This is a genomic window from Streptomyces yongxingensis, assembly GCF_055597465.1.
Genome location: NZ_CM145717.1, coordinates 1,995,058 through 2,048,914, shown reverse-complemented (window position 1 = coordinate 2,048,914; position 53,857 = coordinate 1,995,058). Strand labels below are relative to the sequence as shown.

Sequence of the window (53,857 nt, the reverse complement as noted above, 5' to 3'; positions counted from 1 at the left end):
CCCTCACCCCAATCTGGCCGGGCTCAGAGCGCCGACAGCTCCTCCACCAGGTCGTCAAGACCCAGCGACCCCTGCGACAGCGCCGCCATGTGCCACTTCTTGGCGTCGAAGGCGTCGCCGTGCGCCTTACGGGCCGCCTCCCGCCCCGTCAGCCAGGCCCGCTCGCCCAGCTTGTAGCCGATCGCCTGCCCCGGCATGCCCAGATAGCGCACCAGCTCACTGTCGAGGAACTCCGCCGGACGGCCGCAGTGCAGCCCGAAGAACTCGCGCGCCAGCTCCGGAGTCCACCGCTCACCGGGGTGGAAGGGCGAATCGGCGGGGATCTCCAGCTCCAGGTGCATCCCGATGTCCACGATCACCCGCAGCGCCCGCATCATCTGCGCGTCCAGGTAGCCCAGCCGCCGCTCCGGGTCCGACAGATAGCCCAGCTCGTCCATGAGCCGCTCCGCGTACAGCGCCCAGCCCTCCGCGTTGGCGCTCACCATGCCGACCGTGGCCTGGTAGCGGGAGAGCTGGTCGGAGACGTGCGCCCACTGGGCGAGCTGCAGATGGTGGCCGGGGACGCCCTCGTGGTACCAGGTGGAGACCAGGTCGTAGACCGGGAAGCGGGTCTCGCCCATCGTGGGCAGCCAGGTCCGGCCGGGGCGGGAGAAGTCCACCGACGGCTGCGTGTAGTACGGCGCCGCCGCGCTGCCCGGCGGGGCGATCATCGACTCGACCCGCTTGACCCGTTCGGCCAGGTCGAAGTGGGTGCCGTCCAACTGCTCGATGGCCTCGTCCATCAGCTCCTGAAGCCACACCCGCGTCTCCTCGACGCCCTCGATATGGGCGCCGTGGGTGTCGAGGTGGCGCAGCGCCTCCCACGGGTTGGCGCCGGGCAGGATCTTCTCGGCCTCGGTGCGCATCTCGGCGTGGATCCGGTGGAATTCCGACCAGCCGTACGCGTACGCCTCGTCCAGGTCGAGGTCCGTGCCGTTCCACATCCGGGCCCAGCGGCGGTAGCGCTCACGCCCCACCACATCGGGCGCGCCCTCGATGGCCGGGGCGTAGGTGTCGCGCAGCCAGTCGCGGAGCGCGACCAGCGCGCCCGTGGCCGCGGCGGCGGCCTCGTCCAGCTCACCGCGCAGCGCGTCGGGGCCCTCGGCGGTGAAGTCCGCGAACCAGCCACCGTCCGTGCCGATCCACTCCGCCAGCTGCTCGAGGACCGTGGACACCTGCCGGGGACCGGCCGGCAGGTTCCGCCGCAGCCCCTCGGCGAGCGAGGCGCGGTACCCCTCCAGCGCGGCCGGTACGGCGCGCAGCCGGGCCGCGACCGCCGACCAGTCCTCCTCGGTCTCGGTGGGCATCACGGTGAAGATGCCGCGCACCGAGTGCAGCGGGGAGCTCAGGTTGCTGACCGCGCGCAGATGCTCATCGGCCTCGTGCACGTCGAGCTCGGCGGTCAGCCGCTCCCGCAGCAGCCGGGCGCAGCGGCGCTCGGCGTCGCTGTCCGCACCGGGGCGCGCCTCCGCTTCGGCCAGCCGGTCCAAGGTGGTGCGGTCGAGGTCGGCGATGGCCTTCGCCCCCTCGGGGGAGAAGTCCGGAAGGCGCCGGGAGCTCTCGGGAACGCCCAGGTAGGTGCCGGTGATCGGGTCGAGTTCGATGAGGGCGTCGACATAGCTGTCGGCGACCTGGCGGGGCAGCGGAGCGTTCTTCGTATCGGACATGCGGCCCATCCTCGTACGTTCCGGGGTGTGGCGTCAGCACCACGGGGGTGTGACGCATGGGAACAGGGGTGTGTTACGAGGCTGCCGAGCCGTCCCGGGCGGGCGGCAGCAGCGGGCCGCAGCTCCACTGCTGGAAGATCAGCCGGGTCTCGACCCGGGCCACCTCGCGGCGCGAGGTGAACTCGTCCAGCACCAGCCGCTGGAGATCGGCGGTGTCGGCCACCGCCACATGCACCAGATAGTCGTCCGGCCCGGCCAGGTGGAACAGCGCCCGGGACTCGGGCAGCGCCCGGATCCGCTCCACGAACGGGCCGACCAGCTCCCGGCGGTGGGGCCGCAGCTGCACCGAGAGCAGGGCCTGAAGACCGCGCCCCAGCTTGGTGGGGTCCAGGCGGAGTGCATGGCCGAGAATCACCCCGGAGCGGCGCAGCCGGGCCACCCGGTCCAGACAGGTCGAGGGCGCCACGCCGACCTGGGCGGCCAGATCGCGGTAGGTGGTCCGGGCGTCGTTCTGCAGCAGCCGCAGAATCTGAAGATCCACCGGATCGAGAGCGACGGTTTCGGCCATCGGCCGAACGTAGCACGGGCATCGGCCGCGAGAGCCCGGTGGTTGTTCACCCTTCACGCATGGACATCAGGCAGAGCACGGAGAGCACAGGGAGCACGGGGACCATACGGAGCACGGAGACCGCGCCGAGCGCACAGGGCCCGCACGGCGACGCCGCCGCACGGCACGCGTTCGCCACCGAGGCCGTCCACGCCGGGCGCGAGGACCTCCCGGGCATGGGCCTGCACGCCGTACCCCTGGATCTGTCGACGACCTACCCCTCGTACGACAGCCGTCAGGAGGCCGCCAGGATCGACGCGTTCGCCGCCACCGGTGCCCGGCCGGACGGCCCGCCCGTCTACGCCCGTCTGGACAATCCCACCGTGGCCCGCTTCGAGACCGCCCTGGCGCGGCTGGAGGGCACCGAGAGCGCGGTCGCGTTCGCCAGCGGCATGGCGGCGCTCAGCGCGTGCCTGCTGGCGCGCGGGGCCCAGGGGCTGCGGCATGTGGTGGCGGTCCGCCCGCTGTACGGGTGCAGCGACCATCTGCTGGACACCGGGCTGCTGGGCACCGAGGTCACCTGGGTGGACCCGGCCGGGATCGCGGACGCGATCCGCCCCGACACCGGCCTGGTCATGGTGGAGACCCCGGCCAATCCGACGCTCGCCGAACTCGATCTGCGGGCCGTCGCCCACTCCTGCGGCACGGTTCCGCTGCTCGCGGACAACACCTTCGCCACACCGGTGCTCCAGCGCCCGGCCGAGCGCGGCGCGAGCCTCGTCCTGCACAGCGCCACCAAGTACCTCGGCGGACACGGCGATGTGATGGGCGGCGTGGTGGCCTGCGACGAGGAGTTCGCCCGGGCGCTGCGCCAGGTGCGGTTCGCCACCGGCGGGGTGCTGCATCCGCTCGCCGGATATCTGCTGCTGCGCGGACTGTCCACGCTGCCGGTACGGATGCGGGCCGCGTCGGCGACCGCGGCCGAGCTGGCCCGGCGGCTGACCGGCGATCCGCGGGTGACCCGCGTCCACTATCCCCGGATCGGCGGGGCGATGGTGGCCTTCGAGCCCCACGGCGATCCCCACGCGGTGATCGGCGGGGTGCGGCTGATCACTCCGGCGGTGAGCCTGGGCAGTGTGGACACCCTCATCCAGCACCCGGCCTCCATCAGCCACCGGATCGTGGCGGAGGGGGACCGCCGCTCCTCGGGGATCGGCGACCGGCTGCTGCGGATGTCGGTCGGGCTCGAGGATGTGGAGGACCTGTGGCGCGATCTGGACCGGGCGCTCGACGGCGGCCCGGCGGGACGCGACGCCCGCCGGGCGGAGCACGGGTCCCCGGACGGCCTCAGTGCGCGTGCGGCGGGACCGGCAGCGGAAGGGCCGGCTCGGGTGCCGGTGCCGGGTCGAGGCGGGCGCTGATCACCAGCGTGCCCTGCTCGATCTGGTAGTCCAGCGGCAGTTCGAGGGCGCGCATCGCGGCGACCATGCCGGTGTTGGCCGACTGGGTGACGGCGTAGACGCATCCGCAGCCGGTCTCGGCGGCCATCGTCACCAGCCGCCGCAGCAGCTCCCCGCCGACGCCGCGGCGCTGCCACTCGTCCTCGACGATCAGCGCGACCTCGGTCTCGTCCCCGTCCCACAGCAGATGGCCGAGGGCCACCATCCGCCCGGAGGCGGTGTACGCGGCCAGGGTGCGGCCGAAGCGGGGGCTCAGCAGATGGGCGAGGTAGCGGTCGGCGTCGCCGACCGGCCCGTGGTAGCGCAGCCCGAGCGTGGTGGAGGAGCAGCGGGCGTGCATCTCGCGGGCGGCGGCCAGGTCGCGGGTGTCGGCGCGGCGCACGGTGATGGCGTTGCCCTCGGGCAGCGTCAGCACATCGCCTTCGTGCGGAATCCGCGGGCCGAGCCGGGCGTCCAGCTCGACCAGCGCGCGGGCCCGGGCGAACTCGGTCGGGGTGAACGGCAGATACGGCCGTTCGATGACTATCGCGCCGCCGGACGGGTCGCGCAGCCGCATCACGGTCTCCTCCAGGACACCTTCGGCGGGCGGTGTGCTGTCCAGCGACCGTCCGCCGAGGGACTTGGCGGGAACGGAGTGGATGGTGCAGCGGCCGAACAACTGACGCAGGGCGAGCGGGAGTTCGGCGGCGTCCAGGGCGGTGCGGGTGGCCAGCGTCAGCGCCCGGGTCGGCGCGTCCACCAGGTCGTGGGTGTCGGCCCGCTCGACCCAGGTGTCACGGCCGCCCGCGACGGCGACGGCGTCGGTCAGCCCGTCGGAGGGCAGGGACTCGGGCGCGCGCAGCAGGAACTCGTCCACCGTTCCGTCCGTCAGCGGATGGGTCTGCAGGGCCAGGATGTCGACCCGGTGCCCGGCCAGCGCCGCGCACAGCGCGGCGAGGGTGCCCGGCTCGTCCCGTACGGTCGTGCGCATCCGCCACAGCGTGGTGGCCTCGGGGGCCGTGGTCTCCGGGGCGCCCGCGGCGTGGGCGGGTTGGGCGTCGGCCGCGGGCGAGGGTGAGCTGCCCGGCGGCGCGTGGCCCTGGCGCCGTGACCACCATGCGACCAGATCGTGCCGCCAGCGGGGGCGGTGCCGGTGAGGGGGCTCGGGGGTCGCTCGAAATGTCATGCAAACACCCTCGCGCAAAGGTGTTGCGTGATCACGAACAGACTGTGACCTATGGGTTAAGGGCGTATCTGGTAACAGAAGCTTGTTTTGTCCGAAATCAAAAGGTTGACGTCCGGACCTCCGTCACCCTACCGCCCACCTGCGCAGTACGCTGCCGCACCGCCGTGCGTACGCCCGCTGGAAGAGCGGCACCAGCGGCCCTCCGGCCCGGCCGAACCACGACTCCGAACGGCTGAACGCCGTCACCGTCAGTACCACCGAGCCATCCGGCCCCAGCTCCACCACGAACGACTCCTCGCCCCGCTCCGGATGGCCGGGCAGCGTGCCGTACGCGAAGCCGGTCCGTGTCTCCTCCGCGACCGTCCACACCACCTCGCACGGCGCGCGCAGCCGCAGCGGCCCGACCCCCAGGCCCACCACGACCGGCCGCCCCGGCGTGGCGACCGGATCCGCGGCGCGGATCGACACCCCCACCGCGCGGTGCATCCGCCAGTCCATCACCGCCCGCCCGGCCGCCTCGAACGCGGCCCGCCCGTGGCCGACGCGGGTCCGCACCCGCAGATGGCGATAGCCGGACGGCAGCGGCCACCGCCGGGTGGCGCCCACCTCCGGATAGGTGAGCCGGGAGGCCGGGCCGGGGGCGTCGCTGGATCCCATGCCCGTACGGTACGCGGCGGCCTTACGGTGCGCGGTACGGGAACGCGGTCGCCTTACGGTGCGCGGCCCCGTCGGCGTACCGTACGGGGCCGCACACCGCGCACCGCGGCTACTGGCCGACCAGGCCCGGCCGCAGCACCTTGGTGTAAAGCACCTTTCCGCCGTCCTCGCGCAGCCGGACCGTCATCTCGGCGCTGTCGCCGTCGATGTCCACCTCGCCGTAGAACTGGAAGCCCTCGGCGGGCGAGACGTTCGCCACTGTCGGCGCCTTGACGAAGGGCTGCTCGGGGCCGAACGTGCCGTCCAGCTTCACCGCCGGGAAGGCACCCGCGTTCAGCGGACCGGAGACGAACTCCCAGAACGGCGCGAAGTCCTTGAACGCCGCACGCGAGGGGTCGTAGTGCTGCGCCGAGGTGTAGTGGACGTCCGCCGTCAGCCACACCGTGCCGGTGATCTTCCGGTGCTTGATGTGCCGCAGCAGCTCGGCCATCTGGAGCTCACGGCCGAGCGGGGCGCCGGGGTCGCCCTGCGAGACGGCCTCGAAGTCGGTGCCCCCGTCCGGGACCACCAGGCCCAGCGGCATGTCGCAGGCGATGACCTTCCACACCGCGCGCGACCGCGACAGCTCGCGCTTGAGCCATGCCAGCTGCTCGGCGCCGAGGATGCCCTGGGCGTCCTCCGGCTGGCGGTTCGGCGAGTTGCGGTCGCGGTACGTACGGCAGTCCAGCACGAAGACGTCCAGCAGCGGGCCGTGGTGCTGGACCCGGTAGACCCGGCCGCTCGCGTCCGGGCGCAGCGTGCTGATCGGGAAGTACTCGGCGAACGCCCGGCGCGCGCGGGCCGCCAGCACGTTGACGTTCTTCTCGGTGTAGCGGTCGTCGACCAGGATCTCGCCCGGGTACCAGTTGTTGAGCACCTCGTGGTCGTCCCACTGGGTGATGGTCGGCACCTCGGCGTGGAACCGGCGCAGGGCGGGGTCGAGCAGGTTGTACCGGAAGTTGCCCCGGTACTCGTCCAGCGTCTCGGCGACCTTGGTCTTCTCCGGGGTGATGAGGTTGCGCCAGGTGGAGCCGTCGGGCAGCTTGACGGTCTCCGTCATCGGGCCGTCCGCGTAGATGTTGTCGCCGCTGCACAGGAAGAAGTCCGGCTCGCGGCGGCGCATCTCCTCGAAGACGCGGTAGCCGCCGTGGTCCGGGTTGATGCCCCAGCCCTGCCCCGCCAGATCGCCCGACCAGACGAAACGCACGCCCTTACGGCGCTCGGGAACCGTGCGGAACGTGCCGTGCACCGGCTCACCGGTGCGGCGCGGATCCTCCGGGTCGGCCAGCAGCACCCGGTAGTGCACCTGGCTCCCGGCGGGCAGGCCGTGCAGCGCGGTGCGCCCGGTGAAGTCGCTGCCGGGGCCGACCAGCGGGCCGTGCCAGCGCTTGGCCCGCGCGAAGGACTCGGTCGCGGAGGTCTCCACGATCATCCGGGCCGGACGGTCGGAGCGGACCCACACCAGCCCCGACGACGTCGTCACATCGCCCACCTGCACGCCCCACTGGGCGCTCGGACGCCCCGACAGCGCCTGGGCGGGCGCGCCGGACGCCGCCGACGCGGCGGCCGATGCCACGGTGGGCACCGCGAGTGCCGCCGAGGCGGCCGCCGATCCCCGCAGTACCGTGCGCCGCTCGATCCCTCTGCCCGATTCCCGCCCCATGGTGCCCTCCGTCGCTCGTAGAACCGCTGTGCTGTTGTGTTTGTTATCGGTGCAAGGTGCCGCTGTCGCGAACGCCCAGTGAATAACGGTGTTGCCGCACGGAGTAAAGACCCCGGCCGCGTGCGGTGCGAGGGTGGGTGGAGGGAGGCGGGCGGGGCTCGTCAGCGGCTGCCGTCCAGGATGACGCGGGCGACCAGCGCGGGATCGTCGTTCATGGGCACGTGGCCGCAGCCGGGGAGGCGGACCAGCCGGGCGCCGGGGATCACCTGCTTGGCGCGGACGCCCTGGCGGCGCGGCATCAGCCGGTCGCGCGAGCCCCAGGCGATGGTGACCGGGACATCGGGGATGTCGTGCGTGAACAGCCCGGAGCTTCCGGCGGCCAGCGTGGCGCCGAAGCCGACCGCCTCGCGCAGCGCCCGCGTCTCGGCGACGACGGCGTCCGGTGAACGCCGCGCGGGCCGGGCGTAGATGGCGCCGGTCAGCGCGGCCCGTCCGGCCGCGCCGCGGGCCAGCCACGCGACCATGGGCGGCGGCAGCGCCCGCGCGCCGGCCCGCATCGCGGACAGCACACCGAAGGCGTAGCGGCGCTCGGCTTCGGTCCAGAACCGGGCCGGGGACAGGGCGGTGACGGACCGTACGAGTCCGAGCCGGCCCAGCTCCAGGGCGATCAGCCCGCCGAGCGAGTTCCCGGCCACGTCGGGGCGCTTGACGCCGAGGGCCTCGAAGAGCGCGTCGAGCACGGGTATGACGCCATCGAGGTCGTACGGGATGCCGTCCGGCAGCGCGTCCGACGCCCCGAAGCCGGGCAGATCCACGGCGATCACATCGCGGTCGACGGCGAGGATGTCCAGCACCGGCTCCCATGCCTGCCAGTGGTGGCCGATGCCGTGCAGCAGCACCAACGGCCGTCCCGCGCCGCGCCGTTCGTGGACGACCCGGGCGGTGCGGGGGCCGCCGGGGGTGGCGACGGAGAAGGAGAGGGACGCGGGCATCGGGTGGCTCCTCACGATCGGCGTTCCGGCAGGCGCACGCGGCGTATGAGACAGCATGTCAGCAAGAGTTACCGGAGGGTAGACCCGGGGCCGTCGGCCGATGGCCGTACGACCGCGCGCCGCGCAACCGGACGCCGTGCAACCGCACGCCGTGCAACCGCACGCCGCGCGACCGCGAACGCCGCTACAGCCCGCCCGCGACCCGCAGCACCGCCCCCGTCGTGTACGACGCCTCCGGCGACAGCAGCCACGCCACCGCGCCCGCGATCTCCTCCGGCTCGCCGGGCCGCCCCATCGGCACCCGCCCCTGGACGCGCCACGGCCGCTCGGGGTCGCCCATCCGCGCGTGGATGTCGGTCAGCGTCATCCCGGGCTGGACCGAGTTGACCCGGATCCCCTCCGCCGCCAGCTCCTTCGACAGCCCGACGGTCATCGCGTCGACCGCCGCCTTGCTGGCCGCGTAGTGCACATACTCCCCGGGGCTGCCGGTCGTCGCCGCGCCCGAGGAGATGTTGACGATGGCGCCGCCCTGCCCGCCGTGGCGCGTGGACATCTCGCGCGCCGCGCGCCGGGCACACAGCAGGGCCCCGGTCACATTGACGTCCACGACGCGGCGCATCACCTCCGGTGAGGTCTCGGTGAAGCGGCCCAACGGACCCGTGATCCCGGCGTTGTTGACCAGGCCGGTGATCGGGCCCAGCTCCTCCCGCACCCGGTCGAACATCGCCTCGACCTGCTCCGCGTCGCTGGTGTCCGCCTGGACGACCATCGACCGCACGCCCTCCGCGCGCACCGCCGCCGCCCACCGCTCGGCCGCGTCCCGCGCGTGCTCGTAGCCGATGGCGACGCCGTGCCCGGCGCGGGCCAGCCGCACCGCCACCGCCGCGCCGATGCCGCGGCTGCCCCCTGTGACCACCGTGACCTGGTCCATGCCCATCAGCTCAGCTCCCGCCCCGTGACGCATCCCGCTCCGACGGTCACCGACGATAACCGGTCAGGGATTGGTCTTGACCAAGTACGCACGCCGCCTTATGGTCGCATTGATACTGCAACAACCTTTAATAAAGAAGCGCGCATAACTGTGAAGGCGCGCGGGACCGTCTGCCGTCGGAATCAAGGGGGACAGGGTGGGGACCACACAGTTGGAATCGGTGCCTGAGCCCAAGTACTGGCATCTGAAGACCGTGCTCAGCGACGCACTCGACTCGGAGTTCGCGGTCGGGGAGATCCTGCCCAACGAGCGCGAGCTGGCCGCCCGCTTCGGCGTCGCCCGCGCCACCCTCCGACAGGCCCTCGAGCAGCTCGAGCTGGAGGGCAGGCTGCAGCGCCGCCGCGGCGTCGGCACCACCGTCGCCCCGCCCCGCGTCGGCGTGGCCGTCGGGGACTACGCCCACGGCTGGACCGACACCTCCGGCGAGGACACCTGGCAGACCGTCGACAGCACCGAGGTGGCCCCGCCCGCCGAGGTCGCCCGGCTGCTGGAGATCGACCCCGACACCACGGTCCACCGGGTGCGCCGCACCCGGATGAGCCACGGCCAGCCGCTCGCCGCCGAGCTGCTGTACGTACCGTCCGAGTCCGTCCCCGGCCTCGCCGCCATCGACACCCCCAGCGGGCTGGCCCGCGCCCGCGCCGTGGTGCGCGAGCTGCGCCGGCTGGAGCTGGAGGGCCGTGAGCAGACCGTGGAGCTCGGCTCGGCCCGCGCGGACGACGCCAAGGAGCTCGACCGGCTGCCCGGTGCCCCCGTCCTCCTCGTGACCACCCGCTATGTGGCCCAGGGCCGGACCGCGGCCGTCGCCGTGGCCACCTACCGGGCCGACACCTGCCGGCTCACCTTCGGCGACGCGGGCGAGGAGCTGCTGGCGGGCTGATCCGGGCCCGCCCCGCGTCGCGGGCCTGGCGCATGTCGCGGGCCCGGCCCGCGTCGCCTCGCCGCCGCGTACGCACGCCGAAACCCGAAACGCCCGCCCCGCCTCCCGCGTCAGCGGCTCGCGCGGCGGGTCGTCACCGTGCTGTCGACCGCGAAGAGCTCCTGTTCCACATGGTCCAGGGCCAGCCGCAGCGCCCCCGTGGTCACCGCCGCCTCGCCGAGCAGCGAGAGCGCGACCTGCGGGGGCCGCAGACAGTAGCGCGACAGCTCGTCGCGCAGCGGGGCCAGCACCCCGTCGAGACCGGCGGCCCAGCCGCCCACCACCACGACCTCGGGGTCCAGCGCCAGCACCAGGGCCGCCGTGTCGTGCACCAGCCTGCGCACGAAGCGGTCCACGGCCGCCCGCGCCCGCGCGTCGCCGTCCCTGGCCAGCGCGAAGACATGCGCCACCTGCGCCTCGTCCAGCGGGTTCAGCGGCTCCCCGGTCGTGGAGAGCACCTCCTCCGGGGCGGCCTCGCGACCCAGCAGATGCAGCGCCCCGATCTCCCCGGCGGCCCCGCCGAAGCCGCGGTGCAGCCGCCCGCCGATCAACGACCCGGCCCCCGGGCTCAACCCGGCCAGCACGAAGACCACATCGTCCGAACCGGCCGCCGCGCCCTTCCAGTGCTCCGCCACCGCGGCCGTGTTCGCGTCGTTCTCCACCAGCACCGGACAGCGGAAGGACCGCCGCAGCCGCTCGCCCAGGGGCAGCCCGGTCCAGCCGGGGAGCGCGGTGCACAGATGGACGGTGCCGTCGGCCTCGACGATGCCGGGGCTGCCCACCCCGACCGCGCGCAGCGAGAACCGGGCCACCCCCGCGCGCCGCAGCAGATCCGCGACCGCGGTGCGCACCCGCTCCAGCCGCTCGTCCGCGGACGCCTTCTCCGACACCTCGCGCACGATCGAGCCGAGCGCGTGTCCGTCGAGGTCCGACAGGAGCGCGGCCACCCGGTGCGCCCCTATCTCTATGCCCAGCAGATGCCCGGCCTCGGCCCGGAAGCGGAAACGGCGCGCGGGGCGTCCCTGGCGGCGGACCCCGCCTTCCTCGGCGGGCACCTCGACCACCAGACCGCTGTCGGCCAGCCCGTCGATCACCCCCTCGACGGTGGGCCGGGACAGCCCGGTCACCCGGGTCAGATCGGTGAGGCTCGCGCTCCCGGCGCAGCCGCCCGCCTCGTCCCGGCCACCCCCGGTGGCGGTGCCGGACGCGGTCGCCGCGCGCAGCGCGTGCAGGACCACGGCGGAGTTGATGCGTCGCAGCAGAGACGGATCCCCGCCGGTGAGCCGCCCCAACGTCGGCCTCCCTCCCAGTGCGTATCTGCCGGATCGTATCCGCTGGGCGCGGAGGCGGCGAGTGCCTCCTGCCGGCTCGGGCCGCCCGGCCGTCGCGCGGCCCATCTGACGGGCGGCCAGATGTCCGACCTACGCGGTTTACTGACACCATGACCAGTACGGCGGACCATGTGGCCACGATCGATCAGCTCCGCGTGCGGGACTTCCCCGCGCGGCGGACCGCCGACGGACGGGTGGAGAGCGGCCCCGGCTTCCATGTCGCCGACCTCCGCGTCAGTGAGGACTTCTGGGACGCGGATCTGACCCGGGTCGAGGAGGTGCTGGAGGAGTTCGAGGCCGAGCTGGGCGCGCTGGACCAGGTGCTGACCTTACGGTGGGGCGCCCCCGACGTCCTCGATCTCACCGACTCCCTGGAGCGCTCGGCGATGGGCGAGCCGGTCCCGCCCCCGCTGGACACCCTGTGCGGTTACGTACCCGAGCTGCGCGTCTGGCGCGTCGACGGCCGCTGGGTCGGGCTGGGGGTCGGGCAGGGCGACCGCGAGCTGCCGTTCCAGCTGCTGGTGGCGATAGGGGAGGAGGGGACGATATGACATCGTCGGGCTCGGCGGCGTCCGGGGCGCGGAACGACCGGGGTGTCCTGATCGCATAGGCTCGGCGGATGGCGAAGTATTACGATGTGCACCCCGAGAATCCACAGCAGCGCACCATCAGCAATGTGGCTGACATGATCCGCTCCGGCGCGCTCATCGCCTACCCGACGGACTCCTGCTTCGCACTGGGATGCCGACTGGGCAATCGTGACGGCATCGACCGGATCCGGTCGATCCGGAACCTCGATGAGCGTCACCACTTCACGCTGGTGTGCCAGAACTTCGCGCAGCTGGGCCAGTTCGTGCACGTCGACAAAGACGTGTTCCGCGTGATCAAAGCAGCGACGCCCGGCAGTTACACCTTCATCCTCCCGGCGACGAAGGAGGTGCCGCGGCAGCTGCTGCACCCGAAGAAAAAGACGGTCGGAGTCCGGATTCCTGACCATGCCGCCACTCAGGCGCTGCTGGCCGACCTCGGTGAGCCGCTGCTCTCCAGTACCCTGCTCCTGCCCGATGAGGACGAGCCGATGACGCAGGGCTGGGAGATCAAAGAACGGCTCGACCACGTGGTGGACGCCGTGGTGGACTCGGGTGACTGCGGCACCGAGCCGACCACGGTCATCGACCTGTCCGGCGGCGAAGCCGAGATCGTACGTCGAGGGGCAGGCGACACAGCACGGTTCGAGTGAACACCCCCGCCAAGCGGATGACTCCCCTCCCTCGGGCTGCGGTGTTCGCCTAGTCGTCGGCCTCGGCGGCGGTGCGCAGCCGGCCGAACTCCTCCGCCATGGCGGGCAGCGTCCAGTGCGCGTTGAGCCCGCTGGGGTTCGGCAGGGCCCAGATGCGGGTCTCGCCTATGGTCCGCGTCTGCGGCCCGATCTTCGCCTTCTTGTCGCCGAACGCCACCCGGTAGGCGGTGACCCCGGCCACCGCCAGCCAGCGCGGCCGCAGCCGGAGCACCTTCTCCTCCAGGATCCGGCCGCCCTCGCGGTACTCCTCGTCGCTCAGCTCATCGGCCCGGGCACTGGCGCGCGCCACCACATTGGTGATGCCCAGCCCATAGCGCACCAGCTCCGACTGCTCGGACGGATCGAGCCGTCGGGGGGTGAACCCCGAGGCGTGGAGGGCGGGCCAGAACCGGTTGCCGGGGCGGGCGAAGTGGTGGCCGGTGGCGGCCGTCATCAGCCCGGGGTTGATACCGCAGAAGAGGACGCGCAGACCGTCCGCGACCACATCGGGGACGAGGCGGTCGCGGGCGGCCTCCAGTTCGGCGGGGGTCATCGCCGGCGTCAGAGGATCGAGCCGGGGGCGTAGGCGGCGGCCTCCGGGCGCTCCTTGACGATCTCCTCGATCCGGGCGACCACCGCGCCCACCTGGTCCGCGGCCGCGCCCGTGAAGGAGAGCTTGTCGTCCATCAGCGCGTCCAACGCGGCCCGGTCCAGCGGGATCCGCTCATCGGCGGCGAGCGAGTCGAGCAGCTCATTGCGCTCGGCGCCCCGCTCGCGCATCGCCAGCGCCGCGGCCACCGCGTGCTCCTTGATCGCCTCATGGGCGACCTCGCGGCCCACCCCGGCCCGTACGGCGCCCATCAGCACCTTCGTGGTGGCGAGGAAGGGGAGGTAGCGGTCCAGCTCACGGGCGATGACGGCGGGGAAGGCGCCGAACTCGTCCAGCACGGTCAGGAAGGTCTCCAGCAGCCCGTCGAAGGCGAAGAACGCGTCCGGCAGCGCGACCCGGCGCACCACCGAGCAGGAGACATCGCCCTCGTTCCACTGGTCGCCCGCCAGCTCACCGGTCATCGAGGCGTAGCCGCGCAGGATCACCGCGAGGCCGTTCACGCGCTCGCAGGAGCGGGTGTTCATCTTGTGCGGCATCGCGGACGAGCCGACCTGGCCGGGCTTGAAGCCCTCGGTCACCAGCTCGTGCCCGGCCATCAGCCGGATGGTCTTGGCCAGCGAGGACGGGGCCGCGGCGAGCTGCACCAGCGTGGTGACGACGTCGTAGTCCAGCGAGCGCGGGTAGACCTGGCCGACGGAGGTGAACGCCTGCCCGAAGCCGAGGTGCCCGGCGATCCGCCGCTCCAGCTCGGCCAGCTTCGCCGCGTCGCCGCCGAGCAGGTCCAGCATGTCCTGCGCGGTGCCCACCGGGCCCTTGATGCCCCGCAGCGGATAGCGGCCCAGCAGGTTCTCCAGCCGCCCGTACGCCACCAGCAGCTCGTCCGCCGCGGTGGCGAACCGCTTGCCGAGCGTGGTGGCCTGTGCCGCGACATTGTGCGACCGGCCGGCCAGCACCAGCTCGGCGTGGTCGGCGGCCAGCTTGCCGAGCCGGGCCAGCACCGCGACCGTACGGTCCCGCACCAGCTCCAGGGAGAGCCGGATCTGGAGCTGCTCCACGTTCTCGGTGAGGTCGCGGGAGGTCATGCCCTTGTGGACGTGCTCATGGCCGGCGAGGGCGTTGAACTCCTCGATGCGGGCCTTCACATCGTGGCGGGTGACCTTCTCGCGCTCGGCGATCGAGGCCAGGTCGACGGTCTCCAGGACCCGTTCGTAGTCGGCGAGGGCGGCGTCCGGCACCTCGATTCCGAGGTCCTTCTGGGCGCGGAGCACGGCGAGCCACAGCCGCCGCTCCAGCGTCACCTTGTACTCGGGGGACCACAGGACGGCCAGCTCCGTGGAGGCGTAGCGGTTGGCCAGGACGTTCGGAATGCGCGGCTTACCAGTCACGGGCACAGAGTCTACTGGCCGTCCTCGCAGGCCAGACCGGTGGCCGAGGGACCGGGCCGAACGGCCCGGGCGGACCCCGCGGAGCGGCCCGGGGCACGGGCCGCTCCGATCAGCCCTCGTACGGCAGCAACTCGGCGCGCTTGGGGGCCCGCCCGTCGCCCGAGGAGCGGCCGGTCAGCCGCCTGCCGATCCACGGCCCGAGGTGCTGGCGGGCGAACCGCACATCCGAGGTGCGGCGGGCCAGCCACCCGACGGGCACCGCGGGCGGCAGGGGCGCGTTCCAGTCCTCCTCCGGCTCATGGCCCAGCGCCTGCCACACGGCCTCGGCGACCCGCCGGTGCCCCTCGGCGTTCAGGTGCAGCCGGTCCTCGTGCCACATCCGGGGGTCCCCGACGGCCTCGGAGGCGTACAGGTCCACGACGGTCGCGTCATGCCGCGCGCCCAGCTCGTCGATGAACGCGAACAGCCGCTCCATCCGGGGCAGGAACCGCTCTAGCACCGGGCCGCGCCGCCCCGGGCTGCGCATCAGCACCAGCCGCTTGCAACTGGGCGCCAGCCGCTCGGCGGCCTCCTCCAGCAGTCCGCACACCCGGCCCACGTCGCACTTCGGCCGCAGCACATCGTTCAGCCCGCCGACCAGGGTCACCAGGTCGGCGCCCATGGCCGCCGCCGGGCCCGTCTGCTCCTCGACGATCTGGCCGATGAGCTTGCCGCGTACGGCGAGGTTGGCGTACCGGAACCCGGGGCTGCGGGCCGCGAGCCGCCCGGCGAGCAGATCCGCCCAGCCTCGGTAGGTGCCGTCGGGAAGCGCGTCCGACATGCCCTCGGTGAAGGAGTCGCCGACCGCGACAAAGCTGCTGTAGGTGATGTTCGTCTGCATGGCTCGGGCGATCCTATCCCGGTGCGTGGGCTGCGTGGACCGCCGAGCGCGAGCATGATGAGCCGCATGGCGATGACCCACATCTACTTCGAGGGCGGAGCGCGGAACGGGACGACCGCCAGCTGGAATGTGGAGCCCGGCGCGGACATCTTCGACGACAACATCTTCCGGCCACCCGAGCTGTACCGGCGGACGAACCGCACCAAGGTCATCGGACGGGTCGAGTACGTGATCTTCCGCTACGACCCGATGGGGACCCGGCCCGGTCCGGGTCCCGGGCCAGGCCCCGGCCCCGGTTCCGGCCCCCTCCGCTGAGCCTCGCGCGGCCCTCCGGCCGGGGCCCCGGTTGGACCGGTTGGACCGCCCGGGGTTCCGCGCGCCGCGCGGCGGGGCAGTCTGGTCGGCGTGGATGCCTTCGAATGCGACCGTACGACCATGGCCATCGTCGCCGCCGCGCTCGCCGACGACGGGGAGGGCGCCGCCGCCCTCCTGGAGCCGCTGGAGACGCGCGATGTGTGCCGGGTCGCGGTGCGGCTCGCCGCGATGGCCGCCCATGCGCTGGTGGCGGTGGCCGAGGAGGGCGGCGGCGGCCGGGAGGAGGCGCTGGCCCACTGGCAGGCGTGCATCATCGCCCATGAGTCCAAACACACCGAGGAATGATCGGACACCGGCCGGCAGGAGCGCTCAGGCGACCAGCTCGCGCAGCACGTCCTCCATGGTCACCAGCCCCTCCAGCCGCCCGTCCGCGGCGATGACCGCCGCGAGGTGGGTACGGCTGTCGCGCATCGCGGTGAGCACGTCGTCCAGCGGCGTGAGGGACCGCACCCGGGGGATCGGGCGGAGCTGATCGGGGCGGAACGGCACATCCCGGGGCCGTGCGTCCAGCGCGTCCTTCACATGCAGATAGCCCAGGATCCGCCCGGAGCCGTCCACCACCGGGAACCGTGAGAAGCCGGTCCGGGCCGACAGCCGCTCCAGCTCATCGGGGGTCACCCCGAGCCGCGCCCTGACCACCCGGCCCATGGGCAGCACCACGTCCCGCACCCGTCGCCGGGCCAGCTCCAGCGCGTCCCGCAGCCGCTCGGTGGCGCGGTCGTCCAGCAGCCCGGCCTCGCTGGAGTCCGAGACCATCCGGGCCAGCTCATCGTCGGAGAAGGTCGCCGCGACCTCGCCCTTGGGCTCCACGCGCAACAGCTTCAGCACCCCGTTCGCCAGGGCGTTCACCCCGAAGATCACCGGGCGCAGGGCGCGGGCGAGGGCGACCAGGGGCGGGCCGAGCAGCAGCACGGTGCGCACCGGCTCGGCCAGCGCCACGTTCTTCGGCACCATCTCGCCGAACAGCATGTGCAGATACGTGGCCAGGCTCAGCGCGATCACGAACGAGATCGGGTGCACAAGACCCAGCGGCAGACCCACCACGTGGAACAAGGGCTCCAGCAGATGCGCGATGGCCGGTTCCGCCACGGCGCCCAGCACCAGCGTGCACAGGGTGATCCCGAGCTGGGCCGCGGCCAGCAGCGCGGAGAGGTGCTCCAGGCCCCACAGCACGGCCCGCGCCCGCCGGTCGCCCTGCTGGGCATGCGGTTCGATCTGGCTGCGGCGCACCGAGATCAGGGCGAACTCCGCACCCACGAAGAAGGCGTTGAGGACCAGCGTCAACAGGCCGATCAGCAGTTGGAGAACGGTCATCGGCCCGTCGCCCCCTCGGCCCCTTGCACACCGCCGTCCGCCTCGCCGCCCGCGGCACCGCGCAGCGGCGCCCGCAGCCGGACCCGGGCCGCCCGGTGGCTCGTCACCTTCCGCACCTCCACGGACCAGCCCGCCGGTTCGACAGTGTCGCCGACGGCCGGGATCCGGCCCAGCTCGGTGGCGATCAGCCCGGCCAGCGTCTCGTACGGGCCCGGGGGCACCCGCAGCCCGATGTTCTCCAGCTGGTCGACGCGGGCCGCGCCGTCCGCGTCGTACAGCGTATGGCCCTCCGGGTCCCGGCCCATCGGGATCAGCGGGGCGGTCTCATGCGGATCGTGCTCGTCGCGGACCTCGCCGACCACCTCCTCGACGATGTCCTCCAGGGTGACGACCCCGGCCGTACCGCCGTACTCGTCGATCACCACGGCCATGCTGCGCTGGGCCGAGAGCCGGTCCAGCAGCCGGTCCACGGTGAGCGGCTCCGGGACGAACACCGCGTCGCGCATCACCGCCGACACCGGGCGGCGGGGCCGCGCCTCGGCGGGGACCGCCAGCACGTCCTTGATGTGGACGACCCCGGCGACGGAGTCCAGGCTGCCCCGGTAGACAGGGAACCGCGACAGCCCGGTGGCGCGGGTCGCGTTGGCCACGTCCTCGGCGGTGGCCCGTACGTCCAGCGCCACCACCCGCACCCTCGGGGTCATCACGTTCTGCGCGGTGAGCCCGGCGAGGTTGAGGGTGCGGACGAACAGCTCGGCGGTGTCCTTCTCCAGCGCGCCCTCCTTGGCGGAGTGCCGGGCGAGGGCGATCAGCTCCTGCGGACCGCGCGCGGAGGCCAGCTCCTCGGCGGGCTCCAGGCCCATCCGGCGCACGGTGCGGTTGGCGGTGTTGTTGAGATGGCTGATCAGCGGGCGGAAGACGGAGCTGAAGACCCGCTGCGGGGTGGCCACGGCCTTGGCGACCGGCAGCGGGCGGGAGATGGCCCAGTTCTTGGGCACCAGCTCGCCGACGACCATCAGGACGACGGTCGACAGGAAGGTGCCGAGCACCAGCGCGGTCGAGTGGACGGCCGACGGGGGCACGCCGATCGCGGTGAGCGGCCCGGCCAGCAGGGCCGCGACGGACGGCTCGGCCAGCATGCCGACGACCAGATTGGTCACGGTGATGCCGAGCTGCGCACCGGAGAGCTGGTAGGTGAGGCTCCGCACGGCCTTCAGCGCCCCGGCCGCGCCGCGCTCCCGGCGCCCGGCCGCCCGTTCCAGCTCACCGCGCTCGACCGTGGTCAGCGAGAACTCCGCCGCGACGAAGGCGCCGCAGGCCACCGCCAGGAGGAGCGCCACGGCCAGGAGGAGGACTTCGGTCATCGGTTCACCTCCGTCCCATGCTAGGGCCTGTCTGGGGTTGTGATCTGGATCAGGGAGCGGGGCGTGGTGCGTGCGATCGCAAGGCGCCGGAACGCCCTCGTAGCGGAGCTACTAGGATGCTTCGGCAACGCCGCGAGCGGGCGTGCCACGCCCCGCGAGCCCAGATCACAACCCCAGACAGGCCCTGAAGGCACCGCACGGCGGCGCCCCGCCCGGGAGGGCCGCCGGGGTCAGGGGCGCAGCGGCTTGACCCAGCGGCTCCACTGCGGCTGCGGCTCGTAGCCCGCCGCCCTCCACGCGTGGTGGGCGAGGTCGTTCCCGTCCAGAACCATCGCGTCCCCGCGCCGTCCGCCCAGGGCCGCGAACCGCTCCTCGGCCGCGGCCAGGAGGGCCGTCGCCACGCCCCGGCGGCGGTGCCCGGGGTGGACGGCCAGCCGGTACAGATGGCAGCGCCAGCCGTCGAAACCGGCGATCACGGTTCCGGCGAGCTCACCGTCCCGCTCGGCCAGCAGCAGCGACTCCGGGTCGCGGTCGAGCAGCCGGGCCACCCCGTCCCGGTCGTCGCTGATGCTGGTGCCCTCCGCCGCCTCCTTCCAGAAGGCGAGCACGGTGTCGAGGTCGGCGGGGGCCGCGGCCCGTATCCGGAGATCGTTCATGGCCGTATCCCACCATCGGACGGACCGCGGCGTCGACGGAATTCCCGCCGGTCAGCTACCGTGCAGCTCCTCGATCACCGGAGCGAACGCCTCCATGTTGTGCTCCAGCACGGCGAAGTACGAGAAGCCGAACCGCTCGCGGTGGGCCCGTAGCTGCTCCGCCATCTCCTTGGCGTCGCCCAGCAGCAGCGCCGGATGCTCCAGCAGCTCGTCCTCGGTGAGGTCCGGTGCGTACGGGGCGAGCTCACGGACCTTGGCGCGCCGGTCCTCGGTGGGGCCGACCATCTGGATGAGGTAGTTCAGCTCGATGGATTCATCGGTCTCGTCGGGTCCCTTCGTCCTCCCCGCTTCGGCGGCGAAGCGGCGGAATGCGGCGACCCGGTCCTCCAGCGCATCGGGGCTGATCAGCTGGAGGGTGCCCTGGGGCTTGCCGGCGGGCTGCACCGCGCCGGTGAAGGCCGCGATGTCCGCGTGGCGTGCGGCCAGCCGCAGCAGCCGGTCGCCGTTGCCGCCGAGCAGCAGCGGCGGGCGCGGGGATTGGGTGGACCGCGGCCGGTGCTCGGAATCGGTCAGCAGCCGCTCCAACTCGGCCACGGTGTGCACCAGGTGGTCCACCCGCTCCCGTGGCGAACCGAAGGGCAGCCCGGCGCTGTCGTGCTCGGCCTTGACATAGCCGGCGCCCAGGCCGAGCTCCAGCCGGCCGTCGGTGAGCGCGTCGCAGGTGGCCACCTCCCGGGCGAGCAGTGCGGGGTTCCAGAAGCCGGCGTTGAGCACGAAGGTGCCCAGCCGCGGGCGCTCGGTCGCCTCGGCGGCACTGGCCAGCGCCGGGAACGGGGCGGGGTTGCCGAGGTGGTCGGGGACCAGAAGCACGTCGTAGCCGAGTCGCTCGGCGTGGCGGCACTTCTCCCGCCATGCCTCGGCCGATTCAAGGGTGAGCAGATTGACTCCGAAACGGAACGGCCTTGCCATGAGCCCTCCTTGATCGCGGATACCGCGAACGTATCCGAGATCGGCCCCGTTCGGGACCACTCACCCTCATTCGGCTGTCCGGCCGATCGGGCCCGGGGCCGGAGGATCAGTTGAGCGGGTCCGGGTCCGGGGCGGCCCCGGGCGGCGCGGTGGCGGCCGCGAAGATGTGCATCCGCTCCAGCACCGCCTCGGCCGTGGGCCGGTCCATCCGGTCCACGATCCGGCCGTCGGCGAGGAAGAGCACCAGATCGGAGTGGGCGGCGGCGGTCGGGTCGTGGGTGACCATGACGACCGTCTGACCCAGTTCGTCCACGGCCTCCCGCAGGAAGCGCAGCACCTCCAGGCCCGTCCGTGAGTCCAGGTTGCCGGTGGGCTCGTCGGCGAAGATCAGCTCCGGGCGGGAGGCGAGCGCCCGCGCGCACGCCACCCGCTGCTGCTGTCCGCCGGACAGCTGGGCGGGCCGGTGCCGCAGCCGGTCCCGCAGCCCGAGGGTGTCGATGACCCGGTCCACCCACTCCTGGTCGGGCTTGTGGCCCGCGATGTCCATGGGCAGGGTGATGTTCTCGGCCGCGTTGAGCGTGGGCAGCAGATTGAACGCCTGGAACATGAAGCCGATCCGGTCGCGGCGGAGCTGGGTCAGCTCCTTGTCGCCCAGGCCGGTGATCTCGGTGTCGCCCAGCCAGGCCCGGCCCGACGAGACCGTGTCGAGCCCCGCCAGACAGTGCATCAGGGTGGACTTCCCGGATCCGGACGGGCCCATCACCGCGGTGAACCTGCCCCGTTCGATCTCCACGTCCACCGCGTCCAGCGCGAGCACGGCCGTCTCGCCGCTGCCGTACGCCTTGGTCAGGGACCGGGCCCGGGCCGCCACATGGGCGCCGCCGTCCGCGAACCCGTCCCGTTTCGTTGCCGCCGGTGTGGACACGATGCCTCCCCGTATCGGAACGTCGTGCCCTCGATGGTAGGGACCCGGCCGCCGGTACGCGCGCTTGCGGACGCCGGCGTACGGGAATGCGAACGCCGACGGGAAGGCGATCAGGGACCGGAAGGCGACGACGGGCGGCGGGCGGCGCCGAGGACGCACGGGGACGTCGGCAGCGTCGGGCCCCGGTCGGGGATGCGCAGCCGGCGGTGGCCGAGCGGCTCGAAGCCCGCGGCCGCGATCTCCGACCGCACCTCGCGCGCCGTATGGCAGCCGCCGAACATCAGCGGCCACACCGTGCGGTCCAGCGCCCACTGGGTCGTCGCCAGGACCCGCCCCTCGGCGCGGCCGTGCTCGAGGAAGCGCAGCTCACCGCCGGGCCGCAACACCCGCAGCAGCTCGGCGAGCGCGCGCCGCACATCGCGCACCGAACACAGCACCAGACAGGCCACCGCCGCGTCGAACCCCTCGCTCTTGACCGGCAGCGCCTCGGCGGCGCCCGGCACCACGTCCACCGGGACCCCGGCACGCAGCCCCGCCCGGGTGGCCAGCCGCCGCAGATGGCGCTCGGGCTCGATGGCGACGACCTCGGAGACGGTCTCGGGGTAGTGCGGGAAGTTCAGTCCGTTGCCCGCGCCGATCTCGATGACCCGGCCGGAGAGCCCGGCCAGCAGCTCGCGGCGCAGTTCGCCAAGACCGGCCCGCTGGTCGGCCAGGGGGCTCAGTCCGGCGTAGCAGCGGGCGAAGAGCGGGTGGTGGACGGCGTCGCGCGGGGGTGTGCGGCGGCATACGGGCATGGGAGCTCCCCCTTGTCCCAGGTGCGGACGGTTTGTCCCGGGTGTGTCCCAGGGAGGGACGATGGCCGGTACCGGGATTCTGCCCAGGCGGGGGGTGGCGCTACGCGGCCAGCCGTGTGGCGTCCCAGGTGCCGTCCAGCCGGGGCGCCAGCCAACCGGGGGCCTGGGCGCGGAAGTCGGCGGGCGGAAGGGCGGGGGCGCCCTGGGGGATGGCGCCCAGCAGCGGGACGCCGGAGGACTCCGGGAGATCGGCCACATTGCAGCGGGAGGCGAGATCCGCGGCGGCGGGCCAGCTGCCGATGACGACGCCGGGGCACTCCAGCCCACGGGCGCGCAGCGCCTCGGTGGTCAGGGTGGTCGCGTTGAGCGTGCCGAGGCCCGCGTGGGCGACAACGAGAACGGGCGCGCCGAGCAGCCGGGCCGCGTCGGCGAGCGTCGCCCCGGTCTCGTCGAACCGTACGAGCAGCCCGCCCGCGCCCTCGACCAGCACCAGATCGTGCTCGGTGGCCAGCTTCCCGGCCGCGTCGGCCACCTCGTGCGGCCGCACCGGCGGCCGTCCGGCGCGGCGGGCGGCGGTGGCGGGGGCCAGCGGCTCGGGGTAGCGGGCGAGTTCGAGGAGGGTCACCGCCCCGGCGAGCCGGGCCACCTCCGCGGCGTCACCCGGTTCGCCCTCCGCGACACCGGTCTGGGCGGGCTTGAGCACCGCCACCGAGCGGCCGCGCGCGAGCGCCGTGGCGGCGACGGCCGCCGTGCTGACGGTCTTTCCGATCTCGGTGCCCGTACCGGTGACGACCAGGACTGTCATCTTCGTTTCCGCTGCCTTTCGCTTTCGTTCGTGCCCCGGGGCGTTGCCTCGAGCTGCCCCGGTCTGCCGCCGCGTGCTCCGGCCCGCGGTCGGTCTCTTTCCCCGGGGAGAGCCGACCGCGAGCGGGGCGGGCGGGTCAGACGGCCGCGGCGGCGGCCGCCCGGACCGCCGCGCAGATCCGGGCCAGATCGTGGTCCCCGGTGATGTACGGCGGCATGGTGTACAGCAGATCGCGGAACGGGCGCAGCCACACGCCCTCGCGCACCGCGGCCCGCGTCGCCGCCGCCATCGCCGCGTCATCCATCGGACGATCCAGTTGGACGACGCCGATCGCGCCGAGCACCCGCACGTCCCGGACGCCCGGCGCGGCGGCCGCCTCCGCGAGACCGTCCCGCAGCCCGGTCTCGATCCGCTTGACCTCCTGCCGCCAGTCGTAGGAGAGCAGCAGATCGATCGAGGCGCAGGCGACGGCCGTGGCCAGCGGATTGCCCATGAAGGTCGGGCCGTGGGCGAGCACCGGCACCTCGCCGCGCGAGATGCCCTCCGCCACCCGCGGGGTGCACAGCGTGGCGGCGAGGGTCAGATAACCCCCGGTCAGCGCCTTGCCCAGACACATCACATCGGGGCACACCCCCGCGTGCTCGGCCGCGAAGAGCGCGCCCGAGCGGCCGAAGCCCGTGGCGATCTCGTCGAACACCAGCAGCACATCGTGCTCGTCGCACGCCTCGCGCAGCACCCGCAGCAGCGCGGGGGAGTGGAAGCGCATCCCGCCCGCGCCCTGCACCACCGGCTCCACGATGACCGCGGCCAGCTCATGGGCGTGACGGGCCACCAGCTCACGGACGTGGCGCTCGTACGCCGGGTCGGGGTCCGCGTCGAAGCCGGGCGGCGGCGCGTCCGCGAAGATCTGCTCGGGCAGTACACCGGACCACAGCCGGTGCATCCCGCCCTCCGGGTCGCACACCGCCATCGGCTGCCAGGTGTCGCCGTGGTAGCCACCGCGCCAGGTCAGCAGCCGCCGCTTGGCGGGGCGGCCGAGGGAGCGCCAGTACTGCAGGCACATCTTCACCGCGACTTCGACCGAGACCGAGCCGGAGTCGGCGAGGAAGACGTGCTGGAGCGGCTCGGGCGTGATCTCCACCAGCCGGGTGGCCAGCCGGACGGCGGGCTCATGGGTGAGCCCGCCGAACATCACATGACTCATCCGGTCGAGCTGGCCGCGCGCGGCGTCGTTGAGCGCCGGGTGGTTGTAGCCGTGGATGGCGGACCACCACGACGACATCCCGTCCACCAGCTCGCGGACGCCCTCCACCGGCTCGGCCAGCCGCAGCCGGACCCCGGCCGCGGACTCCACGACCAGCGGGTCCTGGCGGCCGGGCATCGGGCCGTACGGATGCCAGACGTGCTGCCGGTCCAGCTCCCGCAGCTCGGCCGGGGTCAGCGGCTCAGGCATTGGGCGGCAGATCCGTGCCCGCGCCGCGGCGGCGCACCGCGACCAGGTCGGCGTGGGACTCCCGGGTGCCCGCGGAGGCGGAGACCGTCGCACCGGCCGCCGCCCGGGCCGGTACGGCATCGGCGGGCACGGCGTCAGCGGGTGCGGCGTCGGGCACCGCGTCACCGCACGGGCCGCAGCCGCCGCCCTCGCCGCCGTGGCCGCCGCAGCCGGCACCGGCGGCCGCGTCCGCGCGGTGCGCGGGCAGCGTCGTCGTGTCGGTGCCCTCCACCTCGAAGCCCGCGTCGGCGATCATCGCCAGGTCGTCCTTGCCCGCCTGGCCCTCGGTGGTCAGATAGTCGCCGAGGAAGATCGAGTTCGCCAGGTTCAGGGCCAGCGGCTGCAGCGTCCGCAGATGGATCTCGCGGCCGCCCGCGAGCCGCACCTCGACGTCCGGGCAGACGAACCGCACCATGGCCAGGATCCGCAGACAGCGCTGCGGGGTGAGGTTCCAGTCCCCGGCCAGCGGGGTGCCCTCGATCGGGATGAGGAAGTTGACCGGCACCGAGTCCGGGTCCAGCTCGCGCAGCGAGAAGACCACGTCCACCAGGTCCTCGTCCGACTCGCCCATGCCCGCGATCAGCCCGGAACAGGCGGACATCCCCGCCGCCTGGGCCTGCCGCACGGTCGAGACCCGGTCGGCGTAGGTGTGGGTGGTGGTGATGTCGCCGTACGTCGCCTCGGAGGTGTTGAGGTTGTGGTTGTACGCGTTCGCCCCCGCGTCCTTCAGCCGCTCCGCCTGGCCGTGGGACAGCAGCCCCAGACAGGCGCAGATCTCGACGTCCTGGTGCTCCTCCTTGATGGCGGCGATGGTCTGGGAGACCCGCTCCACATCGCGGTCGGTCGGGCCGCGTCCGCTGGCGACCAGGCACACCCGCTTGGCGCCGCCCGCGACCCCGGCGCCCGCCGCGGCGGCCGCCTGCTCCGGCTTGAGCCAGGTGTACTTGAGGATCCCGGACTTCGAGCCCAGCCGCTGCGAGCAGTACGAACAGTCCTCGGGGCACAGCCCCGACTTGAGGTTCACCAGATAGTTGAGCTTCACCCGCCGCCCGAACCAGGCGCGGCGCACCTTGCCCGCCGCGGCCACCACATCGAGCAGCTCGTCATCGGAGGTCGCCAGGACGGCGAGCGCCTCTTCGCGGGTGGGCGTCTCGCGCCGCAGCCCCTTCTCCACCAGCGTGTTCAGCAGGTCCATGGCGACGATCCTTTCCTACCCCACCGCCCGCGGCCAAGGAGGGACCGTACAAGACGCGCTGATCGGGGTGTGTGTATTGCCACACCATGACCGGGCATGGACGAGGCTACGTTCTATCCGGACCCGACAGCCGGTGCCGGAGACGAGGCCACGGAAGGCGAGGCAGCCGATGCCCCAGGACCGCGACGACGCGTTCGCATGGATCGACGCCCAGCGGGAGCGGCGCGACCGGGCGGGGCTGGTGCGCCGGCTCAGCCCCCGCCCCGCCGACTCCCCGCTGCTCGATCTGGCGAGCAATGACTACCTGGGGCTGGCCCGGCACCCGGAGGTGACGGCCGCCGCGGCCGCGGCGGCGCACCGCTGGGGCGCGGGGTCGACCGGGTCGCGCCTGGTCACCGGCTCCACCGAGCTGCACGCCACGCTGGAGCGGGAACTCGCCGAGTTCTGCGGATTCGAGGCGGCCCTGGTGTTCTCCTCCGGCTACGCGGCCAATCTGGCCGCCGTCTCCGCGCTGAGCGGCCGGGACGCCCTGATCGTCTCCGACGCGGACAACCACGCCTCGCTCATCGACGGCTGCCGGCTCTCCCGCGCCGAGATCGCCGTCGTCCCGCACGCCGACCCGGACGCCGTGCATAAGGCGCTGGGCGCGGCCGAGGCGGCCGGAGCGGACGCGGGGGAGGCGGCCGGAGCGGGCCCGGCGCGGCGGCGCGCCCTCGTCGTCAGCGACGCGGTCTTCTCCGTGGACGGCGACGCCGCTCCGCTGGCCGCCCTCGCCGGTGCATCCCGGCCGTACGGCGCGGCGCTGGTGGTGGACGAGGCGCACGGCCTGGGGGTGCTCGGCGAGGGCGGACGCGGCGCGGTGCACGAGGCCGGGCTCGCGGGCGCGCCGGACGTGGTGGTCACGGCCACCCTCTCCAAGTCGCTGGGCAGTCAGGGCGGGGCGGTGCTGGGGCCCGCCCGGGTCATCGAGCATCTGGTGAACTCCGCACGGACGTTCATCTTCGACACCGGGCTCAACCCGGCGGCCGTGGGGGCCGCCCTGGCGAGTCTGCGGCTGCTGCGCCGGGAGCCGGAGCGCGCCGCCCGCGTCCGTACGGTCGCCCTGGGGCTGTACGGACGGCTGACCGCCGCCGGGCTGGCCGCGGTGCGGCCGGACGCGTCGGTGGTGTCGGTGCGGGCCCCGTCGCCGGAGGAGGCGGTGCGCTGGGCCGCGGACTGCCGCGCGGCCGGGCTGATGGTGGGGTGCTTCCGCCCGCCGTCCGTCCCCGACGGCGTCTCCCGGCTGCGGCTGACCGCGCGCGGGAATCTGACGGAAGCGCAGGTGGAAGAGGCGGTCGACGTGATCGTGAGGACCGCGCCGACCGCCTGATGGCTCAACTACGGGAAGGTGAGCGGATCAGCCGCTCACCGGCGGAACAGGTACTTCACTGACGGATCAGCTTCCGGTTCCGGCCGAGCGGGAGATGCCGGAGCCGGGGCCGTCGCCCTTGAGTCCCTCGAGGAAGGAGACCCAGGTCGACGGGGTGAACAGCAGGACGGGGCCCGCCGTGTTCTTCGAATCGCGCACGCCGAGCCGGTCGGGCCCCAGCAGGGCCGTCTCGACGCAGTTGTTCATTCCGACGCTGTAGCTGCTGCGCAGCCAGTCGACGGAGTTGGCGGACATTTTGGACATGGTGCCCCCTCAGGCGCCGCCCCCGATTTTGTTGATGAAGGACAACGATTCCTCAGGTGTCAGGGCGTGAGCGCGCAGTACTTCGAACGCGGCGCTGTACGCCCGGAGGTCTTCTTTCCGCTCCAGATAGAGGCTACTCGTCAAGTGGTCGAGAACTACCACGTCCAGGTCACTAATGTGCGGAAAAGAGAAAATAATGAAAGGACCTGTCATACCAATGGGCATTCCGATAGAGAATGGCAACACCTGTAGGTGCACCTGAGGCAATGCGCAGAGTTCGGCCAGATGGCGCAATTGCGCTGTCATGACCTCGGGCCCGCCCACCTCGCGCCGCAGTGCCGCCTCGTCGAGCACCGCGTGCAGCCGCAGCGGCCGCTCGCCGTGCAGCACCGACTGGCGCGCGATCCGCACCTCCACCAGCGAGTCCACCTGGGGCCCCGGCAGATCCGGGAGCGCCGCGAGGGTCACCGCCCGGGCGTAGTCCGGGGTCTGGAGCAGACCCGGCACCACCGTGGTCTCCAGGGTGTACGCGTCCGACGCCTCCGCCTCCAGGCTGATGAAGTCCCGGTAGGCGGGCGGCAGCAGATCGCGGTACGCGTACCACCATCCCCGCCGCGACCCCTCCGGATCCGAGGCGCCCCCGCGGCACAGCGCCTCCAGCAGGGCGCGCAGCTCCGGGTCGGCGACCTGGTAGACCTCCAGCAGCCGCGCCACATCCGAGGGCTTGGCCCCGCTCCGCCCGGTCTCGATCCGGCTCACCTTGGACTGGTGCCAGCCCAGCCGATGGGCGACCTCGCCACTGGTGAGCCCGGCCAGATCGCGCTGGCGGCGCAGTTCCGCACCGAGCTTGCGGCGACGCACCGCCGGGCCGTATCGCATCAGTTCTCCCTCCCGCCTTCCTTTTGGCGCGTCACCCGCAGCGCGTGTCGCACCAGTGGCCCAGTGTGCCTTCCAAATCCGGTCTTCCGTAGCAGAGTTCACCGCTTTGAGCGACAGATATATGCATAACTCGGTGGATCGCCCCCGTTGCGGAGTCCATTGGTGGCAGTCTGACGCGTAGAGCCGTCGGGGCAGCCCCACGACTTCACCGGCTTCGTAAGTCCACCCTCGAAACGCGTCCGCAGCCGCGCCCCGGCCGGAAAGGGACAGGCCGTCATGGCAGACCATCAGGAAGCATCCGTCACTCTGCCGAGCGCACCGGCGTCGGTTCCCGCGGCACGCGCCTATGTCACGGACGTGCTCGCCGAATGGGGGCTCGGGGCGGGAGCGGAGGCAGCCGACACCGTGCGGCTGATCGTCTCGGAGCTCGCCACCAACGCCGTGGAGCACACCGTGGGCCAGTCGCCCACCTTCACCGTGGACCTACGGCTCGACCGCGAGCAGCGGCTGGAGATCGGGGTCACCGACAGCCATCCGACATGGCCCAGGTGGCTGCCGCTGGCGACCCAGCAGGACAGCGGGCGCGGGATGGTGATCGTTCGATGTCTGGCCGCGGAGTCGGGCGGCGAGGTGTTCGTCACCCCGACCGCGGACGGCGGCAAGACCGTCTGGATCGCCCTGCCGTGGACCGTCCCGGTCCGCTGAGCGGTTGGACGGCCCCCGTCCGCTGAGCCCGGCCGGACCGCCCCGATCCGCCCGAACCGCTCACAGCACGCGCTGGGCCTGCCCCTCCGAGGCCCGAGCCTCGGCAAGCTGACGGATCCGGGTGTAGACCCGCCCGGCGGCCGGGCCGATCAGATAGTGCGGCATGTCGCCGCGCTCGATCACCCCGTACCGGCTCGTGCCCATCAGATACGAGGAGTACAGGATCAGCCCGCCCGGCCCGCGCATATCGATGCTGAGCGCCGAGAAGCCGGGGAACTCCTCCGTCTGATAGACCCGCAGGCCGTCGGCCTCCGCCCCGTAGCGCTCCTTGAAACGGCCGAACCGCTCCAGCGAATCCTTGATCTTCCGCGTCATGTCCTCCTGGTACTGGCGGGAGAGCGTGGCCGCCGCGTCCGAGGACGGGTCCAGCAGATAGCAGCGGTAGGTGCCGCCCCGGCGCAGCAGCCCGAGGACCGCGTCGCGGAACCGGGCCGGGCGCTCGGTGGTGACCAGCCGGCCGGAGGTGGTGCGCAGCGCCGTCCCCATGTCCAGCACCTCCTCGGCCGCCGCGTCCAGCAGCCGCGCCTTCTCCTGCGGGCTCGGCCGCTCCGGATACGCGTGCACCGGGGAGCCGTCCGCGAGCCCCCGGCCCGCCAGCCACGCCTTGGCCGCCCCGTCCGGGCCGCCGTCGCCCGCCATCAGATAGACGTCCTTGCCCTCATGGCTGCCCACGTGGGCGAACAGCTCCGCGTACGGCCCCGCGGTGCGGTACACGTCCTCCGAGACCGCCAGGCAGTCCGGCGGAGTCGCCTTCTCCAGATGCGCGGCCAGATTGATGTCGGGGGAGTGGATGGTGCCGGTCCGGCCCTCGCCGGTGTGCCGTATCGCCCCCTTGTGCAGCGCCATCCGCACATGCAGCTCGCCGTCCACCCCCGCCTGGGCGAACTCGTCCCGCAGATGGCGCAGATCGAGGGTGAGAAAGGTGCGGGCCGCCTCCAGCGCGACATCGCGGGCCACGCTCTCGCGGTCGTCGTGGACCGCGAAGAAGCCCCCGTCGCCGCGCCAGCTCCATAAGTCGCCGCGGGCACAGCGGTACTGGGCCGAGAGCTGCTCGATCCGCGCGCGCATCCGCTCGCGCAGCAGATCGAAGGCGTGGGCGGCGCGGTCCCTGGGGTTCGAGCGGACGATCGTCGAGTACCCGGAGGTGTCGACGAAGAGCAGATACACCTGGTCGTAGGTCCGGTCGGCCTGGAAGGGCTCGCTCATGCCGGCACCACACCGCGCTCGACGGCGCTGCGCTCCACGCAGAACTCATTGCCCTCGAGGTCGGACATCACCACCCACCCCAGCCCGTCCTCCGTGCGCCGGTCGTCCACCACGCGGGCGCCGAGCCCGATCAGCCGCTCCACCTCGGCGTCCCGGGTGCCCGACGGCGGCTGGATGTCCAGGTGCACGCGGTTCTTGACGGTCTTGGAGTCCGGGACCCGCAGGAAGAGCAGCCCCGGCACCCCGGGCTGCCCCGGGCTGATCAGCGCCCAGTCGCCGTCCGGCTCGGAGTCCTCCAGGGGGTAGCCGGTCAGCCGGGACCAGAACCGCGCGAGGGCGTGGGGATCACGGGCGTCGAAGGTGATGTGCCGGACCGGGTTGAGATACGCCATGCGAAGCCTCCGGTGGTCGACGGGGCCGGTCCACAGCGGTGGCCCGGCCCCGTCAACCTACCCACGGCCACTGACGGCTACGGCGGGTCAGCGCACGTGTCCGTACCAGACCTTCTTGGTCCAGATCCGCTCCAGCCGCACCACCTCGCCGGTCTTGGGGGCGTGCCAGACGCGGCCGCCGCCCGCGTACACCCCGACGTGGTAGACCCCGCTCGCGGAGTGGAAGAACACCAGGTCCCCGCCCTTGCGGGAGGCGGCCTTGATGTGGCGGGTCCGGTTGTACTGGGCGGCCGCGGTGCGTGGCAGCCGCTTTCCGGCCCGCTTGTAGGCGTACTGGGTCAGCCCGGAGCAGTCGAAGCGCTTCGGCCCCGCCGCGCCGTACTTGTACGGTGCGCCCTTCTTGGAGGCCGCGATCCGCAGCGCCTTGGCGGCGACGGTCGCGGCCTCGGCCTCCGGTGGACAGCCCGGTGTCGCCACGGTGCCGCCCACGGCGGCGACGGTGAGGGCGGAGACGGCGCTCGCTCGGGAGAACATCCTGGGGATACGTATGTGTGCAGACATCACACGAAACCCTTCGTGAGCCGACCCCGCCCCGGTGCGGTGGCGAGGTCCTGTCGTCTCCAGGGATGGTCACGCAGCGGCGGCGCCGGTTCCGACTCGAGAGGGTGCGGTGTGACGGTGGTCACGGCGGGGCCGTTCGGGTGGTGCCGAGCGCTCCGCCCCACGGCGGTGGAGCTGCCCGAACGGCCGTGCTGCGGCGCGGTGGGGCGGGCGGGGAAGCGAACCCGGGGCGGCCGCCGGACGCAAGCCGATCCCGCCCGGACCGCCGTAATCCCGCTCCGCCGTTCGGGTGACGGCCCCGCGCGACGGTGCCAGGCCCCGCACCCACTCCGACGGCCCCTGCTCCTCGCGGCCCGCCTCAGGCCCGCAGCGCCGGGGGCAGCGTGACGCGCTCCGCGCGCCGCTCACCGTCCAGCACCCGCAGCGCCCGGGCCAGGGTCGCGGTGTGCAGCTCGCTCTCTCCGCGCTCATGCATCAGCGTCAGCGCGTCCCGCAGCGCGGTGGCCTTTCCCACCAGCGCCTGGGCGGCCCGCAGACTGCCGTAGGTGTCACGGCCGCGCGCCGGGTTGATCCGGCCCAGCAGATCGACCACCTCCAGATAGCCGTCGATCACGTTCCCCTCCGCGCGGGTGAGCGCGGGCAGCGGGGGCAGCTCCGGTGGCAGCACCGCGCTCACCTCGCCCGCGGCGACGGGCCCGGCCGCTTACGGCTCTGGGTGACCTCGTCCACCAGCCCGTACGCCTTCGCGCCCTCGGCGTCGAAGATCTTGTCGCGGTCGATGTCGGCCCGGATCCGCTCGGCGCTCCGGCCGGTGTGCCGCACCAGCATCCCCTCGAGCATCTCCTGGGTGCGCCGGAGCTCGTTGGCCTGGATCTCCAGATCCGAGGTGGTGCCCTCGACCGGCTCGCCGAACGCGGCCTGGTGGATGAGGATCCGCGCGCCCGGCAGGGCCAGGCGCTTGCCCGGGGTGCCGGCGGCCAGCAGCACGGCGGCCGCCGAGGCGGCCTGGCCCAGGCAGACCGTCTCGATGTCGCAGGAGACGAAGTGCATGGTGTCGTAGACCGCCGTCATGGCCCCGAACGAGCCGCCGGGCGAGTTGATGTAGAGCGAGATGTCCTGGTCGGGCGCGGCGTGCTCGAGATGGATCAACTGCGCGATCACATCATTGGCGGCGGTCTCGTCGACCGGGGTGCCGAGGAAGACGATGCGCTCGGAGAGCAGCTTGGAGTACGGGTCCAGGGTGTGCGTCCCCGAGCTGGTGCGCTCGGTGAACTCGGGCAGGACATAGCGCGCGGTCGGTTCTTCCATCGCGTCACCTCTCGGCGTCGTCGTTCGCGGTGTCGTTGGCTCCGTAAAAAATGTACAGGATGTACATCCAGATATGATGGGAGCATGGCTTACGAGATTCCGGTGACGCAAGCCCGTGCAGAGCTCGCGGAACTGATCAACCGCGTGGTGTACGGCGGCGAGAGGGTGGTCGTCACGCGCCACGGGAAGCCGCTTGTCGCCCTGGTGTCCGCTGCGGACCTGCGGCGACTCGAGGAGATCGAGACGGGCGGGGAGGAGCAGGTGATCAGCACCGTGTCGTCGATGCGCCCCACCTCGTCCGCTCCCGGCGAACGGCGGCGCTTCGGCATCGCGGCGGAACACCGCGGCCCGGACGCCGGGGATCGGCGTCCGGGCCGCGAGGAGTGACGGACGGGACCGGACCGGCTCGGCGCCGGTCCGGTGCGGGGGCGCTCGTCAGGAGCTGAGCGCCCAGATCGCGTTGGCGATGGCGTCGGTGTTCAGGTCCAGCGCCTTGTCGTCGATGTTCGACGTCTTGTCGCATGCGGAGTGGTAGCACGGGTCGAACGCCTCGCCCGCCTTGCCGCCCCACTGGTCGGCCTGCTCCTGGCTCATGGTGGCCTCGGCGCCGGTGAACAGACCGCCGACCCGCACCCCCGCGTCCTTGAACGGGGCGTGGTCCGAGCGGCCGTCGCCCTCGGTCTCGGGCTCGGTCGTGATGTTCTTCGCCGCGTACCAGTCCTTGAAGACCTTCTCCAGCTCCGGGTCGTCGTCATAGACGAAGTAGCCCGGGTTGGGGGAGCCGAGCATGTCGAAGTTGAGGTAGGAGTCGATCTTCGACTTGTCGTCGGCCGCCAGGCTGTCGACGTAAGTGGTCGAGCCGACCATGCCGTCCTCCTCGTCGCCCCACCATGCGAACCGCAGGTGCTTGGCGGGCTGGAGGTCGGCCTTGGCCACGGCCAGCGCGACCTCGAGGATCGCGGCCGAGCCGGAACCGTTGTCGTTGATGCCGGGGCCTGCCTCGACCGAGTCGAGATGGGAACCGGCCATCACGACCTTGTCCTCGGCGCCGCCCTTCCAGTCGGCGATGAGGTTGTAGCCCTTCTTGCCGCCGGAGGTGAACTCCTGGACGGAGGTGGTGAATCCGGCCTCGTCCAGCTTGCCCTTGATGAAGTCCAGGGACTTCTGGTAGCCGGGCTCGCCATGGGCGCGATTGCCGCCGTTGGCGTCCGCGATGGACTGCAGCTCGCCCAGATCGGCCTTGACGGCCGCGACGTCCACGTCGGGGGCGGCGGCCTTGGTGGTGACGGTGGCCTCGGCGCCGGAGGCGCCGCTCAGCAGGGCCGCGGCGAGCGCGGCACCGGTTGCCGCCGCGAGGCTTCCGCGGCGAATTGACGCTATTCGCTTCACAGTTGGGCTCCGTTGTGATGTGGGGGGTTGGAGCGGAGCAGGTGAATCATGGTGTTGCGGTGATGAGAATCGGGGGTATGCGGTGGGGCCGTCAAGTGCGATAGCCGGACGTGCGGGTCCGCCGAGCGGATGCCGGGCGGTGGCCGAGGGGGCACGGGAACGTGACGGTGGCTCATAAGACCCTCTTGACCAGCATCGATCGGATTGATCAGGGTTGCTCGGTCAATGGCTCAGTTAACGCGGACGAAACGCCGCGGAACTAGCCTGCGAAGGCCGGACGCAGGTCGCCCCGGAATGTGCGGAGTGAGTGGTTTCCGCCGAACAGGGGCTTCCGCGGGATAAGGGCGAGAATGAGGTGGGAAGCGTGCACTTGACCCCGCATGAGCAGGAACGTCTGCTCATCCATGTGGCCGCCGACGTGGCCGAGAAGCGACGGGCCCGGGGCGTGCTCCTCAACCACCCCGAGGCGACGGCGCTGATCACCGCCCACATCCTGGAGGGTGCCCGCGACGGCCGAGGCGTCGCCGAGCTGATGGCCTCCGGCCGCCGGGTGCTCACCCGCGACGAGGTGATGGAGGGCGTACCCGAGATGCTCCAGGACGTGCAGGTCGAGGCCACCTTCCCCGACGGCACCAAGCTGGTCACCGTCCATCAGCCGATCGCCTGACGGGGGGCTGCCCATGATCCCCGGAGAGATCCTGTACGCCGATGAGCCGGTGCCCCTCAACGAGGGGCGGCCCGTCACCCGTCTCACCGTGCTCAACGCCGCCGACCGGCCCGTCCAGGTCGGCTCCCACTACCACTTCGCCGAGGCCAACCCCGGCCTCGAGTTCGACCGCGCCGCCGCCCGCGGCAAGCGGCTGAACATCGCCGCGGGCACCGCCGTGCGCTTCGAACCGGGCATCCCCGTGGAGGTGGCCCTGATCCCGATCGCGGGGGAGCGGATCGTGCCGGGGCTGCGCGGGGAGACGGGAGGGCGGTTGTGAGCGTCGCACACGAGGCCGCCGGGCGGCACACGGACGACCGGGTGCGCTGTCGCCTCGCGGGCGGAGAAGCGAACGAACTCACGGGCCGAGAAGCGAACGATCTCACGGGCCGAGAAGCGAACGAAAAGGTGCGGCATGACCGCTGAACTGAACCGCGCGGCGTACGCCGATCTCTTCGGCCCCACCACCGGGGACCGCATCCGGCTCGCCGACACCGACCTCTTCATCGAGATCGAGGAGGACCGCGGCGGCGGGCCCGGCCGGGCCGGGGACGAGGCGGTCTTCGGCGGCGGCAAGGTGATCCGCGAATCCATGGGGCAGTCGCGCACCACCCGCGCCGAGGGCGCCCCCGACACCGTGATCACCGGGGCCGTCGTGCTCGACCACTGGGGCGTCGTCAAGGCGGATATCGGCCTGCGTGACGGCCGTATCACCGGAATCGGCAAGGCCGGGAACCCCGACACCATGGACGGCGTCCACCCCGACCTCGTCATCGGGCCCGAGACCGAGGTCATCGCGGGCAACGGCAAGATCCTCACCGCGGGCGCCATCGACGCCCATGTCCACTTCATCTCCCCGACCCTCGTCGACCAGGCGCTCTGCTCCGGGATCACCACCCTCGTCGGCGGCGGCACCGGACCAGCCGAGGGCACCAAGGCCACCACCATCACCCCCGGACCCTGGCACCTCGCCCGGATGTTCGAGGCGCTGGAGGGGTTTCCGGTCAACATCGGGCTGCTGGGCAAGGGCAACACCGTCTCGCGCGAGGCGATGTGGTCACAACTGCGCGGCGGAGCCCTCGGATTCAAGATCCACGAGGACTGGGGGGCGACCCCCGCCGCCATCGACGCCTGCCTCGGGGTGTGCGAGGAGAGCGGCGCCCAGCTCGCCATCCACACCGACACCCTCAACGAGGCGGGCTTCGTCGGCGACACCCTCGCCGCCGTCGCGGGGCGCTCCCTCCACGCGTATCACACCGAGGGCGCGGGCGGCGGGCACGCGCCCGACATCATCACCGTGGTCTCCCAGCCGAACGTACTGCCCAGCTCCACCAATCCGACGCGTCCGCACACCGTCAACACCGTCGAGGAGCACCTCGACATGCTGATGGTCTGCCACCACCTCAACCCGGCCGTCCCCGAGGACCTCGCCTTCGCCGAGTCCCGCATCCGGCCCAGCACCATCGCCGCCGAGGATGTGCTGCACGACCTCGGCGCGATCTCGATCATCTCCTCCGACTCCCAGGCCATGGGACGGATCGGCGAGGTGGTGCTGCGCACCTGGCAGACCGCGCATGTGATGAAGCGGCGGCGCGGGGCCCTCCCCGGCGACGGCCGCGCCGACAACCACCGGGCGCGTCGCTATGTCGCCAAATACACCATCAACCCGGCGGTGGCCCAGGGCCTCGACGGGGAGATCGGCTCGGTCGAGACCGGGAAGCTGGCCGATCTGGTGCTGTGGGACCCGGCGTTCTTCGGCGTCAAACCACAACTGGTGATCAAGGGCGGCCAGATCGCCTACGCGCAGATGGGCGACGCCAACGCCTCCATCCCGACCCCGCAGCCGGTCCTGCCGCGCCCCATGTTCGGCGCGCTCGGCCGCGCGGCGGCCACGGGCTCGGTCAACTTCGTGACCCAGGCCGCCTTGGACGACGGCCTGGTGGAACGGCTGGACCTCCGCAAGCGGTTCGCCCCGATCCGCGGCACGCGGGGCGTCACCAAGGCGGACATGCGGGAGAACGACGCCCTGCCGCGGGTCGAGGTCGACCCCGATACGTTCACCGTGACGATCGACGGCGAGCCCGTCGAACCGGCCCCGGCGACGGAACTTCCCATGGCCCAGCGGTACTTCCTCTTCTGACCGGACCGTCATGCCCACGAACGAGACTCCGCCCACGCCCTGGGACGGCCGCGGTTCGGCCGCGGGTGGCCTGCCGGTGGACCTTTCCCCACCCCGCCCCTTCCCACAACCAAGGGACTCCGCCCCCTGGACCCCTGGTGCCCCGCCACGGGGCGGGCCGGATCGGGCCCGTCAATGGTCGCCCGCGGGCGAAGCCCCTGGCGGGGTTCGAGGTGGTGCCCCTGGTGGGGGCGCCGCTCTCGTCCCCCGGGCCCCGGGTGCGCCGTCGCCGGGTGGGCCAGATTGGGCCCGTTCGGGGGCGGAAGAGACGCCCTCCGGCGGTATCCGGGATCAAGCCCCCAGCGGGGCCGCCGTTTCCGTCCTCTGGGCCGCGGGCGCGCCGTCGCCGGGTGGGCTGGATCGGGGCCGTCAATGGTCGCCCGCGGGCGAAGCCCCTGGCGGGGTTCGAGGTGATGCCCCTGGTGGGGTCGCCGCTTCCGTCCCTCGAGCCCCTGGTGCCCCGTCACCGGGTGGGCTGGATCGGACCTGCCCGGGGGCGGAGGACATGCCTGTAGGGCGTGCGATGGGGGCCGGGGCGCAGGCCGCGTGGCGGGGGCCCGGGGGCGGAGCCACCGGTGGGATCGCCGCGTTGCTCGTGCTCGCCGATGGCCGGTTTCCCGCCGGAGGCCATGCGCATTCCGGCGGTGCCGAGGCCGCCGTCGCGGCGGGCCGGATCCATGATGCGGCCTCCCTGGAGGCGTTCTGCCGGGGCCGGCTGCACACCGTCGGGCTCACCGCGGCCGGGCTCGCCGCCGCGGCCGCCGCCGGGCTCGATCCGCTCGCGCTGGACGACGCCGCGGACGCCCGTACCCCCAGCCTCGCGCTGCGGGCCACCGCCCGGCGGCTCGGCCGGCAGCTGATGCGCGCCGCCCGCGCCACCTGGCCCTCGCCCGAACTGGACGCCCTGGCCGCCGCCCGGCCGCGCGGGGCGCATCAGCCCGTGGTCCTCGGGCTCACCGCGCGCGCCGCCGCGCTGGGCCCGCCGGACGCCGCGTACGCCGCCGGGTACGAGGCGGTGAGCGGGCCCGCGACCGCCGCCGTCCGGCTGCTGAGCCTCGACCCCTTCGACGCCACCGCCGTCCTCGCCCGCCTCGCCCCCGAGCTGGACCAGGTCGCGGCGCGGGCCGCCGACGCGGCGCGGCGGGCCCTCGACGAGGGCCCGGGCGCGCTGCCCGCCGCCTCCGCACCGCTGCTCGACATCGCCGCCGAACAGCACGCCACCTGGTCCGTACGCCTCTTCGCCTCGTAACCGGGGCCGCGCCGCCCCCGCCCGCCCCTGTCGGAACATCGGAGCCGTTCATGCATCTCGACCACGCGGACACCTACCCCCCGCGCCACACCTACGGCGCCACCGGCCCCCACCGCCCCGACGGCACCCGCCGGGCGCTGCGCATCGGCCTCGGCGGACCGGTGGGCTCGGGCAAGACCGCGACCGTCGCCGCGCTGTGCCGGGCGCTACGCGACCAGCTCTCCCTCGCCGTGGTCACCAACGACATCTACACCCGCGAGGACGCCGAGTTCCTGCTGCGCAACGCCGTACTGCCGCCGGAGCGCATCACCGCCGTGGAGACCGGCGCCTGCCCGCACACCGCGATCCGCGACGACATCTCCGCCAACCTGGAGGCGGTCGAGGAGCTCGAGGAGACCGTGGGCCCGCTCGATCTGATCCTGGTCGAGTCCGGCGGCGACAACCTCACCGCGACCTTCTCCAGGGGCCTGGTCGACGCGCAGGTGTTCGTCATCGACGTCGCGGGCGGCGACGACATCCCCCGCAAGGGCGGCCCCGGCGTGACCACCGCCGATCTGCTCGTGGTCAACAAGACCGACCTGGCCCCCTACGTCGGCTCGGACCTGGCGCGCATGGCCCGCGACGCCGAGGCTCAGCGCGGTGAACTCCCCGTCGCCTTCACCTCCCTGGTCACCGAGGACGGCGTCCGCCCCATCGCCGACTGGGTCCGCGAGCGCTTGGCCGCCTGGACGGCGGCCCCGGCATGACGCCCGTCCCGGACGCCACGGCCGGGCCGGAGCGGCCCCCGGCGGCCGCTCCGGCCGCGCCGGGTGCGGTGCCGCCGCACCCCGCGCCGCGGATGCCCGGACGGGCCCCGGAACGGGAAGCCCCGGACGCGCGGCAGGGCTCGGGCACCTCGGCGGCGCCGGGCACCTCGAGTGCGACGGGCACCTCACGTACAGCCACCTCACGAACAACGGCCACCTCGCCCGCACCAGGCATCCCCGGCACACGCGTACAGGCCACCGCCCGTCTCGTCGCCGAGGCGGACGGGCGCGGCGGTACCGCGTTGCCCGTGCTCGCCGGGGGCGGGCCGCTCGCGCTGCGGCGTACCCGGGGCGTGGGCGGGGAGGCGTGGGTCACCGTGGTCGGGGCCATGAGCGCGCCCCTCGGGGGCGACCGGATCGCCCTCGAGGCGGCCGTCGGGCCGGGCGCCCGGCTGCGCATCGGTTCCGCCGCGGCCACCATCGCCCTGCCCGGGCGGGCGGCCGGGCCCGCGCACTACGAGATCCGGCTGACCGTCGCCGACGGCGCGACCCTGCACTGGCTGCCCGAGCCCCTGATCTCCGCCCACGGCAGCGAACTGCTGATGACCACCCGTGTCGAACTCGCGCCCACCGCCCGCCTCGTGCTCCGCGAGGAGCAGATCCTGGGCCGCACCGGCGAATCCCCGGGCCATCTGACCAGCCGCCTGACCGTCCACCGCGCCGGGCGCCCGCTCCTCGACCAGGAGCTCGCCTACGGCCCCGGCGCCCCCGGCTGGGACGGCGGCGCGGTCCTCGGCGGCCATCGGGCCGTGGGCCAGCTGCTCGTGGTCGACCCGTCCTATGACACTCGTCCCCTCACGCCCCGCCGCCTCGCCGGGACCGCCGTCCTCACGCCGCTGACCGGGCCCGCCGCCCTCGCCACCGCCGTGGCCCCGGACGCCCTCCACCTCCGCCGGGCCCTCGACACGGCGGCCGCCGCCGTGGGCTGATGTTCACGTCTTGATAAAGAAACGGCGGTTTGCCCTGTACTCGGCGGTAAGCAAGACAGAAGAATCCCCCTGGCACTCTGTGATCATCGCCGCTCCTGGCGGCGCAACAAAGCAGGGGGATGACTACGTGAGACGCACAGCACTCTTCGGCGCGACCGGCGGTGTGATCGCCGGTGCGCTGATAACCGGTGCGCTGGCCGCCCCCACGGCCGGGGCATCGGAGCGGACCCCCGGCGGGGCCGCCGAGGCCCGTGGCGTGGCGGTGGCCGCGGCCGAGGCCGCGAAGAAGGGCATCGACTGGACGGACTGCCCGGCCGACTGGGGGCTGGCCAAGCCCATCCAGTGCGGCTATGTCACCGTGCCGCTCGACTACGCCAAGCCGAACGGCCGCACCATCAAGCTCGCGGTGGACCGGATCGCCAACACCGGCTCCGCCTCCGAGCGGCAGGGCTCGCTGATCTACAACCCGGGCGGGCCCGGCGGCTCCGGGCTGCGCTTCCCGACCCGGGTCACCACCAAGAACCCGCTGTGGACGAAGGTGTCGAAGGCGTACGACTTCGTCGGCTTCGACCCGCGCGGGGTGGGCCACTCCACGGCCATCTCCTGCGTGGATCCCCAGGAGTACGTCAAGGCCCCGAAGCTGGACCCGGTGCCCGACAGCGAGGCGGACAAGCGCGTCCAGCGCAAGCTGGCCCGCGAGTACGCCGAAGGGTGCGAGGAGCGCAGCGGCTGGATGCTGCCGCATATGACGACGCCCAACACCGCCCGGGACATCGACGTCATCCGGGCCGCGCTCGGCGACAAGAAGCTCAACTACCTGGGCGTGTCCTACGGGACGTACATCGGCGGGGTCTACGCGACGCTCTTCCCGACCCATGTGCGCCGCCTGATCGTGGACAGCGTGGTCAACCCCTCGCGGGAGAAGATCTGGTACCAGGCCAACCTGGACCAGGACGTGGCCTTCGAGACGCGGTGGAACGACTGGAAGGCGTGGGTGGCGAAGAACGACGCCGCCTACCACATCGGCGACACCCCCGGAGCGGTCCAGAAGCAGTGGGAGAAGCTGCGCGCGGCCGCCAAGAAGAGCCCCATCGGCGGGGTCGTGGGCCCGGCCGAGCTGCTCGGGTTCTTCCAGAGCGCTCCGTACTACGACTCGTCGTGGGCCACGGTCGCCCAGGTGTGGAGCGACTACCTCGGCGGCGATGAGAAGGCGCTGGTCGAGGCGGCGGGACCGGACATGTCCGACACCGCGGGCAACATCGCCTCGGAGAACGGCAACGCCGTCTACACCGCCGTCGAGTGCGCCGACGCCAAGTGGCCGACCAGCTGGGCGAAGTGGGACCGGGACAACACCCGGCTCCACCGCGACTACCCCTTCCTGACCTGGTCCAACGCCTGGATGAACCTGCCGTGCGCCACCTGGGGTGCCAAGCAGCGGACCCCGCTGGAGGTGGGGGCCGCCAAGGGGCTGCCCAAGACGCTGATCGTGCAGAGCACCCGTGACGCCGCGACCCCGTACGAGGGCGCGGTGGAGCTGCACAAGCGGCTGAAGGGCTCGCGCCTGGTGACCGAGAAGGACGCCGGTTCGCACGGGGTCACCGGTCTGGTGAACCCGTGTGTCAACGACCGGGTGGACGCCTACCTGCTCAAGGGCACGGTGGACGCCAAGGACGTGACCTGCGCTCCGCACGCCACGCCGGTGCCCGCGAAGTCGGGCGTGTCCGCGAAGGCCGCCAAGGAGGCGGCCGCCGTCGTCAAGTAGTCAGCGGCATACGGTGGAGGGCCGGGCCCGTGCGTTTTCCGCACGGGCCCGGTTCCGTCTTCCCGCCGCATGCCCCGCGTCGATCAGGGCGCGGGGGAATTCCCGCCGCCCCGCAGCCATGCGTCCTCGGCCGCGTAGTCGAACAGTTCGGTCATCGGGTCGTAGGCGGCGGCCATGTCGGGGAAGGCCGCGCGCCAGTCCGGGGTGGCCGCCAGCCGGTCCGTCAGCCAGGCGACGGTCGCCGGCAGCGATTCCGCATAGCCTGTCACCGGGCGGTAGCCCAACTCCCGTTCGGCCGCGGACATGTCGTAGACGAGGGGGTGGGCCAGGCTCCAGGGCGTGCTGCCGACATGCGGATGCGGCGGCTCCCCGTCGATCAGCACCAGCTCGCCGCGCACTCCCAGCACCGCGTCCACGGCGGCGGCGATGTCGGCGACCGTCGGGGCCTGTGGATCGCCCGCGTTGAGCACCCGTGAACCGGGCCGGTGGGCGGCCAGCCGCACCAGCTCCGCGATGTTGTCGACGTGCACCGGATGGAACCGGCTGCGGCCGCCGTACGCCAGGATCCGCACCGGCCGCCCGTCCAGCGCCCGTTTGACGAAGTACAGCTCGCGGGGGGTGCGGCAGTGCGGGCCGTGGATCGCCCCGGCGCGCAGCAGGGTCGTCGGCAGCCGGTCCCCGGCGGCCAGCAGCTCCCGCTCCAGCGCCACCTTGCGGCTGCCGTAGCCGTCGTCCGGCGGGACGGTCCGCTGGGACTCGGGGAGCGGCACCGGATACCGCGGGGCGCCGTCCGGCCGGTCCTGGGTCGCGAAGCCCCGGCCCTGGTCGTCCTCGTACACCGCTCCGGTGGAGATCACCACCGCCGATCCGATCCGGTCGGCGAGCCCCAGCAACTGCCGTGCGTGCGCCCGGCCGTAGGCGACGCAGTCCAGCACCACATCGCAGCCGTCGCCGATCAGCGCGGCCACCGCGGCGTCGTCGTCCCGGTCCACGGCCACGCTCTCCACCGACCCGGGCCAGCTCTCGTCGCGGCCCCCGCCGCGCGAGGCGGCCCGCACCCGCCATCCCTCCTCGGCGAGCGCGCGCACCGCCGCCCGGCCGATCTGTCCCGTCGCCCCGATCACACATGCGCTCCCAGTGCTCATGCCGGGACGCTACGGGCCCGGGCGCCACGCTGCCCAGACTCCTTCGCCATGAGCAGATTCGCCCTCGGCCGATCATTCACGGTCAAAGTGTGAGTGCAGGTGATCGCTTTTTCGCGCTCTTTGAATTCACCGTGATGCATTCCGAAGAAAAAAGCATCTTCGATTCATGCGACGGTGAAACCGCTAAGCTCCAGGGCCCATGACGGGCTGGCTCACCGCCCGCATTTCGCACTCATTTTCTCTTCGCTGTTTTTAAGGATGCCCATGGTTTTCGCCGGCACCTCATCCGGAGGCGGCACCCCACCCGGAGGCCGACGGCCCGCCTCCACGTTCGTATGGGTCATCCCTCCCGCCGCCATGGCGTTCTGCGCGGCGCTGGCCGTCGCCGTGGTCCCGTCCGGGGCGCGGGCCACGGTCGCCTGGTGCGGAGTGGCGGCGACGCTCGCCGTGGCCCTGGCGGCCGCCGAGGCGATGCGCCGCGGCCGGCTGATCGCCACGCTGCGCACCCGGCTGGCCGCCCAGGACGCCGAATCGCGGCAGCGTCTGGCGGACCAGGAGGCGGCGATCCGGCGGCTGACCCGGGAGGTGCTCCCCGAGACGGTGGCCCGGCTGCGGCGCGGCGCCATGGTGCACGAGGCGATGAAGGACGTCGACTACGCGCCCCGTCTCGACCCGGACTTCGACGCCGCCCACGAGCAACTGCTGCGGTGGGTGCTGGACACCGTGCGGACCGAGGAGGACCTGAGGGACGCGGCCCAGCGGGCGTTCGTCAACATCGCCCGCCGGGTGCAGGCCATCGTCCACCAACAGGCCCAGGACATGCGGGAGATGGAGGACAAGCACGGCGCCGACCCGGACGTCTTCGAGGATCTGCTCCACCTGGACCACGGCAACGCCCTCATCGGCCGGCTGGCGGACTCCATCGCGGTCCTGGGCGGCTCGCGCCCGGGCCGCCAGTGGCAGAAGGAGGTGCCGCTGTTCAACGTGTGCCGCGGCGCCATGTCCCGCATCCTCGAGTACGAGCGGGTGGATCTGCACTCGGTGGCGGACGTCGCCATCCTCGGCCCCTCGGTGGAGCCGCTGATCCACGCCCTCGCCGAACTGCTGGACAACGCCACCCGGTATTCGCCGCCCAAGACCCGGGTGCACCTGACCGCGATCGAGGTCCAGTCCGGGGTCGCGATCGAGATCGAGGACGCCGGGGTGGGCCTGTCGGAGGAGGCGCGCAGACGCACCGACGCGGTGCTGCTCCAGGCGGCCACCGGATTCGACCTCAACGACCTGGGCGAGACACCGCGGCTCGGCCTGGCCGTGGTCGGCAGGCTCGCCGTGCGGTACCGGTTCCAGGTCTCGCTGCGGCCCTCGGCGTACGGCGGGGTGCGCGCGGTGCTGGTCGTACCGCAGGACATCATCTGCCCCACCCCCGCGCCCGGCGGTGCGATCGCCCGCGCGGCCAAACTGCCCCCGCCCAAGCCCATCAAGCGGGCCACGCCCCTGCCGTCGCCCACCCGAACCGGCCCGGTGGCGCAGGGCCGCCCCGGCCCCGGCTTCCGGCAGAACGGCGCCGGACTCCCGCAGCGCCGCCGCCGGATGCCCCTGGTCGCCCCGTCCATCCGCGTCGACTCCGGGCCCCCGGCGGCGCCCGCCCCGGCCCGGCAGCCCGTACAGCCGGGGATCTGGCTGGACGCCTTCACCAAGGGGCTCAACGGCGAGCCGATCCCGGCGGCGGACGCCGCCCCGGACGCGCCGGACCCCCGGAAGTCCCCCACCACCCCGGACAGCTCAAGCACCCCGAACACGTCGGACAAGGATGAGTAGGCAAGTGACGCAACCGCGGTTCAACATGGACTGGATGCTCCGGGACCTGGCGTCCAGCGTTCCGGAGACCCGCCACGTGGTCCTGCTGTCCTCGGACGGCCTGTGCATGGCCCAGGTCGGCACGGACAAGGACACCGCCGACCGCCTGGCCGCCGCCTGCGCCGGGCTGCAGAGCCTCTCCGGTGCGATCGCCGCCGAATTCCCCGAGGGGGACGGGCGGATGCGGCTGGTCGTCATCGAGGTCGACGGCGGGTTCTTCTATCTGATGGCGGCCGGTACCAGCTCGTATCTGGCGGTGCTCGCCGAGGACAGCGTGGACGCCGGGCTGATGGGCCAGTGCATGAGAGATCTCGTCGCCCGGCTCGGGGAGCACCTCAGCAGCCCGCCGCGGGTCGACGGACGGGTGACATGAGCGAGCCCGGCAAGCCGTGGGACGAGGGCGGCCCGGAGCGGCTCTACACCGTGAGCCGCGGCCGGGCCCCGCAGGAACCCCGGCACCGGCCCGTCGAGCTCGTCAGCCTGATCGTGGCGCGCGCCGAACCGGAGCCGGGCCTGGCCCCCGAGGCCGCCGCCGTGCTGAGGATGTGCCAGTTCCCGCTCTCGGTGGCCGAGATCTCCGCGTATCTGGTCCTGCCCGTCTCCACCGTCACCGTGCTCCTCGCCGGGCTGCTGCGGGACGACCGGGTGGAGGTCAGGGCGCCGGTCCCGGCCGCCGTGCTGCCCGACCCCGAACTGCTGCAGGCGGTGATGCATGGACTACAGAACCTCTGAGGGAATCGCCGGACCGCGCAGCGAGGACACCCTCCCGGCCTCCGCGGCCGCCGCCGTCAAGGTGGTGATCGTCGGCGGGTTCGGGGTCGGCAAGACCACCATGGTCGGCTCGGTGAGCGAGATCCGCCCGCTGACCACCGAGGAGACCATGACCCAGGCCGGGGTCGGCGTCGACGACCTCGCGGGCATCGAGCGCAAGACGGAGACCACCGTCGCGATGGACTTCGGCCGGATCAGCCTCAACGAACGGCTGGTGCTCTATCTGTTCGGCACTCCCGGCCAGGAGCGGTTCTGGTTCCTGTGGAACGGCCTCTTCGAGGGCGCCCTGGGCGCCGTGGTCCTGATCGACACCCGCCGTCTGGAGGTCAGCTTCGACGCGGTCGGGCGGCTCGAGGAGCGCGGGGTGCCCTTCGTGGTCGCGGTCAACGCGTTCCCCGAGGCCCCCGTCCACCCCGTGGCGGAGCTGCGCGCGGCCATGGACCTGCCCGACTCCGTACCGATGATCGACTGCGATGCCCGGGACCGGGCCTCCAGCCGCGACACCCTCCTCGCCCTCGTGCGCCATCTGCAATCCCTCCACACCGTGACCCCGGAGACACCGTGACTCCTCATCCCGACGACCCCGGCACCGGGCCCGCCGGCCTGCCGCCCACCCGGTGCCCCGTCCACACCGCGCTCTCCGACGGAGACGGCGGTCTGGTGGACCTCCTCGGGCCCGAGAACGAGAAGGACCCGATGGGGCTGTACGAGCGGTTGCGCGCCGAGCACGGCCCGGTGGCCCCGATCGTGCTCGACGGTGGCATACCGGCCTGGCTGCTGCTGGGCTACCGCGAGAACCTGGAGGTCTCCCGCACCCCCTCCCGCTTCTCCCGCGACTCCCGCCACTGGCACGCCTGGAAGGACGGCAGGATCGGCGCCGACTCGCCCCTGCTGCCGGTGGTCGGCTGGCAGCCCATGTGCACCTTCGCCGACGGCGACGAGCACGAGCGGCTGCGGGCCGCGCTCACCGAGTCCATGGGGCGCTTCGACCGCCGCGGGATCCGCCGCCATGTCACCCGCTTCACCCACCAGCTGGTGAACGACTTCTGCGCCGACGGGGGCGCGGAAATGGTCACCGCCTTCGCCCAGCAACTGCCCATGCTCGTCCTCACCCAACTGCTGGGCATGCCCGACGAGTACGGCCCACGGCTGGTCGAGGCCACCCGGGACCTGATGAAGGGCACCGACACGGCCCTGCGCAGCGACGCGTACGTCACCGACACCCTCAAGGGCCTGGTGGACCGCAGGCGCGCCGAGCCCGGCGAGGACCTGGCGTCCTGGCTGCTGGCCCATCCTTCCGGCCTCACCGAGGAGGAGGTGGTCCAGCATCTGCGGCTGGTGCTGCTCACCGGCAACGAGACCACCACCAATCTGATGGCCAACACGCTGCGCATGGTCCTCACCGACCCGCGCTTCCGCGCGTCCCTGGCCGGTGGCCATATGACCCTGCCGGACGCCATCGAGCACGTGCTGTGGAACGAGCCCCCGCTCACGGTCGTCCCCGGCCGCTGGGCCACCGGGGACACCGAGCTGGGCGGTCAGCGGATCAAGGCCGGGGACATGCTGCTGCTGGGGCTGGCCGCCGGAAACGTCGATCCGGCCATCCGCCCCGACATCGCCGCGCCCATGTACGGCAACCGGTCCCATCTCGCCTTCAGCGGCGGCCCCCATGAATGCCCGGGGCAGGACATCGGCCGCGCCATCACGGACACCGCCATCGACACCCTGCTGCTGCGCCTGCCCGATCTGCGGCTGGCCGTGGACGAGTCCGAGCTGACGTGGCTCTCGTCCTGGATCTCCCGCCATCTGGTGGAGCTGCCGGTGGAGTTCATGCCCCGGCGCCCCGAGCCGGACATCATGGACCTCCCCGTCGACGCCCTCCTCCCCCCTCGGCAGCGGGTGCCGTCGATGCCCGAGGAGCGGGCGGCGCCGGCACCGGTCCGGTCCGGCGCCGAGGGGCCCGAGGGGGCGGTCCCCGGACGCGTCCCGTGGTGGGCGGCGTTATGGCGGTGGCTGCTGGGCAGGCCCTCGGGATCCGCTCGGTAGCGATCAGCCGATCAGCCCCGGGCCACCACGACCCCCACGGTCAGCAGTCCGAGCACCACCCAGCTGAACCAGAGCCAGCCGTTGCTCCCCAGAGCCACGGTGTAGGCCGTCACCAGCACCAGACCCCCCACCGTGGCCATCGTCATCGCCTTCGCGGAACCGGGCATCCCCGACCTCCTCACGGCGGTCCCGACGCCCCTTCGCCAGGACCCGGGCCACCCAGGCCCGGGTCCATGGTCTCGCGGTCCGGCCCCCGGCCGCTACGGGGTGTCGGGAACAGCCCGCCGCGGGCGGCAGGACCCGGCGAACCTCACTGGCTCCGGGACTGGAGCGAGGCGAGATAGGCGTTGTACGCCGCGAGTTCTTGGTCGCCGTCCCGGTCCGCGGTGCGGTCGATGCGCCGCGCCTGGCGCTGCTCGGACTTGTACCACTGGTAGACCAGCGCCACCAGCACGATCACCGAAGGGATCTCGCTGAAGGCCCAGGCGATACCGCCCGCCCAGGTCTGGTCCGAGAGCGCGTCGATGCCCAGCGAGGCGGGCGGGTGCTCGTACGCGCCGACCATGGGCTCGGACGCCATCATCAGCGCGATGCCGAAGAACGCGTGGAACGGCATGCCCGCGAACAGCTCCAGCATCCGCATCACATAGCCGGGCCGGTGCGGACCCGGGTCCACGCCCATGATCGGCCAGAAGAAGACCAGGCCCACCGCCAGGAAGTGGACCATCATCGCGATGTGCCCGGCCTTGCTCTCCATCAGGAAGTCGAAGAGCGGGGTGAAGTACAGCGCGTACAGGCTCGCGATGAACAGCGGGATGGTGAACGCCGGGTGGGTAATGATCCGCATATAGCGGCTGTGCAACAGCGCGACCAGCAGCTCCCGGGGCCCCTTGCGGCCGCGCCCGGCCGCCGGCAGGGCCCGCAGCGTCAGCGTGACCGGCGCGCCCAGCAACAGCAGGATCGGCGAGACCATGCTGATGATCATGTGCTGCACCATATGGACGCTGAACATGACCATGCCGTAGTCGTTCAGCTTGGTGCACATCGCGACCGCGATGGTCAGCACCCCGAGCACGAAGGAGACCACGCGCCCGACCGGCCAGGCGTCACCGCGCCGCCACAGCCGCGCGGTGCCCCAGCCGTAAAGACCGAGCGCCAGCACACAGCCGACCAGGAAGAACGGATCGCCGCCGAGCTCCAGCCCGCGCGACAGCGTGAACGGCGGCAGATCCATCATCATGCCGTGCCCGCCGTGATCCATCAGCAAGTTCTCCTCCCGGTGCGCACGAAATGTGCTCGCACCAGCCTAGAACCGCATCGATCACAGCACGCACTCGGCCTCGGCGTACCGCTCGGCGGGGACCGTCTTCAGCCGCTCCACGGCCGTCGCGAGCGGCACCAGGGTGATGTCCGTGCCGCGCAGCGCCGTGATCGTGCCGAATTCGCCGCGGTGGGCCGCCTCGACCGCGTGCCAGCCGAAGCGGGTGGCCAGCACCCTGTCGTACGCCGTCGGGGTGCCACCGCGCTGCACATGGCCCAGGATGACCGCCCGCGCCTCCTTGCCGAGCCGCCGCTCGAGCTCCACGGAGAGGTGGCGGGCGATGCCCGCGAAGCGCTCGTGGCCGTAGACGTCCTTGCCGCCGGCCTCGTAGTCCATCGTGCCCTCGCGCGGCTTGGCGCCCTCCGCCACCACCACGATCGCGAACTTCTTGCCCGCCTCGAACCGCGCCCCGACGGTCCTGGCCAGCTCCTCGATGTCGAACGGGCGCTCCGGGACGACGATGGCGTGGGCGCCCGCGGCCATGCCCGAGTGCAGCGCGATCCAGCCGGTGTGCCGCCCCATGACCTCGACGATCAGCACCCGCTGATGGGACTCCGCGGTGGTCTTGAGCCGGTCCAGGGCCTCGGTGGCGACCCCGACCGCGGTGTCGAAGCCGAAGGTCACATCGGTCGAGGCGATGTCGTTGTCGATGGTCTTCGGCACGCCGACGATCGGCAGTCCGGCGTCCGAGAGCAGCCGGGCGGCCTTCAGCGTGCCCTCCCCGCCGATGGGGATGACCGCGTCCAGGCCGAGCTCCGCCACATGCCCCCTGGCCCGCTCCACGCCGTCCCGCAGATGCTCGGGGCGCACCCGGGTGGAGCCGAGGATGGTGCCGCCGAGGGCCAGGATGCCGCTCACGGCGTCCAGGTCCAGCTTGCGGTAGTCGCACTCCAGCAGGCCCTTCCAGCCGTCCTGGAAGCCGATCACCTCATCGCCGTGGTCGACGGTGGCGCGGTGGACGACTGACCTGATGACCGCGTTCAGGCCGGGGCAGTCGCCGCCGGACGTGAGCACACCAATGCGCATGGCACGCATACCTCTGTCTGAGATGGGGGCCGACGGCCGGACCGCGTCGTCCGGCGGGACCCCGCCACCCTACAAGCGGGCGGGCGGCGGGGGCGCGGCCTGCGGCCTGATGTCCGCCATGCGGTCACTCCGCGCTCGAACCGCGTCTGAGCTGCGCTCGAGCGAGCGGGGCGCGGCTCAGGCGGGCTGGGTCGCCGCCGCGATCCGCTCGTTGCGCAGCGCCTCGTACCACTGGTCGTTGACCGGCGGCAGCGCGTTCACATCGAGGGCCAGCTTCAGCAGGTGGTCCGCGATGTGCGGGTTGCGGGCCATCACCGGGCCGTGCATGTACGTCCCGAAGACGGTGTCGCTGTACGCGCCCTCGAAGCCGTCCCCGGTGCCGTTTCCGTTGCCGAACCGGACCCGGGCGAAGGGGCGGGCGGTCGGGCCCAGGTGGGTGACGCCCTGGTGGTTCTCGAAGCCGGTCAGCGGGGGCAGCGCCAGCCGCTCGTCGATGTCGGCCAGCACGTCCCCGACGCAGCGGGCGCCCTCGCCGCGGGTGCTGACCACGTCCAGCAGGCCCAGGCCCTGCTGGCGCTGCCCGAGGTCGTTGATGAACTCATGGCCGAGGATCTGGTACCCGGCGCACACCGAGAAGACGATCGCCCCGTTGGCCACCGCCCGGCTCAGCCCGCCGTCCCGGATCAGCCGCTCGGCGGCCAGCCGCTGCGGGCGGTCCTCACCGCCGCCGATCAGGTAGATGTCCCCGGAGGTGGGGATCTGCTGGTCGGAGCGGACGTCCAGGCGGGAGACCTCCAGCCCGCGCTGCCGCGCCCGGCGCTCCACCACCAGGACGTTGCCCTGGTCGCCGTACGTGCTCAGCAGGTCGGGGTAGACCCACACCAGACGCAGGCCGTTCTGGCTCGTGCTACGCATCTTCGTGCCTCTCGTACTCGCAGGTCAGTTGCCGACCCGGCGGCGCAGGTCCTGGAACGCGGTGTAGTTGGCGATCACCTCGATGCGGCCGGGCGGGGAGATCCGCACCGCCTCGTCCACGTCCGCGCAGACCCGGAAGTCCAGCCCGGCGACCTCCAGGCGCACCGCGAGGTCCAGCTTGCGGTCGCCGATCAAGCAGATCGGGTGCCCGGCGAGCCGGGTGTAGTCCACGTCCCACAGCCAGGAGGTGTCGGTGCCGTCGGCGCCGCGCGCGTTCACCGAGAGGATCACCGGGGTGGGCGGCGGGTCGATCAGCGAGAAGGTCTCCAGCCAGCCGGCCGGGTTCTTCGCCAGCAGCAGCCGTAGCTGGCGCTCCTGGAAGGTGACCACGTCATACCGGCCGGCCACGGCCTGGACCTGGTACATCCGCTCCAGCGCGACCTGCGGGGGCACCCCGAAGGTGGCGGCGACGGCGGCCGAGGTGGCCGCGTTGGCCTTGTTGGCGCGGCCGGGGAGCTGGAGCTGGATGGGCCAGGCGGCGCCGTGCGGGTCGAGGACGTAGTCGCCGTTCAGCGCCCAGCTCGGGACCGGGCGGCGGAAGCCGCACTCCGCGCAGACCCAGTCGTCGCCCGGGCGCTGCAGCACACCGCCGCAGGACGGGCAGGACCAGGCGTCGTCCTTCCACTCCTGCCCGGCCGCGACCCACACCACATTGGGGCTGGAGGAGGCGGCCCAGACGATCAGCGGGTCGTCGGCGTTGGCGATCACGACCGCCTTGGAGCCGGTCAGGCCCTCGCGCCACTTCTCGGCGAGCATCCGGGTCTCGGCGGCGCGGTCGAGCTGGTCCCGGGAGAGGTTGAGGAGCGCGATGGCCTTGGGCTCGGTGTCGCGCGCCACACCGGCGAGGTACTTCTCGTCGACCTCGATGACGCCGTAGCGGGCATCGGAGCCGCCCGCCAGGGCCGAGGTGATACCGGCCGGCATATTGGCGCCCAGCGCGTTGGAGACGACCGGGCCGGCCGCCCGCAGCGCCTCGGCGATGAGCCGGGTGGTCGTGGTCTTGCCGTTGGTCGCCGACACCAGGATGACGTCCAGGTGCTGCGCCAGCCTCCCCAGCAGATCGGGGTCGAGCCGCAGGGCCACCTTGCCGCCGATCACCGATCCACTGCCGCGGCCCGCGGCCCGCGACACCGCCGCCGCGGCCTTGCCCGCCGTCACGGCCAGCTTGGCCCGCGGTGACAGCGGCTCCGAGTTGCCTGCCATCGTCTTCTCGATCCTCCTCGCATACCGGCGCCGCTGCTGCCCCCCGAGGCGCCGGTGGTATGCCCCCTCCGCGCCGCATCGCCAGCCGGGAGGCCACGGTCGGAGAGAAGCCTATCGAGATCCGGCGGCTGTCCCGAATTCCGTCACCCGTGCAAGCACACCACCCCGGCCCCGTAGGCTTGGCTGCCATGCGACATGGCGTGATCCCGGGCAGCCGCGGAGCGGTGCGGCCCCTGCGGCTCCTCGGCGATCCGGCGCTGCGCGCGCCGTGTGAGGAGGTCACCGCGTTCGACGCCGAGCTGGCCCTGCTGATCGAGGACATGTACGCCACGATGTACGCGGCCCACGGGGTGGGCCTCGCGGCCAATCAGATCGGTGTGGGGCTGCGGGTCTTCGTCTTCGACTGCCCGGACGACGAGGACCACCGCCATCTGGGGCATGTCGTCAACCCCCGGCCGGCCGCGGCCGACGGGGTGACGGTGCGCGGGCCGGAGGGCTGTCTGTCGCTGCCGGGCATCGAGGCGGGCACCCCGGCTTACGACCACGTGGTGATCGAGGGCGTGACGATGACCGGGGAGCCGGTGCGGATCGAGGGCACGGGCTTCTTCGCGCGCTGTCTGCAGCACGAGTGCGACCATCTGGACGGCGGACTGTTCATCGACCGGCTCGCCGGGCTGCGGCGGCGCAGGGCGCTGCGCGCGATCCGCCGCGCCCCCTGGGCACCGACCGGCGGCGCCGGGGCTGGCGAGCCGTAGGGGCCCGCGGGGCGTCCGGCGGACCACGCGGGCTCGCCGCGCCTTCCCGCGGCATCGATGCGGTTCCGCCGGGTGGCAGGGGCTCCGCCCCTGGCCCGGGGTCTGGGCGCGAAGCCCAGCCCCTGGGGCGGAGCCCCCCACGCGGCGGAGCCGCAGATCGTCAGGTGCCGGGAAGGGGCGGGGAGGGGGCAGCAGCGATATGCGGCTCCGCCGCGTGGCCCGCCGCAGGCGCCACGATCCGCCGCGGACACCCACAACGGGATACGGGCGGGCTGCGAGCCGGACCCGGGGAGCTGCCGGGGCCTCAGAAGCCCGGTGCGCCGCCCCGGTCGTCCGCCAGCGACAGCCGCCCCCACAGCAGATCGGTGAGATGGTGCACCAACTGTCCGCGTGCGCAGGGGCGGTCGCGCAGCCACCAGTCACCGGCCGCGTGCATCATGCCGACGATCCCATGGCCCCAGACCCGGGCCACCTCGTCGCCGCCGGGGCCCAGCTCCACTCGCTCGGCGATCACCGTGGCCAGCTCCTCGCCGAGCCGCCGCAGCAGCGGGGCGGAGTGGTGGCCCACGTCGAAGGTCTGCTCCGGCTCCTGCTGGCCGTGGTCGGCCGGGTGCATCAGGAAGCGGTACACCTGGGGCCGCGTCTCGATCGCCGCCAGATAGGTGTCCAGCGTGGCCTCCACGCGCTGCCTGCGGTCGTCGGCGGGTGCGTCCAGGGCCGCGCGCAGCGAGACGAGCAGGGCGTCGGTGTGGCGTTTGGCGAGCGCGCGGTACAGTCCGCCCTTGTCACCGAAGTGGCGGTACAGAATGGGCTTGGTGATGCCCGCTTCGGCGGCGATGGCGTTCATCGAGGCTTCTGGTCCGTCGCGCAGCACCACCCGGTCCGCGGCCTCCAGCAGCTCCTTGCGCCTCTGCTGGGCCGTCTGCCGCTGGTCGTCCCGCTGGCTGGTCCCGGTCCGCATGCGTTGCCTCCCCGCCCCCGATGTCGTACTCGCGCCTTCGCGCCTCGCGCTTCCCGGCGCGATCGCGCTGCGCGCTGAAGCGCAACGTAACACCCGAGGGGGCCGCGGGGCCCGCGTGCCCGGGGGAGTTGACATCGCCTACTGGGCGGTAACAGACTGCCGTTACCGCAGGTAATAAGCACGTGGAGGGGTCATGGCGGAGTTCTCGTTCGAGCTCGACGACGATCAGAAGGCGGTGCGCGACTGGATCCACGGCTTCGCCGCGGACGTCATGCGCCCGGCCGCCGCCGAATGGGACGAGCGCGAGGAGACCCCCTGGCCGATTATCCAGGAGGCCGCCAAGATCGGCCTGTACTCCCTGGACTTCTACGCCCAGCAGTACTTCGACCCCACGGGCCTCGGCATCCCCATGACCATGGAGGAGCTGTTCTGGGGCGACGCGGGGATAGCCCTGTCCATCGTCGGCACCGGCCTCGCCGCC

Annotated in this window: 58 protein-coding genes (1 of these 58 cut by a window edge); 23 read left to right on the top strand and 35 right to left on the bottom strand. The window is 72.8% G+C overall.

Features of this window, described 5'->3' with window-relative positions:
- Positions 1–23 precede the first annotated feature (23 nt).
- Together ACZ6TD_RS08215 and ACZ6TD_RS08210 are read right to left on the bottom strand one after the other, a co-directional pair.
- Positions 24–1,706: a DUF885 domain-containing protein gene (locus ACZ6TD_RS08215; RefSeq protein ID WP_471352001.1), complete on the bottom strand. Its 1,683-nt coding sequence runs from the start codon at positions 1,704–1,706 to the stop codon at positions 24–26.
- 73 nt (positions 1,707–1,779) lie between these two features.
- Positions 1,780–2,274: an Lrp/AsnC family transcriptional regulator gene (locus ACZ6TD_RS08210; RefSeq protein ID WP_471351998.1), complete on the bottom strand. Its 495-nt coding sequence runs from the start codon at positions 2,272–2,274 to the stop codon at positions 1,780–1,782.
- 59 nt (positions 2,275–2,333) lie between these two features.
- Here ACZ6TD_RS08210 and ACZ6TD_RS08205 point away from each other — a divergent pair, with 59 nt between their 5' ends.
- A complete protein-coding gene (locus ACZ6TD_RS08205; RefSeq protein WP_471351996.1) occupies positions 2,334–3,674 on the top strand; it encodes a trans-sulfuration enzyme family protein in 1,341 nt (446 codons plus the stop codon).
- Here ACZ6TD_RS08205 and ACZ6TD_RS08200 read toward each other — a convergent pair.
- The 5 genes from ACZ6TD_RS08200 to ACZ6TD_RS08180 all read right to left on the bottom strand — a co-directional run bounded on the left by ACZ6TD_RS08200 (position 3,601) and on the right by ACZ6TD_RS08180 (position 9,160).
- Positions 3,601–4,878, bottom strand: a complete 1,278-nt coding sequence (locus ACZ6TD_RS08200; protein WP_471351994.1) for a GNAT family N-acetyltransferase — start codon at positions 4,876–4,878, stop codon at positions 3,601–3,603. The genes ACZ6TD_RS08205 and ACZ6TD_RS08200 overlap by 74 nt on opposite strands.
- A gap of 123 nt (positions 4,879–5,001) precedes the next feature.
- On the bottom strand, positions 5,002–5,535 hold the full coding sequence (locus ACZ6TD_RS08195; RefSeq protein WP_471351991.1) for a DUF1990 family protein: 534 nt from the start codon (positions 5,533–5,535) through the stop codon (positions 5,002–5,004).
- Between the two features lie 109 nt (positions 5,536–5,644).
- Entirely contained in the window at positions 5,645–7,237 is a 1,593-nt protein-coding gene (locus ACZ6TD_RS08190; protein ID WP_471351989.1) for an alkaline phosphatase D family protein, read from the bottom strand.
- 161 nt (positions 7,238–7,398) lie between these two features.
- Positions 7,399–8,229, bottom strand: a complete 831-nt coding sequence (locus tag ACZ6TD_RS08185) for an alpha/beta fold hydrolase (RefSeq protein ID WP_471351986.1) — start codon at positions 8,227–8,229, stop codon at positions 7,399–7,401.
- Positions 8,230–8,413: 184 nt separating this feature from the next.
- Entirely contained in the window at positions 8,414–9,160 is a 747-nt protein-coding gene (locus tag ACZ6TD_RS08180; protein ID WP_471357555.1) for an SDR family oxidoreductase, read from the bottom strand.
- 196 nt (positions 9,161–9,356) lie between these two features.
- Here ACZ6TD_RS08180 and ACZ6TD_RS08175 point away from each other — a divergent pair, with 196 nt between their 5' ends.
- Entirely contained in the window at positions 9,357–10,100 is a 744-nt protein-coding gene (locus ACZ6TD_RS08175) for a GntR family transcriptional regulator (protein ID WP_471351984.1), read from the top strand.
- A gap of 110 nt (positions 10,101–10,210) precedes the next feature.
- Here ACZ6TD_RS08175 and ACZ6TD_RS08170 read toward each other — a convergent pair whose 3' ends face one another.
- Positions 10,211–11,431, bottom strand: a complete 1,221-nt coding sequence (locus ACZ6TD_RS08170) for an ROK family protein (RefSeq protein WP_471351982.1) — start codon at positions 11,429–11,431, stop codon at positions 10,211–10,213.
- A 149-nt stretch (positions 11,432–11,580) separates the two neighbouring features.
- On the opposite strand from ACZ6TD_RS08170, the gene ACZ6TD_RS08165 reads away from it, so the two are divergent.
- Together ACZ6TD_RS08165 and ACZ6TD_RS08160 are read left to right on the top strand one after the other, a co-directional pair.
- Positions 11,581–12,021 (top strand): hypothetical protein, encoded by a 441-nt coding sequence (locus ACZ6TD_RS08165; RefSeq protein WP_471351980.1) that lies wholly within the window; start codon positions 11,581–11,583, stop codon positions 12,019–12,021.
- 68 nt (positions 12,022–12,089) lie between these two features.
- A complete protein-coding gene (locus ACZ6TD_RS08160; protein WP_471351977.1) occupies positions 12,090–12,710 on the top strand; it encodes an L-threonylcarbamoyladenylate synthase in 621 nt (206 codons plus the stop codon).
- 49 nt (positions 12,711–12,759) lie between these two features.
- Here the strand turns inward: ACZ6TD_RS08160 and mug are convergent, their stop codons facing one another.
- The 3 genes from mug to ACZ6TD_RS08145 form a co-directional block, all read right to left on the bottom strand.
- Entirely contained in the window at positions 12,760–13,302 is a 543-nt protein-coding gene (gene mug, locus ACZ6TD_RS08155; RefSeq protein ID WP_471351974.1) for a G/U mismatch-specific DNA glycosylase, read from the bottom strand.
- Between the two features lie 8 nt (positions 13,303–13,310).
- Complete coding sequence (purB, locus tag ACZ6TD_RS08150; protein WP_471351971.1) at positions 13,311–14,744, bottom strand: adenylosuccinate lyase; 1,434 nt, start codon at positions 14,742–14,744, stop codon at positions 13,311–13,313.
- Positions 14,745–14,853: 109 nt separating this feature from the next.
- Complete coding sequence (locus ACZ6TD_RS08145; RefSeq protein WP_137981225.1) at positions 14,854–15,624, bottom strand: SGNH/GDSL hydrolase family protein; 771 nt, start codon at positions 15,622–15,624, stop codon at positions 14,854–14,856.
- 66 nt (positions 15,625–15,690) lie between these two features.
- Here ACZ6TD_RS08145 and ACZ6TD_RS08140 point away from each other — a divergent pair, with 66 nt between their 5' ends.
- Positions 15,691–15,939 (top strand): hypothetical protein, encoded by a 249-nt coding sequence (locus ACZ6TD_RS08140; protein ID WP_471351968.1) that lies wholly within the window; start codon positions 15,691–15,693, stop codon positions 15,937–15,939.
- Between the two features lie 90 nt (positions 15,940–16,029).
- Positions 16,030–16,284 carry a hypothetical protein gene (locus tag ACZ6TD_RS08135; RefSeq protein WP_425587103.1) on the top strand — a complete coding sequence of 85 codons (255 nt, stop codon included), beginning with the start codon at positions 16,030–16,032 and terminating at the stop codon, positions 16,282–16,284.
- A gap of 24 nt (positions 16,285–16,308) precedes the next feature.
- Here the strand turns inward: ACZ6TD_RS08135 and ACZ6TD_RS08130 are convergent, their stop codons facing one another.
- The 9 genes from ACZ6TD_RS08130 to bioB form a co-directional block, all read right to left on the bottom strand.
- Positions 16,309–17,313 (bottom strand): hemolysin family protein, encoded by a 1,005-nt coding sequence (locus ACZ6TD_RS08130; protein WP_470010876.1) that lies wholly within the window; start codon positions 17,311–17,313, stop codon positions 16,309–16,311.
- Positions 17,310–18,677, bottom strand: a complete 1,368-nt coding sequence (locus ACZ6TD_RS08125) for a hemolysin family protein (RefSeq protein WP_471351965.1) — start codon at positions 18,675–18,677, stop codon at positions 17,310–17,312. Before ACZ6TD_RS08125 ends, ACZ6TD_RS08130 begins: the two co-directional genes overlap by 4 nt.
- 230 nt (positions 18,678–18,907) lie before the next feature.
- Positions 18,908–19,333: a GNAT family N-acetyltransferase gene (locus ACZ6TD_RS08120; RefSeq protein ID WP_471351963.1), complete on the bottom strand. Its 426-nt coding sequence runs from the start codon at positions 19,331–19,333 to the stop codon at positions 18,908–18,910.
- Positions 19,334–19,384: 51 nt separating this feature from the next.
- Complete coding sequence (locus ACZ6TD_RS08115) at positions 19,385–20,302, bottom strand: LLM class F420-dependent oxidoreductase (protein WP_471351960.1); 918 nt, start codon at positions 20,300–20,302, stop codon at positions 19,385–19,387.
- Between the two features lie 106 nt (positions 20,303–20,408).
- Positions 20,409–21,227 (bottom strand): ABC transporter ATP-binding protein, encoded by an 819-nt coding sequence (locus ACZ6TD_RS08110; RefSeq protein ID WP_471351958.1) that lies wholly within the window; start codon positions 21,225–21,227, stop codon positions 20,409–20,411.
- Between the two features lie 110 nt (positions 21,228–21,337).
- Positions 21,338–22,021, bottom strand: a complete 684-nt coding sequence (locus tag ACZ6TD_RS08105) for a class I SAM-dependent methyltransferase (RefSeq protein WP_471351955.1) — start codon at positions 22,019–22,021, stop codon at positions 21,338–21,340.
- A gap of 100 nt (positions 22,022–22,121) precedes the next feature.
- The gene (bioD, locus tag ACZ6TD_RS08100; protein ID WP_471351952.1) at positions 22,122–22,826 is read right to left on the bottom strand and encodes a dethiobiotin synthase; all 705 of its coding nucleotides are present in this window, start codon (positions 22,824–22,826) and stop codon (positions 22,122–22,124) included.
- A gap of 136 nt (positions 22,827–22,962) precedes the next feature.
- Positions 22,963–24,279 (bottom strand): adenosylmethionine--8-amino-7-oxononanoate transaminase, encoded by a 1,317-nt coding sequence (locus ACZ6TD_RS08095; protein ID WP_471351949.1) that lies wholly within the window; start codon positions 24,277–24,279, stop codon positions 22,963–22,965.
- Positions 24,272–25,513, bottom strand: a complete 1,242-nt coding sequence (bioB, locus tag ACZ6TD_RS08090) for a biotin synthase BioB (RefSeq protein ID WP_471351947.1) — start codon at positions 25,511–25,513, stop codon at positions 24,272–24,274. The genes ACZ6TD_RS08095 and bioB overlap by 8 nt, the downstream gene beginning before the upstream one ends.
- A 169-nt stretch (positions 25,514–25,682) precedes the next feature.
- Between bioB and ACZ6TD_RS08085 the strand changes: the two genes are divergently transcribed.
- On the top strand, positions 25,683–26,882 hold the full coding sequence (locus ACZ6TD_RS08085; protein WP_471351945.1) for an 8-amino-7-oxononanoate synthase: 1,200 nt from the start codon (positions 25,683–25,685) through the stop codon (positions 26,880–26,882).
- 66 nt (positions 26,883–26,948) lie between these two features.
- Here the strand turns inward: ACZ6TD_RS08085 and ACZ6TD_RS08080 are convergent, their stop codons facing one another.
- Together ACZ6TD_RS08080 and ACZ6TD_RS08075 are read right to left on the bottom strand one after the other, a co-directional pair.
- A complete protein-coding gene (locus tag ACZ6TD_RS08080) occupies positions 26,949–27,176 on the bottom strand; it encodes a DUF397 domain-containing protein (RefSeq protein ID WP_470010888.1) in 228 nt (75 codons plus the stop codon).
- 18 nt (positions 27,177–27,194) lie between these two features.
- Complete coding sequence (locus tag ACZ6TD_RS08075; RefSeq protein ID WP_471351942.1) at positions 27,195–28,064, bottom strand: helix-turn-helix domain-containing protein; 870 nt, start codon at positions 28,062–28,064, stop codon at positions 27,195–27,197.
- Between the two features lie 276 nt (positions 28,065–28,340).
- On the opposite strand from ACZ6TD_RS08075, the gene ACZ6TD_RS08070 reads away from it, so the two are divergent.
- The gene (locus tag ACZ6TD_RS08070) at positions 28,341–28,769 is read left to right on the top strand and encodes an ATP-binding protein (protein WP_471351939.1); all 429 of its coding nucleotides are present in this window, start codon (positions 28,341–28,343) and stop codon (positions 28,767–28,769) included.
- A 60-nt stretch (positions 28,770–28,829) separates the two neighbouring features.
- On the opposite strand, the gene ACZ6TD_RS08065 is transcribed toward ACZ6TD_RS08070, so the two are convergent.
- The 5 genes from ACZ6TD_RS08065 to ACZ6TD_RS08045 all read right to left on the bottom strand — a co-directional run bounded on the left by ACZ6TD_RS08065 (position 28,830) and on the right by ACZ6TD_RS08045 (position 32,296).
- A complete protein-coding gene (locus tag ACZ6TD_RS08065) occupies positions 28,830–30,035 on the bottom strand; it encodes a nucleotidyl cyclase domain-containing protein (protein WP_471351936.1) in 1,206 nt (401 codons plus the stop codon).
- On the bottom strand, positions 30,032–30,427 hold the full coding sequence (locus tag ACZ6TD_RS08060) for a VOC family protein (protein WP_471351932.1): 396 nt from the start codon (positions 30,425–30,427) through the stop codon (positions 30,032–30,034). The genes ACZ6TD_RS08065 and ACZ6TD_RS08060 overlap by 4 nt, the downstream gene beginning before the upstream one ends.
- An 87-nt stretch (positions 30,428–30,514) precedes the next feature.
- Positions 30,515–30,988, bottom strand: coding sequence for a C40 family peptidase (locus ACZ6TD_RS08055; RefSeq protein WP_470010894.1), 474 nt, complete (start codon positions 30,986–30,988; stop codon positions 30,515–30,517).
- A gap of 358 nt (positions 30,989–31,346) precedes the next feature.
- A complete protein-coding gene (locus ACZ6TD_RS08050) occupies positions 31,347–31,655 on the bottom strand; it encodes a hypothetical protein (RefSeq protein WP_020866582.1) in 309 nt (102 codons plus the stop codon).
- Between the two features lie 5 nt (positions 31,656–31,660).
- Positions 31,661–32,296, bottom strand: coding sequence for an ATP-dependent Clp protease proteolytic subunit (locus ACZ6TD_RS08045; RefSeq protein WP_471351930.1), 636 nt, complete (start codon positions 32,294–32,296; stop codon positions 31,661–31,663).
- Between the two features lie 84 nt (positions 32,297–32,380).
- Between ACZ6TD_RS08045 and ACZ6TD_RS08040 the strand changes: the two genes are divergently transcribed.
- Positions 32,381–32,683 (top strand): type II toxin-antitoxin system Phd/YefM family antitoxin, encoded by a 303-nt coding sequence (locus tag ACZ6TD_RS08040; RefSeq protein ID WP_138916272.1) that lies wholly within the window; start codon positions 32,381–32,383, stop codon positions 32,681–32,683.
- A 48-nt stretch (positions 32,684–32,731) separates the two neighbouring features.
- On the opposite strand, the gene ACZ6TD_RS08035 is transcribed toward ACZ6TD_RS08040, so the two are convergent.
- Entirely contained in the window at positions 32,732–33,685 is a 954-nt protein-coding gene (locus ACZ6TD_RS08035; protein WP_471351927.1) for a M28 family metallopeptidase, read from the bottom strand.
- Positions 33,686–34,049: 364 nt separating this feature from the next.
- Here ACZ6TD_RS08035 and ACZ6TD_RS08030 point away from each other — a divergent pair, with 364 nt between their 5' ends.
- From ACZ6TD_RS08030 to ACZ6TD_RS08000, 7 genes are all read left to right on the top strand, one after another.
- Positions 34,050–34,352, top strand: a complete 303-nt coding sequence (locus tag ACZ6TD_RS08030) for an urease subunit gamma (RefSeq protein ID WP_020866578.1) — start codon at positions 34,050–34,052, stop codon at positions 34,350–34,352.
- A 13-nt stretch (positions 34,353–34,365) separates the two neighbouring features.
- Positions 34,366–34,671: an urease subunit beta gene (locus ACZ6TD_RS08025; protein ID WP_471351924.1), complete on the top strand. Its 306-nt coding sequence runs from the start codon at positions 34,366–34,368 to the stop codon at positions 34,669–34,671.
- Between the two features lie 135 nt (positions 34,672–34,806).
- Positions 34,807–36,531: an urease subunit alpha gene (locus tag ACZ6TD_RS08020; protein WP_471351921.1), complete on the top strand. Its 1,725-nt coding sequence runs from the start codon at positions 34,807–34,809 to the stop codon at positions 36,529–36,531.
- A gap of 562 nt (positions 36,532–37,093) precedes the next feature.
- Positions 37,094–37,819 (top strand): urease accessory protein UreF, encoded by a 726-nt coding sequence (locus tag ACZ6TD_RS08015; protein ID WP_471357553.1) that lies wholly within the window; start codon positions 37,094–37,096, stop codon positions 37,817–37,819.
- A 50-nt stretch (positions 37,820–37,869) separates the two neighbouring features.
- Complete coding sequence (gene ureG / locus ACZ6TD_RS08010) at positions 37,870–38,565, top strand: urease accessory protein UreG (RefSeq protein ID WP_471351918.1); 696 nt, start codon at positions 37,870–37,872, stop codon at positions 38,563–38,565.
- Between the two features lie 92 nt (positions 38,566–38,657).
- On the top strand, positions 38,658–39,554 hold the full coding sequence (locus ACZ6TD_RS08005; protein ID WP_471357550.1) for an urease accessory protein UreD: 897 nt from the start codon (positions 38,658–38,660) through the stop codon (positions 39,552–39,554).
- A gap of 127 nt (positions 39,555–39,681) precedes the next feature.
- Positions 39,682–41,316 (top strand): alpha/beta hydrolase, encoded by a 1,635-nt coding sequence (locus ACZ6TD_RS08000; protein ID WP_471351916.1) that lies wholly within the window; start codon positions 39,682–39,684, stop codon positions 41,314–41,316.
- Positions 41,317–41,399: 83 nt separating this feature from the next.
- On the opposite strand, the gene ACZ6TD_RS07995 is transcribed toward ACZ6TD_RS08000, so the two are convergent.
- Positions 41,400–42,461 carry an NAD-dependent epimerase/dehydratase family protein gene (locus ACZ6TD_RS07995; protein ID WP_471351913.1) on the bottom strand — a complete coding sequence of 354 codons (1,062 nt, stop codon included), beginning with the start codon at positions 42,459–42,461 and terminating at the stop codon, positions 41,400–41,402.
- A gap of 264 nt (positions 42,462–42,725) precedes the next feature.
- Here ACZ6TD_RS07995 and ACZ6TD_RS07990 point away from each other — a divergent pair, with 264 nt between their 5' ends.
- From ACZ6TD_RS07990 to ACZ6TD_RS07970, 5 genes are read left to right on the top strand one after another with little or no spacing between them, the layout of a single operon-like run.
- Positions 42,726–44,279 carry a sensor histidine kinase gene (locus tag ACZ6TD_RS07990; protein WP_471351911.1) on the top strand — a complete coding sequence of 518 codons (1,554 nt, stop codon included), beginning with the start codon at positions 42,726–42,728 and terminating at the stop codon, positions 44,277–44,279.
- Positions 44,272–44,691 (top strand): roadblock/LC7 domain-containing protein, encoded by a 420-nt coding sequence (locus ACZ6TD_RS07985; protein ID WP_037959972.1) that lies wholly within the window; start codon positions 44,272–44,274, stop codon positions 44,689–44,691. The genes ACZ6TD_RS07990 and ACZ6TD_RS07985 overlap by 8 nt, the downstream gene beginning before the upstream one ends.
- A complete protein-coding gene (locus ACZ6TD_RS07980) occupies positions 44,688–45,050 on the top strand; it encodes a DUF742 domain-containing protein (RefSeq protein WP_471351908.1) in 363 nt (120 codons plus the stop codon). Before ACZ6TD_RS07985 ends, ACZ6TD_RS07980 begins: the two co-directional genes overlap by 4 nt.
- Positions 45,031–45,654: a GTP-binding protein gene (locus ACZ6TD_RS07975; protein WP_471351905.1), complete on the top strand. Its 624-nt coding sequence runs from the start codon at positions 45,031–45,033 to the stop codon at positions 45,652–45,654. Before ACZ6TD_RS07980 ends, ACZ6TD_RS07975 begins: the two co-directional genes overlap by 20 nt.
- Positions 45,651–47,135, top strand: a complete 1,485-nt coding sequence (locus tag ACZ6TD_RS07970) for a cytochrome P450 (protein WP_471351903.1) — start codon at positions 45,651–45,653, stop codon at positions 47,133–47,135. The genes ACZ6TD_RS07975 and ACZ6TD_RS07970 overlap by 4 nt, the downstream gene beginning before the upstream one ends.
- A gap of 11 nt (positions 47,136–47,146) precedes the next feature.
- On the opposite strand, the gene ACZ6TD_RS07965 is transcribed toward ACZ6TD_RS07970, so the two are convergent.
- From ACZ6TD_RS07965 to ACZ6TD_RS07945, 5 genes are all read right to left on the bottom strand, one after another.
- Positions 47,147–47,302 carry a hypothetical protein gene (locus tag ACZ6TD_RS07965; RefSeq protein ID WP_167442820.1) on the bottom strand — a complete coding sequence of 52 codons (156 nt, stop codon included), beginning with the start codon at positions 47,300–47,302 and terminating at the stop codon, positions 47,147–47,149.
- A 143-nt stretch (positions 47,303–47,445) separates the two neighbouring features.
- Positions 47,446–48,396: a cytochrome c oxidase assembly protein gene (locus ACZ6TD_RS07960; RefSeq protein WP_471351900.1), complete on the bottom strand. Its 951-nt coding sequence runs from the start codon at positions 48,394–48,396 to the stop codon at positions 47,446–47,448.
- Between the two features lie 60 nt (positions 48,397–48,456).
- The gene (locus ACZ6TD_RS07955) at positions 48,457–49,482 is read right to left on the bottom strand and encodes a 6-phosphofructokinase (RefSeq protein ID WP_471351897.1); all 1,026 of its coding nucleotides are present in this window, start codon (positions 49,480–49,482) and stop codon (positions 48,457–48,459) included.
- 177 nt (positions 49,483–49,659) lie between these two features.
- Positions 49,660–50,397 (bottom strand): type 1 glutamine amidotransferase, encoded by a 738-nt coding sequence (locus tag ACZ6TD_RS07950; RefSeq protein ID WP_198270685.1) that lies wholly within the window; start codon positions 50,395–50,397, stop codon positions 49,660–49,662.
- Positions 50,398–50,421: 24 nt separating this feature from the next.
- On the bottom strand, positions 50,422–51,660 hold the full coding sequence (locus tag ACZ6TD_RS07945; RefSeq protein ID WP_210946460.1) for a Mur ligase family protein: 1,239 nt from the start codon (positions 51,658–51,660) through the stop codon (positions 50,422–50,424).
- A 188-nt stretch (positions 51,661–51,848) separates the two neighbouring features.
- On the opposite strand from ACZ6TD_RS07945, the gene def reads away from it, so the two are divergent.
- Positions 51,849–52,415, top strand: a complete 567-nt coding sequence (def, locus tag ACZ6TD_RS07940) for a peptide deformylase (RefSeq protein WP_471351894.1) — start codon at positions 51,849–51,851, stop codon at positions 52,413–52,415.
- A 304-nt stretch (positions 52,416–52,719) separates the two neighbouring features.
- On the opposite strand, the gene ACZ6TD_RS07935 is transcribed toward def, so the two are convergent.
- Positions 52,720–53,376, bottom strand: a complete 657-nt coding sequence (locus ACZ6TD_RS07935) for a TetR/AcrR family transcriptional regulator (RefSeq protein WP_471351892.1) — start codon at positions 53,374–53,376, stop codon at positions 52,720–52,722.
- Positions 53,377–53,569: 193 nt separating this feature from the next.
- Between ACZ6TD_RS07935 and ACZ6TD_RS07930 the strand changes: the two genes are divergently transcribed.
- Positions 53,570–53,857, top strand: partial view of an acyl-CoA dehydrogenase family protein gene (locus ACZ6TD_RS07930; RefSeq protein WP_210946463.1) — the 5' end (the start) only. Its footprint extends 939 nt past the window's final position; 288 of the gene's 1,227 nt are visible here — the first part of the coding sequence; the start codon lies at positions 53,570–53,572; its stop codon lies off the right edge, out of view.

Excerpts from the sequence above, each read along its gene's own strand:
- ACZ6TD_RS08120 (WP_471351963.1), bottom strand. The coding sequence starts at position 19,333 with ATGAACGATCTCCGGATACGGGCCGCGGCCCCCGCCGACCTCGACACC.
- ACZ6TD_RS08005 (WP_471357550.1), top strand. The coding sequence starts at position 38,658 with ATGCCCGGACGGGCCCCGGAACGGGAAGCCCCGGACGCGCGGCAGGGC.
- ACZ6TD_RS08130 (WP_470010876.1), bottom strand. The coding sequence starts at position 17,313 with ATGACCGTTCTCCAACTGCTGATCGGCCTGTTGACGCTGGTCCTCAAC.
- ACZ6TD_RS08215 (WP_471352001.1), bottom strand. The coding sequence starts at position 1,706 with ATGTCCGATACGAAGAACGCTCCGCTGCCCCGCCAGGTCGCCGACAGC.
- ACZ6TD_RS07980 (WP_471351908.1), top strand. The coding sequence starts at position 44,688 with ATGAGCGAGCCCGGCAAGCCGTGGGACGAGGGCGGCCCGGAGCGGCTC.
- ACZ6TD_RS07955 (WP_471351897.1), bottom strand. The coding sequence starts at position 49,482 with ATGCGCATTGGTGTGCTCACGTCCGGCGGCGACTGCCCCGGCCTGAAC.
- ACZ6TD_RS07945 (WP_210946460.1), bottom strand. The coding sequence starts at position 51,660 with ATGGCAGGCAACTCGGAGCCGCTGTCACCGCGGGCCAAGCTGGCCGTG.
- ACZ6TD_RS07935 (WP_471351892.1), bottom strand. The coding sequence starts at position 53,376 with ATGCGGACCGGGACCAGCCAGCGGGACGACCAGCGGCAGACGGCCCAG.
- ACZ6TD_RS08055 (WP_470010894.1), bottom strand. The coding sequence starts at position 30,988 with ATGTCTGCACACATACGTATCCCCAGGATGTTCTCCCGAGCGAGCGCC.
- ACZ6TD_RS07950 (WP_198270685.1), bottom strand. The coding sequence starts at position 50,397 with ATGCGTAGCACGAGCCAGAACGGCCTGCGTCTGGTGTGGGTCTACCCC.
- ACZ6TD_RS08065 (WP_471351936.1), bottom strand. The coding sequence starts at position 30,035 with ATGAGCGAGCCCTTCCAGGCCGACCGGACCTACGACCAGGTGTATCTG.
- ACZ6TD_RS08040 (WP_138916272.1), top strand. The coding sequence starts at position 32,381 with ATGGCTTACGAGATTCCGGTGACGCAAGCCCGTGCAGAGCTCGCGGAA.
- def (WP_471351894.1), top strand. The coding sequence starts at position 51,849 with ATGCGACATGGCGTGATCCCGGGCAGCCGCGGAGCGGTGCGGCCCCTG.
- ACZ6TD_RS07975 (WP_471351905.1), top strand. The coding sequence starts at position 45,031 with ATGGACTACAGAACCTCTGAGGGAATCGCCGGACCGCGCAGCGAGGAC.
- ACZ6TD_RS08020 (WP_471351921.1), top strand. The coding sequence starts at position 34,807 with ATGACCGCTGAACTGAACCGCGCGGCGTACGCCGATCTCTTCGGCCCC.
- ACZ6TD_RS07965 (WP_167442820.1), bottom strand. The coding sequence starts at position 47,302 with ATGCCCGGTTCCGCGAAGGCGATGACGATGGCCACGGTGGGGGGTCTG.
- ACZ6TD_RS08095 (WP_471351949.1), bottom strand. The coding sequence starts at position 24,279 with ATGCCTGAGCCGCTGACCCCGGCCGAGCTGCGGGAGCTGGACCGGCAG.
- ACZ6TD_RS08195 (WP_471351991.1), bottom strand. The coding sequence starts at position 5,535 with ATGGGATCCAGCGACGCCCCCGGCCCGGCCTCCCGGCTCACCTATCCG.
- ACZ6TD_RS08200 (WP_471351994.1), bottom strand. The coding sequence starts at position 4,878 with ATGACATTTCGAGCGACCCCCGAGCCCCCTCACCGGCACCGCCCCCGC.
- ACZ6TD_RS08180 (WP_471357555.1), bottom strand. The coding sequence starts at position 9,160 with ATGGACCAGGTCACGGTGGTCACAGGGGGCAGCCGCGGCATCGGCGCG.
- ACZ6TD_RS08140 (WP_471351968.1), top strand. The coding sequence starts at position 15,691 with ATGGCGATGACCCACATCTACTTCGAGGGCGGAGCGCGGAACGGGACG.
- ACZ6TD_RS08205 (WP_471351996.1), top strand. The coding sequence starts at position 2,334 with ATGGACATCAGGCAGAGCACGGAGAGCACAGGGAGCACGGGGACCATA.
- ACZ6TD_RS08085 (WP_471351945.1), top strand. The coding sequence starts at position 25,683 with ATGCCCCAGGACCGCGACGACGCGTTCGCATGGATCGACGCCCAGCGG.
- ACZ6TD_RS07995 (WP_471351913.1), bottom strand. The coding sequence starts at position 42,461 with ATGAGCACTGGGAGCGCATGTGTGATCGGGGCGACGGGACAGATCGGC.
- ACZ6TD_RS07990 (WP_471351911.1), top strand. The coding sequence starts at position 42,726 with ATGGTTTTCGCCGGCACCTCATCCGGAGGCGGCACCCCACCCGGAGGC.
- ACZ6TD_RS08185 (WP_471351986.1), bottom strand. The coding sequence starts at position 8,229 with ATGCCCGCGTCCCTCTCCTTCTCCGTCGCCACCCCCGGCGGCCCCCGC.
- ureG (WP_471351918.1), top strand. The coding sequence starts at position 37,870 with ATGCATCTCGACCACGCGGACACCTACCCCCCGCGCCACACCTACGGC.
- ACZ6TD_RS08075 (WP_471351942.1), bottom strand. The coding sequence starts at position 28,064 with ATGCGATACGGCCCGGCGGTGCGTCGCCGCAAGCTCGGTGCGGAACTG.
- ACZ6TD_RS08145 (WP_137981225.1), bottom strand. The coding sequence starts at position 15,624 with ATGCAGACGAACATCACCTACAGCAGCTTTGTCGCGGTCGGCGACTCC.
- bioB (WP_471351947.1), bottom strand. The coding sequence starts at position 25,513 with ATGGACCTGCTGAACACGCTGGTGGAGAAGGGGCTGCGGCGCGAGACG.
- ACZ6TD_RS08015 (WP_471357553.1), top strand. The coding sequence starts at position 37,094 with ATGGGGGCCGGGGCGCAGGCCGCGTGGCGGGGGCCCGGGGGCGGAGCC.
- ACZ6TD_RS08025 (WP_471351924.1), top strand. The coding sequence starts at position 34,366 with ATGATCCCCGGAGAGATCCTGTACGCCGATGAGCCGGTGCCCCTCAAC.
- ACZ6TD_RS08060 (WP_471351932.1), bottom strand. The coding sequence starts at position 30,427 with ATGGCGTATCTCAACCCGGTCCGGCACATCACCTTCGACGCCCGTGAT.
- ACZ6TD_RS08045 (WP_471351930.1), bottom strand. The coding sequence starts at position 32,296 with ATGGAAGAACCGACCGCGCGCTATGTCCTGCCCGAGTTCACCGAGCGC.
- bioD (WP_471351952.1), bottom strand. The coding sequence starts at position 22,826 with ATGACAGTCCTGGTCGTCACCGGTACGGGCACCGAGATCGGAAAGACC.
- ACZ6TD_RS08105 (WP_471351955.1), bottom strand. The coding sequence starts at position 22,021 with ATGCCCGTATGCCGCCGCACACCCCCGCGCGACGCCGTCCACCACCCG.
- ACZ6TD_RS08070 (WP_471351939.1), top strand. The coding sequence starts at position 28,341 with ATGGCAGACCATCAGGAAGCATCCGTCACTCTGCCGAGCGCACCGGCG.
- ACZ6TD_RS08160 (WP_471351977.1), top strand. The coding sequence starts at position 12,090 with ATGGCGAAGTATTACGATGTGCACCCCGAGAATCCACAGCAGCGCACC.
- ACZ6TD_RS08210 (WP_471351998.1), bottom strand. The coding sequence starts at position 2,274 with ATGGCCGAAACCGTCGCTCTCGATCCGGTGGATCTTCAGATTCTGCGG.
- ACZ6TD_RS07960 (WP_471351900.1), bottom strand. The coding sequence starts at position 48,396 with ATGGATCACGGCGGGCACGGCATGATGATGGATCTGCCGCCGTTCACG.
- ACZ6TD_RS07985 (WP_037959972.1), top strand. The coding sequence starts at position 44,272 with ATGAGTAGGCAAGTGACGCAACCGCGGTTCAACATGGACTGGATGCTC.
- ACZ6TD_RS08115 (WP_471351960.1), bottom strand. The coding sequence starts at position 20,302 with ATGGCAAGGCCGTTCCGTTTCGGAGTCAATCTGCTCACCCTTGAATCG.
- ACZ6TD_RS08190 (WP_471351989.1), bottom strand. The coding sequence starts at position 7,237 with ATGGGGCGGGAATCGGGCAGAGGGATCGAGCGGCGCACGGTACTGCGG.
- ACZ6TD_RS08165 (WP_471351980.1), top strand. The coding sequence starts at position 11,581 with ATGACCAGTACGGCGGACCATGTGGCCACGATCGATCAGCTCCGCGTG.
- ACZ6TD_RS08080 (WP_470010888.1), bottom strand. The coding sequence starts at position 27,176 with ATGTCCGCCAACTCCGTCGACTGGCTGCGCAGCAGCTACAGCGTCGGA.
- ACZ6TD_RS08125 (WP_471351965.1), bottom strand. The coding sequence starts at position 18,677 with ATGACCGAAGTCCTCCTCCTGGCCGTGGCGCTCCTCCTGGCGGTGGCC.
- mug (WP_471351974.1), bottom strand. The coding sequence starts at position 13,302 with ATGACCCCCGCCGAACTGGAGGCCGCCCGCGACCGCCTCGTCCCCGAT.